Here is a 57,671-nt window from a genome sequence, read left to right on the forward strand (position 1 = left end):
ATTTTGTTAGCAAGCACTTTACCTAATTCTACTCCGAACTGATCGAAGCTGAAAATATTCCAGATAACTCCCTGAACAAATATTTTGTGTTCATACATTGCAATTAACTGACCTAATGAAAAAGGAGTTAATTCTTTGAATAATATAGAGTTAGTGGGAGTGTTTCCATGGAAGACCTTATAGTTTAATAATCTATCGATTTCCTCATCCGATTTTCCTGCATTTTTAAGCTCTTCTTCAACTTCTTCTTCTGTTTTTCCGAAAGCAAGAGCTTCAGTTTGTGCAAAGAAGTTGGCTAATAATTTATCCTGATGGTCAGAAACTTTATTAGGGCTTTTGGCATATGCGATAAAATCCGCAGGAATCAACTCTGTACCCTGGTGAATCAGCTGATAAAATGCGTGCTGGCCATTGGTACCTGGTTCCCCCCAAATGATTGGGCCTGTTTCATATTCTACAAATTCGCCACTTCTGTCTACACACTTTCCATTGCTTTCCATATCTCCCTGCTGAAGATAAGCTGCAAATCTGTCCAGATACTGTGAATAAGGAAGGATTGCATAGCTTGTTGCTGCATAGAAGTTACGATACCAGATTCCTAAAAGTCCCATTAATACAGGAACGTTTTCAGAAAAATCTTCGGTCTGGAAGTGTTGGTCTGTATCGAAAGCTCCTTTTAAAAGCTGCTCAAAATTGTCATACCCTACAGACAATACAATGCTTAATCCAATAGCACTCCAAAGGGAATATCTTCCACCTACCCAATCCCAGAATTCGAAAATATTATCTTCTGCAATTCCGAATTGTTTAACAGCTTCAGTATTAGTGGATAAAGCAACAAAGTGTTTGGCTACATCTTCCTGTTGACCTGCTTTAAGGAACCAGTCTTTTGCTGAGTTCGCGTTCGTCATCGTTTCCTGAGTTGTAAACGTTTTGGAGGCAATGATGAATAGAGTTGTTTCAGGATTAAGGTTTTTAACAACCTCTGCAATATGATTTCCGTCCACATTGGAAACAAAGTGAACATTGAGTCTTGTTTTAAAATGCTTTAAAGCCGAACAAACCATTACAGGTCCCAGATCGGAACCTCCAATTCCAATGTTGACTACATCCGTAATTTCCTGTCCACTGAATCCTTTATGTTCTCCTGAAATGATCTTCTCAGAAAAAGCTTTCATATGATTCAGAACTCTTTTGATCTGTGGTTTGATATTTTCGCCATCTACAAGAATCTCACGGTCGGAAAAATCTCTTAAAGCAGTATGTAAAACAGCTCTTCCTTCAGTTTCATTGATTTTATCACCAGAGAACATTTTAGAAATAGCATCTTTCAGCTGACATTCTTCTGCCAGTTGTAATAAAAGTGCTTTTGTTTTAGAATCGATCAGGTTTTTAGAATAGTCAAAAAGGTAATTATCCTTTTGCAAAGAGAATTCTTCAAAACGGTTTGGGTTGTATTGAAAAAGGCTTCTTAGTTCAAGATCATTCGCTGCGAAATGTTCATCAAGGGCTTTCCAGCTGTTGGTTTGTATAGGATTTATTTTTGATAGCATGTTGTTGAGAATTTATAATTTACAGAATAATTTTTTGGATTAAAATCTTTAGGAATCCATAACGATTTATTTCTGATCTGCAAATTTAAGGAAAAATAAAACCTCAAATAAATTTGGAGATGATAAATAACGATTTTTTAAAAAACAAAACCCCAGAAGTGATCTGAGGTTTACTTTTTAGGAGATTAATGACTTTTTCTGAATGTTATTCTTCCATCTCATTCAAAATGTTTTCCAATTGCTTAGCGTGGCGGCCATAAAAGTATTTTGTCCATAAAATGATACCTGCCACTACACAAAGAGTTCCCAGGATAACGATTAAAATGATCGAAGCTTGGGTTGAATTGGAGATTTCAGATAATGTTTTTCCCTTTTTTACCAGTACGTTGTAGATTCCTAATCCTATAGTGAGTAGAAAATGAGGCAGGAGTAAGAAGCCAAATGACTGATATCTTTCCATATTAAGTTTAAGCTCATGGTAAATTTTCCAAAGACTGTTTTTCGTGTTTCCTGTGTAGAGTTCAGCCTGCTTGTAAAATTTAAAAAATCCATACAGATAGTAGCATGATATAATAACCATCATGGCGTAGGAAATATAATAAATAAGATACTGTGAAGATGGAAATTTAAACTGAAGAGGAAAAAATCCCATAAGAATAATGGCTAAAATTTGTGTCCAAAATTCTTTTTTCATGCTTTTTTGTATTTTTTCGATAGGGTGTTTGCTTTCCTTTAATTGTTCTATAGTGTCAGGAATATGGACGTTACTGTCCTCATTATTCCACTGTTCTTTTAGTTGATCAAAATTCATAACCTGATTTTTTTATGATTTGCTGTATTTTTTCTTTAGTTCTGTTGAGCTTTACACGGGCATTACCTTCGCTAAGCCCAAGATTATTCCCGATTTCTTTGTGTGACATTCCTTCCATGAAATAAAATATAACGGCTTTTTCCAGAGCGTTCAATTCCTGAACAGCAAGGTAAAAGACCTCCAATTGTTTATCCTTTGTTGGGCTGTAATCCTCCTGCTGTACTTCAAAATGATGGGAAGAATCGCTATGGTTTTGAGATCTTTGCTTTTCCTTTTTTAGATAAGTGATTGCTGTATTGATCGCTACGCGATACATCCAGGTAGAAAACTCACTATTTCCTTTGAAGTTCTGATAGGATTTCCAGAGCTGGATAAGGATTTCCTGCTGGAGGTCTTCCCGGTCTTCTATGGAATCCGCATAGATCCGGGAGGCTTTGTATAAGATACCTTTATGCTGATTAACGAGTTTCAGAAAGGCTGTTTCAGTCGAATTGCTCACAATGGTTTCACGGTTGATTATAGTTATTGTAACTGCATTACAGGTTTTACGGTGTATCCTTTTGATTGTAAAAGAGGAATGATGCCGTTTTCTCCCATTAAATGTGATCCTCCTACTGCAAAAAATGAACTTCCTGTTTTCATTATTTCCGGCATTGTCTGTACCCAATTTTTATTTCTATCGGTAAGCATTGCTTTTTCTTGTTGGGCATTCATGAATCTTTCATCTTTAAAAAGAGTATATAATGCCTGAGCGTCTTCATTTTTGAAAGCTTCTATCATCTTTTTGAACAATGCTTCATACTCTTTACCCAGTTTCAGCTGAGCAATAGTAGCTCTCAAATCATAAGCATCATTGATAGATTTCATTTGATCGCTTACTTTCTCCAGTCCTTTGATATTCTTTTTTTCTTTAACAGCATTTTGAAGCAATTCGATTTCATACATCTTCATTTCAGTTTGAGGACATGGAATGGCTTTCATACTGAGAAGAGCGTAAAGAGCCTGAGGACTGGAGTTATTTATTTTTTCCAGACTCGTTCCATAATCTGAAAGGATTTTATCCAATTCTTTGGCTTCATTGAGGGATAGCTGATCGGATATTTTCTTGTCATTCTGATGTATCTTTTGTAAAGCTGCCATTTCGTTGGGGTCAGTAAAATTGATCTCCATTACAAAATTTTCTGATTTATCAAGTGCTTTCAGTACCTTAGGTTTTATATCGAAATCTTTACTGCATAAGATATGAAAAGTTCCTGTAACATAAGATGGTTTTGATAGTCCGTTTCCTGTCACCTCCCAAAGCAGCCCGTTTTCATTTGTTGTGCTTTTGCTTTGTGCAGAAGCAGTCATAAAATTCATTGATAATAATGCTGCTAATCCAAGTTGTATTAAATTTTTCATGGTATTTATATTTTTGATTTTCTGTTCTTTTAAACAGTAGGTAAGAGACACATTACAATCGTTACAGTTTTTTTTCAAAAAAAATAAAAACCTCCTGAAAACAGGAGGCTGTAAAATCTAAAATTATGATGATAACCTTTAGGTTAGGAGTTTTGTTCTAAGTTGGTAGGCTGTTCAGTTTTTTTATTTTTTCTTTTTCTTAAAAAGTAAATCACTACTCCTGCGATGATTAATATAGGCCAGATATTGATGAGACCTACAATAATTCTTTGGATCAAATAGAAGCCATAAACAAAGCCGTCCTTTGCATCATAGATAAAGTTGTATCTGTATTTATTATCAACACTGCTTGTATTGGTCACGGCAATTTCTGCGATGCGTAATTTTGGTTCTTTGATATAGATGTCAACCGTGCTGTATTTCAGGTCGTCTGCCATGCTTAAGGTATTCAGTTTTTGAAGGTTTCCTTCAGACATATTATTATCATCCAGAGATACTTTGTCTTTATTGGTCTTTATTTTCTCAATATTTTCTGATGTTTTCTGATTTCTTTTTGCCTCCAGTTCTGAATATTTGATATTGGCGGTGACATCTTCTGCATTGATAGATCTTGAATTCAGAAATAGCTTGTTGGTATTGATAGAGGTTAGAAGTTCCCCAAGTTTTTCAGTAGGTACCCGAACCTGCATAGTGTTTTCACTCTTATACTTTTTGATGAGCATGGCTTCGGTGTCAGAAGTATTGTAAGTATTCTCATCAACAACATTACTCTGAAGATTGCTTTTGGTAACAAAGCCTCCAAGTTCCTGCACAGATTTTTCAATCGCAATAGTAGCATTATAGACATCCTTTACTTCCATATTGACATTCGCGGTTTTGATGAACTTTTTGTCCTTCACTTCCATACTGGCAACAGATGAAATACTGTCTGCTATCACTGCTGCAGAATCAGCTTCCCCACCATAGCTTTTATATTCACTGCTGGTCGCTTCTACTTTTTTACATGAATAAATTCCTAATAAAAGAACTGCTGATAATGATAATGTAATGTACTTCGTTTTCATAGCGTAAGATTTTTGAGGTTTTGCTTGAGTCAAAGTTCAGTCAGGATCTTTTGTAATGCTTGAAAATGAGAAGTAAAAAGTTTGTAAAGATGAAATTCTGTTTTAGTATATTGATTATTAGCATTTTGTAAAATCAATTGGTTGATATGGTATTGTTTTCGGAGTAATTTTTGCTTATCTTTTTACAAACCAAATCACAATACATCATTATGTCGAATACCTTTTCTAAAATCAGAAATGCAATAGGACTTTTCACATCCATAGATTTTGATCAGCTAAGTGCTATTTCCCAAAAAGTAGATCTTCCTAAACTGATGCATAATTTTTCCAAATTGGATGATAAACAGCTTTCCGGGCTTATGAAAATGCTTGATCCCGAAAAGAAAAAGAAAGAGCTTCCCCCCATTGATGGAGATTTTTACGATATCTATCATACTTTAACTCCAGAACAACGGGAAATACAGCTTAAGGTGAGAGCATTCATGGAAAAAGAGGTAAAGCCTTTGGTAAATCATTACTGGCTTCGAGATGAATTCCCTTTTGAGTTAATTCCAAAATTTCAAAAACTTGATATCTGTGGAGTAACCTATGAAGGATATGGTTGCCCCGGTATGCCTTTCCTGATGGAAGGAGTTATTGCTATGGAAATGGCAAGAATTGATGCTTCTATCGCTACCTTTTTTGGAGTTCAGTCTGGCTTGGCAATGGGTTCTATCTATATATGTGGCTCAGAAGAACAAAAGCAGAAATGGCTTCCACAAATGCAAAAATTTGAGAAAATAGGCGCTTTTGGATTGACAGAACCGGAGGTAGGCTCCGGAGCGGCGGGTGGGCTTACCGTTACTTGTAAGAAGACAGAGGAAGGCTGGATTTTAAATGGCCAGAAAAAATGGATAGGAAATGCCACTTTTGCAGATTTAATCATTATTTGGGCAAGAGATCTAGATAGTGGGGAAGTAAAAGGATTTATCGTTGAAAAAGATAATCCAGGATATTCTGTAGAGAAAATCAAAGGGAAAATGGCTCTGAGAATTGTCCAAAATGGATTGATTACCCTTAAAGATTGTCTGGTTACAGAAGAAAATCGTTTACAGAATGCCAATTCATTTAAAGATACGGGAAAAGTATTGAGAATGACAAGAGCAGGAGTAGCCTGGATGGCAACAGGGTGTGCAAGAGGAGCTTATGAAAGTGCGTTGGCTTATACCAGAACAAGAGAACAGTTTGGAAAACCTATTGCTTCCTTTCAGATGATTCAGGGACATCTGGTGGAGATGCTGTCTAATCTTACAGCCATGCAGACGATGGTTTTCAGATTATCTGAAATGCAGGATGAAGGGATATTAAAAGATGAACATGCTTCATTAGCTAAAGTTTTCTGTACTTTAAGAACCCGAGATATTGTTTCCAGAGCGAGAGAAGTAATGGGTGGAAACGGAATTCTGCTAGAGTATGATGTTGCTCGATTTGTAGCTGATGCTGAGGCAATTTACTCATACGAAGGAACAAAAGAAATCAACTCGCTCATCGTAGGACGATCGATTACAGGATTCAGTGCTTTATATAGTAACAAATAACAGGTGATATTACCTTATCACCTGTTACCCAAGAATTTTCAGTTGTTATCCAACCAGATTTTTATATTTATCCCTATTGTCAATTAATATCCAGATATTAATCATAAATAGTATTCCGGAAATACAAATTCCCGTGGTTGAAGGATCTCTGTAAACATTATGAATTAAAATGCCTGTCAAAATTGGCAGGATAATAATAGCGCCTAGCGCTCTTGTTTTTGGGAAAATAAATAATAAACCACCTATTATTTCTACAGTTCCTACCAATGGCAATAGCCAACCGATTTCTCCGAATGCAGCATAGAGTTTCATTTGTGCTTCAGTAAGTGGAGGAGCTGGATTGTAATGGAAAAATTTGTCTAGTCCTGCGTTAATAAACATAACGCCAAATAAAATACAGATGATGAGTTTAATGATTTTCATAATAAATATTTTATATCAAATGTAAAATAAAAATACAATTTTATTGTGATTTTATGATTTTAAAATGACATTACTTGTGTTAACGGTAGGTTAATGTGATATTCTGTGTCATTTTATTATTTATATTTGAAGATAAACTAAACTCATAATTATTATGTTGAAAAATCTTAAAAAATTAAACCGTACGGATTTAAAAGAAGTTCAGGGTGGTATTGGCATTGGATTGTGTGATATTGGCCCTGTTGGCTGCCCATGTAAAATACCTCCCGGAGATCCATGTTTAGGAGGTGGTACTGGTGGCGGGCCTACAACTCCTAATCTTGGATATTGTCCGGATAACCAATCCTATATTCCTTGTGAGGAATCTTGCCCGAGTGGGATGAAGCCACTTTGTGCATTACCATAATAAATAATAAAGACTGCCGTGAAAGGCAGTCTTTGTTATTTAAATTCTAAAGATGAATATGAGTAGATATTTGTAAGTAATCGTGTAATTTATTACTCATACTATCAGTCCATCTCCTTCAAGGTAATATTCTTTGAAATCTTGTAACTTTTCTTCTTTTTGTTCGGTTTTTCTTCTTCTCCGAGCAATTTTCCCCAAGGTTTTAAATCTTCTACTTTTTCGCAGATGATCTTGATAATAGCAATGGCAGGAATGCAAAGAAACATTCCGGCAATTCCCCAAAGATGTTCCCCTAAAAGAATCCCTATAAATGAAAATAAAGCATTGATCTTCACCCGGGATCCTACAACAAATGGAAGGACAATATTTCCATCGATAGCATGAATACCGATATAGCCTATCGCTACATAGATGCATGTTGAAGGATTGGCGGTAGCAAATGCAATAAAACACGATATGAAAAGTGATATAAAAATGCCCAAATAGGGAATTACATTTAATAAGCCTGTTAAAACACCTAAGAGAATGGCATATTTTACACCTAAGACGGTAAGCACTATAGAGGTAAGGATAGAGACAATAATGACCTGCAGGCAAAGCCCGAAGATGTATTTCTTGGTCATTACCCGAATTTCATTTACTGCTGACTGCACACTTGCTTTATGCCTCTCATTAAAAACAGTAACGATAAAATTGTTCAAAAGTCTTCTGTAATTTAAGATAAAAATGAAAAACAGAGTGAAGAATATAATAAATCCAAAACCCGTTGAAAATATTCCAAAGGTAAAACCTAAAATAGCTCCTGAAGAAGACAAAAGCTTGTTCAGTCCCTGGTTAATATAATCTACCTGTTCATCCACTTTTACATTGAATGTTTTTGAAACCCAATGTTGAGCATTATTGAACACCGTAGTAAACTGTTCTCTGAGGTGAGGAAGATCCTTACTAAAATCAGATAATTGATTGGTGAAAAAATAAATAATCCCCGCTAAAATAATTAGCATAATGAATACGGAAGTCATTGTTGACATGGATCTTGGGAATCGTAATTTTCTTTCCATGAAAGTGGCAGCTGGTAAGAATAGCATAGCCATTAGAAATGCAAAGAAAAAAGGAGCTAAAATGGTTTGCCCCAATGCTAAAAGATATCCGATCCCAATAATCGAAATAACAACAAGGGTAAGCTTGACAAGGAAGGGAAGTCTAAGAAAGTTCATAATCTAAAAATCTGCAGTATGGAATAAAAATAAGAAAAACCCGTCGAATTGAATAACTTTTATTCAAACAATGTGGATTTTTCTTTCTGCATATCAAATTTCGTTCCTAAAGTCCTTTGTAAAAGCAGAAACACGCCCTGAAATTCAGAACGTGTTTCCTATTGAGAAGTTAATATGTAAATAAGTTGTTTTATTTTTCAATGGCGATGTCAATGACTTCCTCCATTCTGTTGACATAATGTACTTTTAGATTCTTTAAATAATCTTTCTTGATTTCCTCTACATCTTTTCTGTTGGCTTCACAAAGAATGACATCTTTTACTCCCGCTCTGGTTGCGGCAAGAAGTTTCTCTTTAATTCCACCTACAGGAAGTACTTTTCCTCTTAGAGTAATCTCCCCTGTCATAGCAAGGTGAGGTTTTATTTTTTTGTTTTTGAAAGAAGAAACCATTGAAGTCAGCATAGCGATCCCAGCAGAAGGCCCATCTTTAGGAGTTGCTCCTTCAGGAACGTGAACGTGAATATTTTTCTTATCCAGATCTTCCTGGGCAATTCCCAATTCATCATGTTTGGCCTTAATGTATTCCAATGCAATCGTTGCCGATTCTTTCATTACAGTTCCCAGATTTCCAGTCATTGTTAAAGCTCCTTTTCCGTTGCTTAGAATGCTTTCAATATATAAAATATCTCCCCCAACACTTGTCCAGGCAAGACCTGTTACAACACCGGGAACTCCTGTTATTTCAGAAAGGCTTTTCGGTCTTGGAACTCCAAGAATTTCGTCTACCTTTTCTAATGAAATCTTCGGATCGTATTCTTTTACCAAAGCAGTTTGTAAAGCTACCCATCTTGCAACGGAAGCAATTCTTTTCTCTAAGGTTCTTACACCGCTTTCAGAAGTGTGAGCTTCAATAATATGTTTAAGTTCAGCATTCCCAAGCTTAAATGATTTGATATCCAAACCGTTTTCTTCCTGCTGTTTCTTGATTAAATGTCTTTTTGCAATTTCTATCTTTTCTTCTAACGTATATCCTGCGATCTGAATAATTTCAGTTCTGTCTAATAACGGAGTCTGAATTGTAGAAAGCGAGTTGGCTGTTGCGATAAACATCACTTTAGACAAGTCATATCCCATTTCAAGGAAGTTGTCGTAAAAAGACTTATTTTGTTCAGGATCAAGAACTTCTAATAAAGCTGAGCTTGGATCTCCATGAAGACCTTGAGCAATTTTATCAATCTCATCCAGAACAATCACAGGATTGGAAGTTCCGGACTTTTTGATAGACTGAAGAATTCTTCCGGCCATAGCACCAATATAGGTCTTTCTGTGTCCACGGATCTCGCTTTCGTCATGAAGTCCACCTAAAGATAGTCTCACATATTTCTGCCTAGGGCATCTGCAATAGATTTACCTAACGAGGTTTTACCAACTCCCGGAGGGCCTACCAACAATAGGATAGGAGACTTCATGTTATTTTTTAACTTTAAAACAGCCATGTGTTCCAAAATTCTTTTCTTAATATCTTCAAGTCCGAAATGTGCTTTATCTAGAACTTTTTCAGCTTTTGCAATATCAAAAATATCTTTGGTATATGTTTCCCATGGAAGATCGGTAAAGAAATCCAGATAATTTCTCTGTACATTATAATCCGGAGAATTAGGATTCTGTCTTTGTAGTCTGCCGATTTCCTTTTGGAAGTGTTCTTCTACTTCCTGGCTCCACTTCTTGGTTCTTGCTTTTGCAATAAGATCTGCTACATCACTTTCAGTGCCACCGCCTAATTCTTCCTGGATCGTTCTGATCTGCTGATTCAGAAAATATTCTCTTTGTTGCTTATCGAGATCTTTTGAAGTTTTTTGATGAATTTGATTTCTCAATTCCAGCTTTCTGAAGTCCTCGTGCATCATTTCATAGCATTTATTAGCTCTTTCCATCATGCTTTTCTCTTCAAGCAGCTTTTGCTTTTCTAAAGATGGAAAACTTGCGTTGGTGCAGATGAAATTCAGTAGATCATCATTATTATTGATGTTTTTGATCGCAAAATTAGCTGCATTAGGAATGTTGGGATCCAGCTCTATGATTTTTAAAGCCAGGTCTTTTACATTGTCTAATAAGGCTTCATATTCCTCCTGATTTTTAGGTTTTGTATCTTTTAATTTTGTGATTTCTGCTTTAAAATAAGGTTGGTTTTCAATGATTTTTTTGATTTTGAATCTATGGAAACCTTTGGTGATTGCCGTAATATTACCTTCAGGAAGTTTGATGATCTTAATGATCTTTGCTAATGTACCGGTTGTATAAATATCCTTTTCGGTAGGTTGCTCTAGATCTGAATTCTTTTGGCTTACAATTCCGATGAAATCTCCGTTTTTCTGCGCTTCCTCAAGAAGCTGTATAGAGGTTTTTCTTCCTGCAGTAATAGGAATTACCACATTAGGGAACATCACCATATTTCTTACGGGAAGTATTGGGAATATTTTCTGTTCGGAATTCTTTTCAGTCTCTCCAAAGTCGGAAAGATTGATTTCTTCAGTGACAATATCAAAGCCGTCGCTGATCATTTCTTCTAAACTTATATCTTCAAATTCTGTCATAATGGATGGAATGACAAATTGTCATTTCGTATTTAATCGTTAACTGGATTTTTTTATAATATGCCCTGAAAACGTGTGGTATATTATAATATATTAAGATGCACAATACTTATGCCATTTGTTTTTTACGAAAAAATATGGTCAAAATTTCCTTTTTTAGATAAACTTTAGGATTTAAAATTAAAATAAAGAACTTCTGCTTCTCTAATTTCTTAAAAATGTGTATTTTCGCAAACTGATAAAAAACTATAATTTATAAAATGGCAATTTTAGGACAGATTAGGAGTAAGCCTTGGCTTTTAATGGGAGTAATAGCCTTAGCGCTTTTGGCGTTCTTGGTGAACCCAGACAGTATCGATAAGGTTTTTGGTAAGAATCCTGACATTTTAGGAAAAGTAAATGGTGAGAAAATCACCCGCGAAGAGTTCAATGATCAGCTTTTCGTGTTGCAGCAACAGGCTGAACAACAGGGTCGTCCAAAGAACGGTCTTGAAGAACAGGCTTGGCAGTTACTTGTTCAATCTAAACTTATCAAGCAGCAGTTTGAGAAATTGGGCTTTGAAATGACTGATGATTATTTCTGGAATCAAATCCAGTATGATCAGATGTTCGCCCAAAATCAACAATTCTTTGATGAGAAAGGGAACTTTAAAACTCAAGACCTTAAAAAAGAGATTGAAACATTACAAAACACGAACCCTCAGGGATATGCTCAATGGTTGAAAACAAGAAAATCAATCGAGTACAGACTAATGGCGAGACAGGTGTTTACCAACGTTTCAGCAGGTATTACCACTGGTAAGAAAGAAGCTGAAGAATTGATGAAAGAAAGAGATCAGCTTGCTGACATCGACTTTGTAAAAGTAGATTATGCAGCTTATCTTCAGAAAACAAAGATTAATGTTACTACAGAAGATCTTGCGAACTACATCAAGCAACACCCGGTAATGTTCAAAGCTGAACCGAGCAGAAACTTAGGAATTGTATTTTTTCCTTCTAAACCAAGTGCAGCAGATGATGCGGCAGCTTTAAAGGATATTACAAAATTATACTCTGGAGGTACAGATGCTAGTGGAGGAACTGAGAACTTCCAGAATACAAAGAATGATTCTATGTTTGTAATGGCAAACTCAGATTCACCTTTCAATCCTCAGTATGTAAACCTACACAATTGCCAGCTACTATACAAGGTCAGATCGCAACAGCTGCGGTAGGACAGACTTTTGGACCATATAAAGAACAAAATTTCTATGTAGTTTCTAAGCTTGTAGGTAAAAAGACTTCAGATTCTACATTGTCAAGACATATCCTGATCGCTTTCAAAGGAAGCCCGGCAGGAGAAGGAGTAACAAGATCTAAAGAGCAGGCTAAGAAATTGGCAGACTCTATCGGAGCGATCGTAAAAGCTACACCAGCTAAATTTACAGAGTTCCTTAAACTTTCAAATGATCCAAATTCAGCTGCACAAGGAGGTAGCCTTGGTTGGACAACTCCGGAGACGCCTTTCGTACCAGAGTTCCTTACTTATCTTGCTAACAATCCTAAAGGAGCAACAGGTGTTGTGGAAACTCAGTTTGGGTACCACATCATCAATATCGAAGATAAAAAGTCAGGATCAATGGGATATAAGGTGGCAAATCTTGTAAAAGAGATCAAACCTTCAGATGCTACAGAAGCTGAAACAGATAAAAACGCTAGAAAATTCATCCAGCAGGTTCAAGGGAAGTCTTTCAACGATTTCGTGAATATTGCTAAGAAAGGAAACTTCCAGTTCACAAATCCTAAAGCGGCGAAGAGATTCGAAGGACAACTTCAGGGATTGGGTACTGAAAAAGATGGCGAGATCCTTACTTGGGCTTTTGATAAGAAAAGATCTAAAGGAGATACCGAATTATTCAATGTAGATGGAACAGGAGATAAAATTGTTGTATTCCTGAACGGAAAACAAGAAGCAGGTCTTGCTGATCCAGAATCTGTAAGAGATCAAATTGAAATAATTGTTAAAAATAAACTAGCTGCAAAACAAATTTCTGATAAAATTGCAGGAGCGAAAGCTTCAGGTTTAGATCAGATTGCTACATTGTTTGCTACTACAAAACAATCTGCTCAGGTAAATCTATTAAACCCTTCAGTAGCTGGAGCTATGGAGCCTAAAGTTGCTGGTGCGGCATTTGGTGTTGCAAAAGGTAAACTTTCTAACCCGGTTGAAGGAGGAACAGGAGTTTATGTACTGATCAAAAAATCAGAAACAGTAAACAAACAACCTGGTGATCTTAAACAATTTACTGAATCTATTTCTCAGAGAAATGCAGGCATGTTTGGCCAAGCTTGGTTGAAGAGTCTTCAGGATAACGCAGATATCGAGGACTATAGAATCGAGATCTGGAACAAGGTGGGAAATCAGCAATAATAAGAGATTCAAATCTATCAATATAAAAGCGACAATTTTTTTGTCGCTTTTTTTTGTATTTAACGCAGAACAATAAAGGAAAAGATTTATTTAAAATGTACTATATTTGCTTATTAGAAAAAAATTAGCAAGTGAAGTTCAGTAAAGAATTAAAAGCTGGTGTGATTGCACTTCTAGCTGTCGTAGGCTTTGTGGTGTTGTTTCAATTTATGAAAGGGAAAAGCCTTTTTACTACCGACAATATCTTTTACGCAAAATATGACAATGTGGAAGGCCTTGCGCAGTCTTCAGCGGTCTCTATCAACGGTCTTAAAGTAGGACAGGTTGATAAGATTATACCTCAAACAGGAAAGGATGGTAAAATCAGTTTTGTTGTAAAAATTACGGTTGATAACAAATTTGAATTTTCAAAAAACTCAACACTGGAAATTTTTGAACCGGGATTAATGTCCGGGAAAGAAATGAGAGTAAATTTGGTATACGGAGGAATTACAGCAAAAGATGGAGATACTCTGAAAGGAGCTTTCAAACTGGGAACATTGGGAAGTCTTTCTTCTCAGGTAGGCCCGGTAAAAGATCAATTGCAGGTAGTTCTTCATAGAGTAGACTCTTTGATGGCAAATGCCAATCTGCTTGTTGATGCACAAAACAGAGCTGAAGTAAAAGCTTTATTATCCAACCTTAACAAAACAGTAGGAGCATTACAAACAACTGCAGGAAATGTAAACAATCTTGTAGGGCATAATGATCCGAAACTGCAGAAAGTATTGGATGACGCAAGTCTTACTATGCAAAGTGGAAAGGTTACTTTGGATAAATACGGAAATCTAGCACAGAGCATTGATACAAAGCAATTAAATGCAACGATTGCTAATCTTGATGCTACTGTAGGAAAACTGAATCAGGTGATTGGCGGAATAGATAAAGGAGAAGGAAGTTTAGGGAAACTCATGAAAGATGATCAGTTGTACAATAATCTGAATTCAGCTTCTTCTAACCTGAATACATTAATCGAGGATATGAAAGCAAATCCTAAGAGATATATCAATTTTTCGGTTTTCGGTAAAAACAATAAAGACTAATACGCCTTATGCAGTACATCGATAACATTATTTTCCTGATTTTATTAGTGGCAGGATTTGGACTTTTTGCGAAGAGCCTGCTGAAGATCTATAGAAATATCAGGCTTGGTCACGAGATCAATAGAAACGATAAGAAATCTGAACGCTGGAGTACTATGGCTAGAGTGGCTATGGGACAAAGCAAAATGGTAAAACGTCCTATTGCTGGGGTTTTACACCTTTTCGTGTATGTAGGTTTTGTGATTATCAATATAGAACTTATTGAAATTATTGTTGATGGACTGTTTGGAACACATCGTTTCCTGGCGTCAGTTTTTGGAAGCGGATTCTATAGTTTCTTTACGGCAACCTTAGAAATTCTTGCCCTTCTTGTGGTAATAGGAGTGGTTGTATTTTTCATCAGAAGAAACTTTTATGGAGTTAAGAGATTAACAATGAAAGAACTTTTCGGATGGCCAAAACAAGATGCCAACTGGATTCTTATCATCGAGTTTGCTTTAATGATGGCGTTCTTTAAAATGAATGCGGCTGATTGGGTATTGCAGCAAAGAGGTGTACTGCCTGTGCTTGGAAGTTTCCCGATAAGTTCTTCAATTCTAGGGCCTATTTTGAGTAATTTCGGGGATGGATTTTTGCACTTTACAGAAAAAGGAGCTTGGTGGTTCCACTTTGTAGGGATTCTTTTCTTTATGAATTATCTTTACTATTCAAAACATTTGCACATTATCTTAGCTTTCCCAAGTACTTGGTATGCTAATCTTGATAAAAAAGGAAAATTCAACAATCTTGATTCTGTAACCAAAGAAATCAAATTGATGATGGATCCTAATGCAGATCCTTATGCTGCGCCAGCAGAGGGAGCTGAAGCTGATGCTCCTTCTAAATTTGGAGCAGAAGATATATTTGATCTGAATCAGGTACAATTGCTTAATGCCTATTCCTGTACAGAATGTGGACGTTGTACTTCTGTTTGTCCTGCTAATATTACAGGCAAAAATTGTCTCCGAGATTGATCTTAATGAAGACAAGAGACCGTTTGGAAGAAGTAGGAAAGAACATTGATAAAAACGGAAAATTTGTTGACGACGGTAAAAAGTTGTTGAATGACTATATCACTAAGGAAGAACTTTGGGCTTGTACTACATGTAATGCTTGTACAGATGCTTGTCCTGTATTGTTGGATCCGCTTTCTATTATCTTTGAAATGAGAAGATTCCTGGTAATGGAACAGTCTGCTGCTCCACAGGAACTTAACCTGATGATGACGAATGTGGAGAACAATGCTGCTCCTTGGCAGTACAACCAGGCTGACCGTCTGAATTGGGCAAATGATTAATAAATTTATCAATGTATCAATTTGAAAATTGACAATAGATTGTTACATGGATACATTTAGATTGTTACATTATTTAATTTAAAAGAAATGGATTTCAATATAAAAACAATGGCAGAATATGCTGCCGAAGGAAAAGCACCGGAAGTTTTATTTTGGGTTGGTTGTGCCGGAAGTTTCGATGACCGTGCTAAAAAAATTACAAAAGCATTTTGCAAAATATTGAATAAAATAGGAGTAGAATTTGCTGTTTTAGGACAGGAAGAAAGCTGCACCGGAGATCCTGCAAAAAGAGCTGGAAATGAATTCGTTTTCCAGATGATGGCTCTTACCAATATTGAAGTCCTGAATGCTTACGAAGTAAAGAAAATTGTAACAGCATGCCCACACTGTTTCAATACCCTTAAAAATGAATATCCAAGTCTTGGCGGACACTTTGATGTAGTTCACCACACACAATTCCTGAAGACTTTAATGGAAGAAGGAAGACTGAAGATTGAAGGCGGAGCATTTAAAGGAAAGAAAATCACTTTCCATGATCCTTGTTACCTTGGACGTGCGAATGATGAGTATGAAGCTCCAAGAATGCTGCTTGAAAAACTTGATGCAGAGCTTGTGGAAATGAAGCGTTGCAAAACAAACGGTCTTTGTTGTGGTGCCGGTGGTGCACAGATGTTTAAAGAACCTGAAAAAGGGAATAAAGACATTAATATTGAAAGAACCGAGGAGGCTTTATCTTTTGAGCCTAAGGTAATTGCAACCGGATGTCCATTCTGTAATACAATGATGACAGATGGTGTAAAACATTTCAATAAAAACACTGAAGTAGCAGTAAAAGATATCGTAGAACTTCTTGCAGAAGCAGAAGATTTGTAGATGATAAATAAAATATACATGAAAACTCAGGCTCTTGCTTGGGTTTTTATGCATTATAAACTCAAGAATATTTCTTAATTTTATACTTTAAATTGAGCAGCAATGAAAATTGAAGAATCAAACGTTGTAGAAACGAACGACTACAGAGTCATTATATACCCGGCATCAAGGCCATTTGAAACAAAAGAGGCAAAAGCCATTACAGAAAAGCTATTTGATTTTCTGGCAACTTGGGCTGCACACGGAAAACCGCTTTCATCATCTTTTAAAATTGAAAAAAATCAATTTATTATTATATGTGTAGATGAAGAGAAAGAAATGGCTTCAGGGTGTAGTATTGATGCGCTAGGAAAGATTATGAGAGAGCTTGATGAAGAATATCAGCTGGGATTATTTGACAGAATGAAAGCTAGTTTTGTAGAAAATGGTGAAGTGAAAACATTGAAACTTCTTGATTTTAAGAACAAGCTGAAAAACGGTGAATTACCAAAAGATATTCAGGTATTTGACTTTTCTAAAAATACATATCTGGACTTTTTAAGCCACTTCCTTCTTCCGTTGGAGAAAAGCTGGGCGGGAAGTTATATCAGCTAAGTATTTTTATACTACGATCAGAATAAGGGATGGCTTTTGCCATCCTTTTTTGCTTTCTAAATGAGTATTCTTTATTAAGAAGAAAACTCTTCTGAATGAATTTTTACATTGAGAATTTTTGTAGGAGCTGCTTTGTCATCAAACGGTGTGGTAGGAAACTTTCCTTTAATAAAAATGGCGCACATCGTATTCTGTGGATGATAAAGATAACCATGATTTTCTTTTCCAACTCCGTCCAGAATAGCCTGAAAGACTTCGTATCTGATTTTCAATGGATTATAAGCGTAATCATGCCATACAACGATAGAGTTTTCATGCAAAAGATTGTCAAAAACTTTCTTTGTATCATTGAGAACCATCTCATAGCTATGGTCGCCATCAATAAAGACTAAATCGTATTTTTTGCCTAAAGATGTGAAATCGAAGAATTTGGTGTTCGCTTCAAGATGATTTATTTGAGGATTCTTTTGTGAAAGGATACCATGTTGTTCGGCATATTTTACATGTAATCCCATCTCTTTCATTTCTTTTTTAGATAAGTTGATGGTGGTACAGTCCTCAGTGTATTTGGCAACATTATAGACACTTTCTCCACGCCATGTGCCAATTTCAATGTAGGAATTGACATCATTTCTCATGGAAAGGGTTTTAAGAAGTTGTAAATCTGTGATTAATGATCCTCCATCCAATATGAAACTGTCAATATCTTCAGCCACTTTATCTCCCAGAAGTTTCATATCAATCTGTGGCAAAGAAGAAATTCCTGTATATTTCTTTTTGAATTTTTTTTCTGCTTCCAATGAGCTATCCAGAACAAGGTTGATTAAGCTTGGGGTTTCAAGAATAGTTCGAAAAAAAGACAGAAATTTATTAACTTTAGCCATTAGTTTGCTGAGATGTAATTTGCATTAATAATCAAACAAAGATACAACTAAATAAAATTTTGGAAAGAAAAAAGATACTCTTCATCTCATCGTGGTTTCCTAATAAAATAGAGCCTACCAATGGTAATTTTGTGCAGCGGCACGCGGAAGCCGTTTCATTATCATGTGATGTTGAAATACTGCATGCTATTGGTAATTTTGATCAGGAAGAGCTATATGTTTATGATGATAAAATCATTAATAACATCAGAACTTTAATCATTTATTATAAAAACTCAAAAAATCCGGTTCAGAACTTTGTAAGAAGAATGAAAGCGTATTCAGAAGGGTTTACTCAATTGCGTAAACCGGATCTGATTCATGCGAATGTTTTGCATAACAATATGCTTTTTGCCGTTTATCTGAAAAGAAAATATAAAATTCCATTTGTTGTGACAGAGCATTGGACAGCCTTACAAAAACAAAATCTATCAAAAACCTCCGGTAATATTAAGCGAATAGCAAAATATATAGCTAAACATGCCGGATATATCTTACCAGTAAGCAATAACTTAAAAGATAGTTTGACACAGTTGGGAATTACCACCCCGATGAAAGTGATTTCAAATGTAGTAGATACGGAAGTCTTTACCATTGAGGCTAAAACTGAAAAATCAGATCATGTGAAATTTCTGCATGTATCAAGCTTGATTCCCCGTAAAAGACCACAAGATATTATCAGAGCAGTTCATCTATTATACCAAAACGGATATTCTGTAAGCTTGGAAATAGGAGGCGATGGTGATGCTGAGACTTTGGAGACTTTGGTGAAAAGTTTATCTGCTGAAAATTATATCAAGGTTTTTGATGCCATTAGCTATCCTGAAGTTGCAGAGAAAATGCAACATTCGGATTATTTTATTCTATTCAGTGAAAATGAAACCCAGGGTTGTGTTATTCTGGAATCTTATGCCTGTGGTAAACCTGTGATCTCAACAATGGTGGGAGGAGCGGCTGAATTTATTATTGAAGGCCTCGGAATTGGTATTGAGAAGGATAATACAGTTCAGCTTTATGATGTTTGGAGAAAATATGCAAACAGGAATATGTTTTCAAAAGTGAATCTGAGATTAGAAATTATTGTGTAGACAGATATTCCAGAAAAGCTATTACCGAACAGTTTACCGAAATCTATGATGAAGTTCTTTCTAAAAATAATGTCTCGTGAAAAGCCTGAAAGATTTTTTAAGAAACTTTTTTAGTAATAGTGGACATCATGTTTTCTTATCTTTCCTCATTGCTAAAATCTGTAGCTTTCTGGGATCCTTGCTGATCATCAGATTGTTACCCGAAAATGAATTCGGTGTTTTAAGTATTGTTCTTTCCGTGTTGACTATTTTTACACCATTTACCGGGTTTGGAAGCAGTCAGAGCTTAATGCGGTTTGGGTCAATGTCAGTAGATAAAGACGAGAAATTAAAAATTTCATCTTATTTCTTTTTCAAAGGCATTCTGTTTGAGCTGATCCTCATTGTCTTGTTTTTAGGTGTTTCCGTTTTTTACTTTGATAAGTATGAGGATATCTTCATTATCTTTATTTTTTGTGCGATAAGACTTGGCGGATTTTATTTTCTTAATCATATCCAGGGTTTTTATCGAATTACAGGGAAGAATCAGACCTTTGCAAGGATCAATAATATTGTTAATATCGGAGGGCTGCTATTAGTTTTGCTCCTTACGTACTTTTTCAAGTTTTACGGATATCTTATAGCCATCAGTATAGCCCCTTATTTATCGTTATTTTGGTTAAAAAAGGATATATATTCTCATGGAGCACTCAAACCGGGAAATTATAAAGAGATGTGGAGATATGGTATTTTTACCGCACTTACTTCTCTTACTTCTGATGCCCTATATTCATTGGATATCTTGTTGCTTGGTTTTATGCTGAATGAAAATGCGGTCGCCAATTACAGAACGGCTATTCTTATTCCATCTAATATTACTTTTCTGGCAACCAGTTTTCTACAGAGTGATTTTCCGGTTCTCTCCAAGAACTTTAAGGATAAGAAATTCCTGAAATCTTATGTTGTGAATTTTAATAAATTCTTCTTTCCCATTTGTCTGGGAATTCTGCTTTTCTTTTATCTATTTAAAAAGTATATAATTATTTTATTTTTTGGTGAAAACTATGTGAATAATACGACTTTATTAATGATTTTATCAGTAGGATTCACATTAGGCATGGTGACCAGAAATCTTTATGGAAATTTATTACCTGCAGTCGGAAAAATAGAGATTAATACATGGCTCAGCATCGGATCACTTATATTTTTGGCTGTGCTTGCCTATTTACTGGTTCCAGCTTACGGTACCATCGGAATGGGAATTGCTATGACAGCAACATTGCTTGTTTCCGGCTTGGGTTATCTGTTTTTTTTCTTTTCCTACTTAAGGAAACTGCCTTAATGGTAAAATCTTTTTATCTTTGTTAGAATGAAAAATATCTTTCTTTATATTTTATTATTAAGCTGTGTAGTTATCAGTTGTGGAAGTGATGACGATTCTTTACAAAGAATTGATCAGATACTGAATATCTATATGAAGTCGGATACCAGTCCGGATTTGTTGAATGCCAAAAAAAGCGGATCTTTTACCAGCTTTTCAGTGAATGATATGTTAGGGGACAAAGATAATTCTCCTGTGACAACTATTCCTTTAAGAATGAGACAGGATTCAGTTTTTTATATAGAATATATTGCAGGAGCGAAAAGGAAAAAATTTGATTCTGCGGGTACTACTTATTATTCCAGGATGCAGGTTACTTTGAATCAAATTATTAATAATACCCCTCAGCCGGTGGCTACAGATATTCTTGAAATTCACTATCGAAATACGCCGGAAGCATTTCAGGTTTCAGAGGTTTTATACAATACAGAATCCGTATTTTCAAAGGATGCGGGGACACCCAATTCAATAAATAACGTAACTATCATAAAATAGTTTTAAATTTGTAAAATTGTTAGCTTATATTAGGCTAAATTTAATATCTAACATCTAAATAAAATGTTACAAGTCAATTTTTTACGCGACAATAAAGAACGCGTTTTAGAAGGTCTTAAGAAAAGACAATTCAAGAATCTTGAGTTGGTAGACGAAGCTGTTGCTACTGACGACGAAAGAAAAAGAATCCAATTTGAATTAGATTCCCAGCTTTCCGAGATCAATAAAATCTCCAAGGAAATTGGACTTTTAATGAAGGAAGGAAAAAAAGAAGAAGCGGAATCAGCAAAATCTAAAACTGCACAATACAAAGAGTCGAGTTCAGAATTGAAATCTCAGCTGGAAGTAAAAGAAACTGAATTATTGAATATTCTGTATCAACTTCCAAACATTCCAAATGAATTGGTAAAAAGCGGTGCTTCAGCTGATGATAACGAAATTATTTTCCAGTCTCATACCGTAGAAGGTCTTGGTGAAGGAGCTATTCCTCACTGGGAACTGGCAAAAAAATATAACCTTATCGATTTTGAACTAGGAGTAAAAATTGCTGGGGCAGGATTTCCTGTTTATTTAGGAAAAGGAGCTAGATTACAAAGAGCCTTAGTTCAGTATTTCCTTGATAAAAATGTTGATAAAGGATATACAGAAGTAAACCCGCCTCACGTAGTAAATGAAGCTTCGGGTTTTGGAACAGGACAATTACCTGATAAAGAAGGACAGATGTACTATATCAACGAAGATAAATTATATCTGATTCCTACTGCGGAAGTTCCTGTAACGAACCTTTACCGTGATGTATTATTGGATGAAAGAGATCTTCCGATTAAAAATACGGCATTCTCTCAGTGTTATAGAAGAGAAGCGGGAAGCTACGGGGCTCACGTAAGAGGTCTAAATCGTCTTCACCAATTCGAAAAAGTAGAGATCGTAAGAATTGAAAAACCTGAAAATTCTTATGCTGTATTGGAAGAAATGGTAGAGCACATTAAAGAAATCCTTACTGATCTTGAACTTCCATTCAGAGTATTAAGACTTTGTGGTGGAGATACAGGTTTTGCTGCTGCTATGACTTATGATTTTGAAGTATGGAGTGCAGCACAGGAAATGTGGTTAGAAGTAAGTTCTGTTTCCAACTTTGAAACATTCCAGGCTAACAGATTGAAATGCCGTTACAAAGCAGATGGTAAATCTCAGTTGGTACACACCCTGAACGGTTCTGCTATGGCATTGCCAAGAATTATGGCTGCATTGTTGGAGAATAATCAGACAGCAGAAGGAATTAAGCTTCCTAAAAAGATTGCAGAATATGCAAGATTTGATGTGATTAATTAAATACATCTTTACTAATAAAAATAAATCCCTCTTTCTGAAAATGGAAGAGGGATTTTATATTTTATGAGGATAAAGACATTCTCCTTTACTATTATTAATGAGGTTTTTAATTTTTTTTTTAGCTTATTAGGAATGTCTTTACTGAATACGTAGTGGAAAAATCGGTAATTTAAAAAATAATATTATTGATGTATATTTAATGAACTTAAAAATAAAATACCAATTCCATGAAAAAACAAATTAGTTTAGTTTTACTGTTTGTGACCCTTGGGTTTTTCTTATCCAAATCTCAAGCATTATCTTTATTTACACCATTTCCTTTTCCCCAGGCACAATGTAATAACCTGGCCGGAAATTATTCAAATCAATGGAAACCAAGTCATGGTAGCCCTAATGTCTTAAATGTAGGTTGCGGAAACAATGTTGTAAGACTTTATTCTAAAAATCAAAGCATAACAGAAAGAAAGTCAGAAGGAATATTCATTGATCTTAATAATATTGGAATAACACTTACACCCCAGAAAAAATATAAAATAATTATTACCTATCGTTATTCTTTTCCCAATAACCCATATAATGCTATCAATTTTGATGCTTATTTTGCTAATGATATGGTTGAGAAATCAAATAATAACTGTGAAGAGGAGAAAGAGCCAACGGTTTCAGATAAGATTAAAATTCTCAGCTTTGCTACCGGAGAATCATTAAGTGATACTTATCCATGTCAAGTAAAATCAGTAGAGAAAGGGCAGATTGTAATAGGCAAATCATACAAATATTTATGGATTACATCTAATCTTAATAACAGTACACCAGGGTTACGTGAATATGTTGATATAGATAAAGTAGAATTATACCTAGACGGAGATAACGGAAGCACGGGCGGAACTTCAGGTGGAACAGTTGAAATTGTAGCATCTGATTTAAAAGTGCCTTGTAGCTCAACTGCCCCTATTACCTTTAAGGCTGTAACAAGCAGTACTCCTTTAAACAATAATTATTCATGGGAGTTTGAAAAAGGATGGAGTAAAAATGGGGCACCTGTATCATTAAGCAGTGGAAATTCTGATTTTGTAACAGTAACACCAACTGATCCTACTGTTTTACCTGGCTATGTTAAATTAGTACTTCGCATGAATGGTCAATTATTTGTAAGAGGAGTATATGTAAAAAGAAAAGAAATAGATGAGGCCAATATATTGAAGATCATTGAAGGAATTCGTAGTACCAGTGTTTATCCTGCTACAATAGATTATAGTATTAATCTGGAAATCAACAGTCTGTTTATTGGAGTAGTTCAGATACTTCAGTAGCAGATGTAGCCGTTTCCATAATGAATCCGGCAAAAGTTATTCTTAAGAAGCCTGGTCAATTTGTCCTCTCTGTTAAGGTTTTCGATTTTTGCGGACAATCTAAAACCTTTTCAATAGATGTAGATACGGAAAACCTTCCTTTAGGTCCCAATGGAAATATCTTTGCACGAAAGAATGAAACAAAAATGTATAAAGTATTTCCAAATCCTGCAAGTGATGTAGTTAATATTAAATTGGTCGGCAGTGGTTTACAGGATGATATCGAGAAGAATTATCGAGCTGAATTATTTAATGCATTAGGAGTAAAAGTAAAAGAAATAGCGTTGAAAAAAGATATTGAATTGATGTCTGTAACAGGCCTTATTCAAGGAGTATATACATTAAAAATCTATACAAATAGTAAAGTAGAAGAACATCAGTTAATTGTGAAATAGCTGAAGTTTGGTGAAAGCTAGTCTATACATAAAGAACCTCAATCGAATTCGATTGAGGTTCCTTATTATTCAGTGACAATGATGATTTTTTTATCAGCGTTTTTCAACTTATAATCCTTGTCATTCATTGTTTTTAAGTCATATTCAATCCTTACAGAATAATCGTTAATCTGTTTCAGCCAATCATGCTTGCCGCTAATCGATTTTATTTTATTTTCAAATTTCAGAGTCGTTCCGATATTTTTAAAAAACATCATCATCATTCCTTCCATTTTTTCTGTTTCCTCTTTTGAGCCTTGGGAGCGAAGTATCTCTTCAATATTTTTAAGATTAAAAAAATCAGTGTTAATGGTTAGAGTCTTGCCATCCCAGGTGTTATTTAAATTCTGTTCAAAAGGTAATTTTTCGTTTTTATTGAAATTTTTAATGATTTGATAATCATTAGGAGTGAAATGATCTATTTTAAATAATAATCCGATAGGAGTGGGATTGTTGTCATCTTTTTTGGATTTCAAAAAAACTTTTTTCAACATTCTTAGAGTATCCTGATTTTCTGTTTTCAGTTTCCCCTCATTCTTTAGAAGATCGTGCATACTTGTCCAGACTGTCGGAAATCGTTCCATCTCTTTAAATTTTTCCTGTTTTAAGGAATCAGGAGTCATGGCTTCCATTTCGGCCATAAATTCTCTGGTATCTATATCGGTAATCAGAGAGGTGGCTGTGTCTTTATGATAAAGTACTTCAGTATTAATATTGCAGGATTGTAGCGTAAACAGACTTATTAAGAATAAGACGATTGTTTTCTTCATGTGATGTATGTAAATTCTAATTAATGACAGTTAACAGCTCCACTAGGATCTTTAGAAATTGTCATAGATTCAGCCTTTGGCGAAACGTATGGAATACCCAGTTCCAGGCCTCTCAAAATAAAAAGTCCACCTAAAATTATCATAATAATAGGGACTGCTTTTAAAACCTTTGTTCTGAAAGCCTGATTCATGAGGTTTCCGGCCAACACGATGGCAAACATGAATGGAAGGGTGCCCAAGCCAAATAAAGCCATATATAAAGCTCCCTGCCATATTCCTCCTCCTGCAAGACTTGCCGTAAGAGCCATGTAAACCATGCCGCATGGTAAAAAGCCATTAAGTATTCCTGTTGTAAATCTTGAACGGTAATCTGATTTTTGAAGCAGTCGTCCTAAATTCAACTTTACAGAATATAAAAACTTAGACAGAAATGGGATTTTTGAGGCAAAATCTTTTCCCCCAAATGAAAATACAGCCATAATAATAAGCAGGATACCAGCCGTGATTGTCAGGTATTTCTGAAATCCAGCCATTTCAAAACCTTGTCCTATAATCCCAAGAAGTGCACCCAACAGTGAATAGGTGAAAATTCTTCCGAACTGATACGTAAGATTTTGAAGATAAAAATTAGCAGCCTGTTTTTTAGTTAATCCCATCGATAAAGCAATAGGCCCGCACATTCCGATACAATGAAAACCGGAAGCAAAGCCTAAGGCAATAGCCGATACAATAAGTCCTATTTCCATATCACATCATAATCCATTCTATAGTCTGTTTTGTCTTTCGTCCAACTCAGTCTTAAAGTATAATTCCCCATTTTTAATACTTGTGCAGGGATTAAAAAAGACTGGCTGCCGTCAAGCTGTACAGGTTTTTTGATGTCTAAATTCTGGTCGTCGGTTCTGTTTAAAACAAATTTTGCCGTAGTATTTGAATTGTTATAATCCTTTGGAAAAGTGATTTTAATTCCATGAGTATCCTGGCTGTATACAGGTTTTTCCTGTAGTTCATCAGCTCTCTTTTTGGAATCAATTACATCTTGGTATTGTAATTCCTCTTCGTAATAATTATCTGTTACCATTTCAGAGTTTTTTTGCCCGTTCGGGAAAAGAAACATCATGGATAATATAAAAATAATAAATGCTGCTAATGCAATTACAACACCGTGTCCCCAACTAAAGTTCTTCATTTTTTCTAATTAAAATTGCAGTTTGAATGGTCCTTCAAAATAAGTCTGATAAGAATCGATAAGTTTACCTTTCATGTCATAAACTCCGATTGTAATGTTTTGTTTAGATAGCTTCATTTCATTTTCCGGGAAACTGATATTAATTGTTCCTTTAGAAATTTTATCCCTTTCTACAGGAATTTTACTTGAAGCACTATAAGTAATCTCTCCATGAGCAGGTTCCATTACCTTGATGGTAACGATTTTCTTCTCATTGGTCTTATTCAGGAATGTATAATTATAAGTATTGATAATTTTTCCTTCTTTCACAAAGAATGTACTTCCTGCTGGCTTAATGAATTTAGCCTCCATTTCACCACGGCTGTAAAGCAGATATCCAAGGAATCCTACCAAAAGCAATAAGAATATACTGAAGCCTTTCATTCTTCCCGTAAATTTAAATTGAGTTTCTTTCTCAATTTCATTTTCAGAAGCATATCTGACTAGTCCTTTCGGAAGGCCTACTTTTTCCATGACTTCGTCACAAGCATCAATACATGCTGTACAGTTGATACATTCCAGTTGTTGTCCGTCTCTGATATCAATTCCTGTTGGGCATACTACCACACACTGATGACAATCGATACAATCTCCTTTACCTGCTGCTTTTCTGTCTTCTCCCTTTCTCCATTTTGAGCGGTTCTCTCCTCTTTTGAAGTCATAGAATACGTTGATGGTATCTTTATCGATCAATACACCTTGAAGTCTACCATATGGGCAAACTAATGTACACACTTGTTCTCTGAACCATGCAAAAACAAAATAGAATGCGGCCGTAAGAAGAATCATTACGATAAAATTGGTTGGATGCGCAAATGGCCCTTCAGAAACAATTTTAAAAACTTGTTCATAGCCCACGATATACATAAACATAAAGTGAGTAATGATTAATGAGATCATGACGTAAACAGACCATTTCAAGCTTCTTTTCCAGATTTTCTCGCTATTCCATTCCTGTCTGTCCAGCTTCATTTGCTTGTTTCGGTCACCTTCAATCAAATATTCGATTTTACGGAAGATCGATTCCATAAAAATTGTCTGAGGGCAAATCCACCCGCAGAAAATTCTTCCGAATGCAATCGTAAAAACGATAATAAAGATTAAGGATGCGATAGCACCTAAAGTTAGGATAAAGAAGTCTTGTGGATAGAAAGGCTGTCCAAAGATGAAAAATTCCCTGTCAATAACATTAAACAATAACAACGGGTTGCCATTGATTTTGATAAACGGTAATGAAAAATAAATAATTAATAATAGATAGCTTACAATGTTTCTATAGTTGGTGTACTTTCCTTTTGGTTTTCTTGGAAATACCCATCTTCTTTTACCGGATTGCTCCATTGTCCCTATAGAATCTCTGTAAGTTTCAGGGTCCAGAACCTGTCCCTGTCCGCCTCGTACTTCTATTTCTTCTATGTCTGACATATTGTAATGTGTTTAAAAAAGAAAAAACATAATTCGTTACTATTTTTAAGGTAATAACAAATTATGTTTTTTTCATATGTTTCTAATTTTTCTAAATTATTCTTTTTCCCAGTGTGCTTCAGTTCCTTGAGGAGCAGCTCCTCCTTGAGCCTGAGTTACTGGTGGTAATTCCTGGTTGATGTGATATACATAAGCTGCAATCTTTTCAATTTCAGCTCCAGAAACTTCTCCGTTTTTACCAAATGCTCTCATCGCAGGGTTAGTAGGAGAACCATTCCAGTCCATGTGGAATACGTTTTTGAATAACGTTTTCTCTGGCTGGTTGATCCAGAAGTTATCAGTTAAGTTTGGACCAATACCTCCACTACCGTCTTCTTTGTGACAAGATGCACAGTTTGTTTTGAATAATTCTTTACCTTCTGCGATATTATCAGCTGAATATTTAGCTGTTTCAATTGTTACAGGAGGCTGGGTTGCTTCATAAGCTGCAATACTTGCCAATTGCTCTTTATATTCTTTTTCATATTCGCTTAACGGGTGAGCGAAATCTGTAAACGAATAAGCTGCAATATATACAATACAAAAAGCAGTCCCAAAATAGAATAAACCTACCCACCATTTTGGTAATTGATTATCCAACTCCATGATTCCATCGAAACCGTGGTCAATAAGGATATCTTTTTCTTCTGTGTCAGATTGCTTTTTGAAAGCTGCAGCGTACATTCTTTTGAAGAAAGGAATTTTCTTTTCAGCCAAATAAGCTGCTTTCTCTTCTGGAGATAATTTTTTGAATTTGTTGTTTTCAATCAAATCTCCAATAGAACTGTGGATGTATGCCAGGATACCAGCAATTACAACAGTTCCCCAGAAGTAAGGCGAAGCTAGGAACGCGTAGCTCTGCACAACAAATAATAAAAAACTATTAAAAGTCCGATTATTATCAAGATGTTTACAACAACAGGTGTTCTTTGTTTCATAAAAAATAGTTTAATTTTTTAAATTAAAATCGTCGTCTTCATCCTCTCCAAGGGGAGCTTCTTCTTCCTCTTTATAATATTTCTTAGGCTTGCTAAAAACATAAATTATCAGAGCAACGAAGAACAGCATAAAGAAAATTAGAGCCAGTGTCTGGTAGAAGCCAGCATTTTCTGTATTGGATAATATATCTTTAAAATTCTGAGGAATCATACTGATCTTTTAATGTTTTAGTTATTACTTGCTGTTTTAATTTCAGTTGTTTTGATATCAGTTCCTAATCTTTGAAGATAAGAAATAAGAGCGATAATCTCTTTTTTCTCTAATTCTCCCTGAGGTCTCTTAGCATAAGCCTCTTTCAAGTCATTTGCTTCAGAGAAGATATCTTTTACAATTTTTGCCGATTGGTTGTTTGCCCACTTATCTGCAGAATCGATTTGAGCTTTTGTATAAGGTACATCAAATGTATTCTTCATTAGCTTCATCTTATCTACCATTTTAGATCTGTCTAAGTTCGTAGCAATTAACCAAGGGTAACGAGGCATGATAGAACCTGCTGATGTAGATCTTGGGTTATACATGTGCTTATAGTGCCAAGAACTTGGGTTTTTACCACCTTCTCTATGTAAATCCGGTCCAGTTCTCTTAGATCCCCAAAGGAATGGTCTGTCATAGATGAACTCTCCTGCTTTAGAGTATTGTCCGTTTTTACCGTTAAATCTTGTAATTTCATCTCTAAATGGTCTGATCATCTGAGAGTGACAAGCGTTACATCCTTCACGGATATAAATATCTCTACCTTCAAGTTCAAGCGGTGAATAAGGTTTTACCGCAGAAATTGTAGGTACACTTTTCTTAAGAGTAAGGGTAGGAATAATTTCTACCATACTTCCGATTGAAATAGTAAATAATGATAATACTGTTAAAAGTAATGGCATTCTTTCCAACCAAAGGTGGAAGCCTTCTCCTTCTTTACGTTTGTTACCAATATTTGCTAATGCCGGAGCTTCAGCAGGAACTTCTTTCTGGAATGATCCTTTCTTACTGTAGCAATTACGTTTACAATCATTAAGATTGCTCCTGAAATGTAGAATAAACCTCCTACGAATCTCATTTTAAAGTAAGGAATAATCGCAGTTACTGTATCCAACCAGTTTTTCCATAATAATGTTCCGTCCGGGTTGAATTGTTTCCACATTAATCCTTGTGTAAATCCAGAAATATACATTGGTACTGCATAGAAAATGATTCCTAATGTACCTAACCAGAAATGCCAGTTAGCTAATTTTACAGACCAGATTTTTGTTCTCCACATAATAGGTACCAGGTAATAAATAACCCCGAATGCCATGAAACCATTCCATCCAAGAGCTCCTAAGTGTACGTGACCGATAACCCAGTCAGTGAAGTGACCAATTTTGTTGATGTTTTTAGTTGCTAAAAGCGGTCCTTCAAACGTTGCCATACCATAACAAGTAACGGCTACTACGAAGAACTTAAGGATAGGATTTTCTCTTACTTTATCCCAAGCTCCTCTTAAGGTAAGAAGACCATTTAACATTCCTCCCCAAGATGGTGCGATAAGCATAATAGAGAAACCTGTTCCTACTGCTTGTGCCCATGCTGGAAGAGCTGTATACTGAAGGTGGTGAGGACCAGCCCAGATATATACGAAGATTAGTGACCAAAAGTGGATAATAGACAGTTTATATGAGAATACAGGTCTGTCTGCTGCTTTTGGTAAGAAGTAATACATTAAACCTAGAACCGGAGTTGTCAATACAAATGCTACTGCATTGTGACCATACCACCATTGTACAATGGCATCTTTGCTCCTGCATATGCAGAATAAGACTTCCAGCCAGAGAAAGATAATGGAACTTCAAGGTTGTTGAAGATGTGAAGCATTGCTACTGCTACCCATGTTCCAAGATAGAACCAAATAGCAACATAAAGGTGTCTTACTCTTCTCTTTGAAATAGTGAGAATCATATTGGCCCCGAAAATGATCCATGAGAATGCAATCAGAATATCGATCGGCCACTCATGTTCAGCATATTCTTTAGAAGTATTAATCCCCATAAAGAATGTAATGAACGTAGCAACAATCATAAATTGCCATGTCCAGAAGTGAATCCAAGATAATGTATCACTGTACATTCTTGTCTTCAATAATCTTTGCGTAGAGTAGTATACCCCTACATAAACAATATTACACACGAACGCGAAGATCACGGTATTGGTGTGCAACATTCTTATTCTACCAAAACCAAACGCTCCATGAGTGTTTATTAACCCTTGGATATTACCCGATGCTAAACTTTTAATGGTTGTATCATCTGTACCGAATAAGAATTCAGGTAATTCAGGGTAGAAAAGCATTAATGCCGCCGTAAGCCCGAACGTAAATCCTATGAAACCAAAGATAATGGTCGCATAGAGGAACGCACGGACAATACTATTGTCATAACTAAACTTTTGTGTTTCCATATCAACTATTCACTATTTTTCTCAATTTTTATTATTTTCTCCTATTTCTTTTTCGTCTTTATCCTTGTTGCCAGTTTCATCTTTTTCTTTGACTTCATCATCGAAAAGAATTCTAACAGCCGGAGATTCATCATCTTCAAACTGCCCTTTTCTGGCATACACTATAAATACGACCAAGAAGATCGCAGCTAAAGAAACACTGCAGACGATCATTAAATATAGAATATCCATTGGACAACAAAATTAACCTATTTTCGGGGTTCAAATTTAGTGAAAAATAATGACATTCATCACGAAATGCCGATTTCAGCTAATTTAAAATCAGTCTAAATAAGCGGGTTTAAGCCTGTTTTTTGAAGTGTTTGCGACCCAATATCCAGGTTGAAACTGTGGTGAAGGTGACAACTGTGATGGAACTTACAGGCATGATAATTGCAGCGAAAAGCGGATGCATGTGTCCTGTAACTGCGTAACTTAAACCAACAATGTTATAAAGAAAACTGATTATAAATGTCATTTTCACAATTGTGATAGAGCCTTTGCAGACATTCAGATAGTTGTCTAAAGTAACTACTTTTTCACCATTCATGATCACATCGGAAGAAGGGGTGAAGCTATTGGTGTCATCAGCAATCGCAATACCTACATTGCTCTGTTTTAATGCACCGGCATCGTTCAGCCCATCTCCAAGCATCGCTACTTTCATATGCTGATCCTGAAGGTTTTTGATGTAATTAAGTTTGTCTTCCGGGCTTTGATTGAAGGCCATTCCTTTGTAGTTCGGAATAAGCTCTTTAAGCTGGTTCTCCTCAGAGGAATTGTCTCCACTCAGAATAAATATTTTGTAGTTGGTGAGTTTCTGGAATAGATACTTAAGTTTAGGTCTGTACTCGTTTTTAAAAATAAATTTACCTAAAAATTCATCATTTTTACTAATATAAACAGCTGTTTCCAGATTTTTAGGCTCTTGGTTATTATAACGGGCTGATCCTATTTTATAACGGGTTCCTCTTATATTGGCTACATATCCTTTTCCTGAAATTTCCTGGAAGTTTTCAACAGGGAAATACTCGTCATTTACTTCAATAAATTCATAAAGTGATTTGGAAAGCGGATGGTTTGAATTCTTTAATAAGGTTTTAATATTCAATTGATCGAACTCATTAATCTCTGAGCCTTTATACTTGATGTTGGATTTCTTTCTGTGGGTAATGGTTCCGGTTTTGTCAAAAACAATGGTGTCTAGTTTTGCTATTTTTTCAATTGTTAGAGTATCTTTTACGTAGAACTTATTTCGACCTAAAATTCTCATAATGTGACCAAAAGTGAAGGGTGCTGATAATGCAAGTGCACAAGGGCAAGCAATAATCAGAATTGCTGAAATAACCTGGAACATTTTCTCTAAATCAATAAATGCCCAATAGATTCCAGAGATCAATGCAATACCTAAAATAATGAATGTGAAATATTTACTGATGTTGTTGGTTAGCGTGTCAAGACCTGTCTCGTGTTTTTTGAACGCTTCTTTATTCCAGAGCTGAGTAAGATAACTTTGATCTACATCTTTAATAACTTCTAATTCAAGAGATGATCCTATTTGCTTACCACCTGCGAAAATTTTATCTCCGGGTTGTTTACTGATACTTTCACTTTCTCCGGTAATAAAGCTATTGTCGATATTTCCTTCTCCGTTGATCAAAATAGCATCTACTGGGATGATTTCCTGGTTTCTAACTAGAATTCTGTCTCCTACTTTTACCTCAGAAAGAAGAATATTGTCTTGTTTTCCATCGAAGTCTACTTTCGTTACCGCAATAGGGTAGAAGGACTTGTAATCTCTGTCATAAGAAAGGGCACTGTAGGTTCTTTTTTGAAAGAGTTTACCCATTAGCATAAAGAAAAGAAGTCCACATAGGGTATCGAAATATCCAGGGCCATATTCTGTTGCTACTTCATAAATACTTCTTCCAAAAAGGACTAATATACCTAATACAATAGGAACATCGATATTAACGATTTTATTTTTTAATCCATACCAGGCGGATTTATAATAATCCGAAGCGGAATAGAAAACAACAGGACAAGCTAATAAGAACATCAATACTCTGAAAAGCCCTTTATAATGTTCCATCCAGTAATCTTCACCACCTACATATTCGGGGAATGCTAAAAACATCCCATTTCCAAAAGCAAAACCTGCAATGGCAAATTTTATAAGAAGAGATTTATCAAGATGATCAACATTTTTTTCAGCAGTTTCAAGGCTGATTACAGGTTTGTATCCTAAATTCGTTAAGAAATTAGCTAGTTCGCTTAATTTTAGATCGTTATGATTGAATGAGAGCTGTAGGGTTTTTCTTGTAAAGTTAACCTGAGAATACTTAATATAAGGATTTAAAGTATGGAGGCTTTCCAATAACCAGATGCATGAAGAGCAGTGGATCACCGGAATTTTGAATGTGACAAGACTGGTGTTTCCTTCAGAGAAATCTGTAACTTTTTCGAAAATTTCAGGAGTGTCTAGATAGGCAAACTGGGTAGAGCTCTCATCACTTGGACGAATTCCTGCCCCTTTATTAAGTTCATAGAAATTACTTAAATTATTTGTATTTAGAATTTCATAAACAGACTTACAGCCATTGCAACAGAAAGTCTTTTCGTCAAACAAAATTCTCTCTTTTTCTATACCTTGACCACAATGAAAACAGTTCTCGCTCACCTCCCTAAATTATTGAACTACAAAATTATAACAATTTTTTTTGTTTATCGAGTTAAAAAGTTCTATTTTTGTGATAAATATCATATAAAATGCCGCAGGAACAACAGATAGCAATTGAAGAGAGGTTCGCCAGAGTTTTTAGTGATAAATCATTTAAGGAAAGACTTTCTAGCGCAGATTTTGAAAAATATATTAACGGTAAAAAAAGATTGAGTTTTCAGAAACACGATACTATTTTCGAGGATGGAGAAACACCAAAAGGAGTGTTCGTTCTTGAAAAAGGAGCCGCTAAACTTTCGAAGTCGGGAGCATTTGGGAAAGACCAGATTTTAAGATTTATCAAAGAAGGGGATATTATCGGCTATCGTTCTTTGCTTTGCGGGGAAAATTTCCAAGCCAAAGCAGAAGCCATGACAGACATTGAGTGTGTTTTCTTACCAGCTGATATCTTTATGTATCTTCTGGAGGTAGATCCGCAATTGTCTTTCGTAATGCTTCAAAAAATTTCTTACGAATTAGGAGAATCTTCCAATACCATTACGTTCCTTGCCCAGAAAACGGTGCGAGAAAGGTTGGCAGAAATATTGCTGCTTTTGGAACAGAAATTAGGGGTAGATCCTGAAGGGTTTATTAAAATTTCTTTAACAAGAGAAGAAATTGCCAACATTATTGGTACAGCCACTGAAAGTGCTATCCGTTTAATCTCAGAATTTAAACAAGATAGTCTGATAGAGGTTGATGGACGAAACATTAAGATTCTAAATCACGACAAACTCATGAAACTCGGTCACGTAGTTTTATAAAAATCATAAAAACTTAAGTCGGCTAAATGGCCGACTTTTTAACTTTTAAAAAATAGATAAATTATGTCTGTTCACTCTGAAATTAAAAAAGTTACGACTGAAACCTTGCGTAAAATGAAATTCGACAAGGAAAAAATAACAATGCTTACTGCTTATGATTTTACCACCGCAAAGATGGTAGATGCAGGTGGAGTGGATGCTATTTTGATTGGAGACTCTGCAGCAAATGTAATGGCAGGTTTTGAAACTACATTACCTATTACACTAGACCAAATGATCTATCACGCTCAAAGTGTGGTAAGAGGTACTGACAGGGCTTTGGTGGTAGCAGATTTACCATTCGGAACGTATCAGAGTAATCCTGAGAAAGCATTGGAATCGGCTGTAAGAATGATGAAAGAAGGCGGTGCTCATGCTGTGAAAATTGAAGGTGGAAAAGAGATTTCAAAATCTATTAAAAAAATTATTAATGCTGGAATTCCTGTCATGGGACATTTAGGATTAACTCCACAGTCAATTTATAAATTTGGAACGTATAAAGTAAGAGCAAAAGAAGAAGCAGAAGCAGAAAAATTAATTGCTGATGCCCAGCTTTTAGAAGAATTAGGCTGCTTTTCTGTAGTATTGGAAAAAATTCCTGCAGAGCTAGCTAAAAAAGTGACTGAAAGTATTTCTATTCCAACCATTGGAATTGGAGCTGGAGCAGACTGTGATGGTCAGGTCTTGGTATATCACGATATGGTAGGGATGAACAAAGGGTTCAGTCCGAAGTTTTTAAGAAGATATCTTGATCTTTATACAGAAATTACTGGAGCAGTATCTCAATATGTAAAAGATGTGAAGAGCGTAGAGTTCCCTAACCAAAACGAAAGTTATTAAAATTAATTCATGCAAAATCAACAACAATCTATTCAGGGAATATTATCTATTGCAGCATTGATTTGCTTAGCCATTGGCTGGTTCAATTTATTTTCACCTGATATCAATCATTTGCTTTCCAGAAAGGTTTTCTATATTTTGATAGGAGCAAGTTTCTTTATTCAGGCGCCTATGCTGACTAATAAAAACTTTATGTATGCGATGTATGCAGCGGCGGGAGTTTGTGTAATTGGTGCATTTTTACCGGATAGTTCAGGTTTGGCAATGCTTAAAACGATTGGTCTTTTGGCGGGGATTATTCTTTCAATGTCAAATAGAAACAGAAACAGGTAGACTGAATAATGAAGGAACAGATTGTATATGAAGACAACCATCTTCTGGTAGTGAACAAAAAGGTCGGCCAGCTTGTACAGGGCGATAAGACTGGTGATGAATCACTATTGGAATCTATAAAGAACTTTATTAAAATAAGAGATGCTAAGCCGGGAAATGTTTTTCTCGGCTTGGTTCATCGTATAGACCGCCCTACTTCCGGTTTGGTAATTTATGCTAAAACCTCAAAAGCTCTTTCTCGTCTTACTCAAATGGTAAAGAATAGAGAAGTGAAGAAAACATATTGGGCGGTTGTAGGAAAAGAAATGATTCCTCAAAGTCAGAGATTGGTTCATTATTTAAAGAAGAACGAAAAGAACAATAAGGCCGTTGTTTTTCCAAAGGCAACGGAAGGTGCCAAGGAAGCTATTTTGACTTATCATGTGATCAAAACTTTGGATAATTATCTACTTCTTGAAATAGATCTTGAAACAGGAAGACATCATCAGATCAGAGCACAACTGTCTAAAACAGGAGTACCAATTAAAGGAGACTTGAAATATGGCTCTCCTCGTTCCAATCCCGATGGAGGAATTAATCTTCATGCAAGGAAATTGGAGTTTATTCATCCTGTTACCAAGGAAAAAATTGAAATTATAGCCCCTGTTCCGCAGAATGATGCGGTTTGGAGAGCTTGTGAAGAATAAAAAAAACTAAATGACCTTGAAACTAAAATTATTTTTTTTAGCCACATTGTTGGTTTTTATATCTTGCTCCAGTAGTAATGATGAAATTGAGATGGAGAAAGAGGTTGTGATAGGAAATGTAAGTAAATTATCATACTACTTTCCTGGGATGTCTCCAACTACAGAGTACATGGATCCTAACTACTATTTTGAATATGATGCACAAAATAGAGTAGTTAGAAAAAATGGGGGAAAAATAAAATTGCCTAAAGAAACAGAGTATACTGAGGCTTTTTCAAATAAAGCTTATACAATCGTTACTTATAATGGGAATTTGATCACTACATCTGCCTATATTTCAAATTCAAACGGTGAAATATTCTCAGGGAAAAAAGTTTTTGAACTTGATAATCAACAAAGAATAGCAAAATGTTTGGTATTTATTGTTGAGAGTATAGTTGAGAAAGAGTTAATTTATCAATATCAGGCTAATAAACTAGTGGCTATAGTGACACAATATCCTAATGGTGATTTAAATTATAAAAATGTTGATAGGTTTACTTACTATAGTGATGGAAATTTAAAGGGTATAAAAACTGTAACTATGCAGAATAATGTTGATCTTGTCACAAGACAGGAAATAGAATTTAGTAATTATGACAAAGCTCCCAATCCGTTTAAAAAGCTAAATATTTTTGACGAACATTTTCACCTATCATTGTCTAAAAACAATCCTCAAAAGAAAATTACTTTAGAATATGTTGGTGGTGAACTGGCGTCTAAGCAGGAAGTATGGTGGACTAATCAATACAATGCTGATGGTACACTAAAGCTTTTTTATTAAAATATTTATTTTAAAAACATATGAAAACCGACTCGATAGAGTCGGTTTTTTTTATGGTAAAATTTGATTTTGCCCATTCTCAAAAAAATAACTAACTTCGTCCCACACTTTAGGGGTGTCTGTTTTTACAGACTGAGACTTTACCCTTTGAACCTGATCTGGATCATACCAGCGTAGGGAAAAGTAGATGACTTTTGCTGTACATTCTATTGTACAATAATAGCCATTCCTAAAGTATATTTAAATCATTAGGAATGGAACTTATAATCAACCACACCCGAAAAACATTTGATGTACTTCCTGAAAACCTGGAAGCATTATTGGCTATGGAATTACCAGAAAAAAAGAAAGGAATTGCCGTAGCCCTCAACAATCGAATTATTCCGCTGTCTGTCTGGGCGGAAACTCCTCTTAACGATCAGGATTCAATTTTAATCATTACTGCCACTCAGGGCGGATAATTCTCATATTTAATACCAATATTTATGGCTCACCCTATTACATGTTCGCCATTTCCGAACTCAAAGAAAATTTATGTTGAAGGAAAAATTCATCCAATCAGCATAGCGATGCGCGAAATACAGCTTAGTCCCACCAAGCTTAGCAATGGAAATTTTGAAGAAAATGCTCCGGTAACCATTTATGATACTTCTGGCCCTTATACGGATGAAAATGCTTCAATCGATATTCAAAAGGGGCTTCCAAGAATAAGAGAGCAATGGATTCTGGATAGAGAAGATGTTACTATTTTGGAAGGAATTACATCAGAATACGGAAAAGCCCGTTTGGCAGATCCTAAAATTGATGAATTGCGTTTTTCTTACGATCATCAACCAAAAGTTGCTCAGGAAGGAAAAGAACTCACTCAGCTTTATTACGCAAAAGAGGGAATTATTACTCCTGAAATGGAATATGTTGCTATCAGAGAGAACCAAAAAATAGAACAACTTGCAACGGTACCCAAAGAAATGGCATGCCAGCATATTGGAAACAGCTTTGGTGCGAATACTCCCAAAAGTAAAATCACTCCGGAGTTTGTAAGAGATGAAATTGCAGCCGGAAGAGCTATTATTCCAAATAATATCAATCACCCGGAAAGTGAACCAATGATTATCGGGCGAAATTTTTTAGTGAAAATCAATGCTAATATCGGAAATAGTGCTGTGTCTTCAAGTATTGAAGAAGAAGTGGAAAAAGCGGTTTGGGCTTGTCGTTGGGGTGCCGATACGATCATGGATTTATCTACAGGAAAGAATATCCATGAAACAAGAGAATGGATTATCAGAAACAGCCCGGTTCCTATTGGTACCGTTCCTATCTATCAGGCATTGGAGAAAGTAAAAGGAGTACCGGAAGATCTGACATGGGAAGTTTTTAAAGATACATTGATCGAACAGGCAGAGCAGGGAGTTTCCTATTTTACCATCCATGCGGGAGTTTTATTAAGATATATTCACCTGACAGCAAAGAGAGTTACAGGAATTGTGTCGAGAGGAGGATCTATTATGGCAAAATGGTGCCTTTATCATCATAAAGAAAACTTCTTATATACTCATTTTGAGGAGATTTGTGAGATCATGAAGAAGTATGATGTCGCTTTCTCTCTGGGAGACGGTCTACGTCCTGGGTCTATAGCCGATGCTAATGATGCTGCTCAATTTGCAGAACTGGAAACTTTAGGTGAACTAACAAAAATTGCCTGGAAGCATAACGTGCAAGTGATGATTGAAGGGCCAGGACACGTTCCGATGCACATGATCAAAGAAAACATGGAGAAACAATTAGAAGTATGTCATGAGGCACCTTTTTATACTTTGGGGCCTTTGACTACAGATATTGCACCAGGTTATGACCACATTACTTCGGGTATTGGTGCTGCTATGATCGGATGGTTCGGATGTGCAATGCTTTGTTATGTGACGCCGAAGGAACATTTAGGTCTTCCTAACAAAGAGGATGTAAAAGTAGGAGTTATTACCTACAAATTGGCCGCTCATGCTGCTGATCTGGCAAAAGGGCATCCGGGGGCACAATATAGAGATAATGCATTGAGTAAAGCGAGATTCGAATTCAGATGGGAAGATCAGTTCAATCTTCATTAGATCCGGACACGGCGAGATCTTATCACGATGAAACACTTCCTGCTGACGGAGCTAAAATTGCACATTTCTGTTCTATGTGCGGCCCCAAATTTTGCTCTATGAAGATTACACAGGAAATCCGTGAGTCTGCAGAGAAAGGGATGTTGGACAAGTCGCAGGAATTTATTGAAAAAGGAAAGGAAATTTATATATGATTCTCGTCATCACTCCTGAAGCCATAATTTCAAATGAATCAGAAATAATCAATCAAATGTTTTGTGAGGGGTTGGATCTGCTTCATATTAGGAAACCGTGGATCAGCAGAGAAGAAATGACTCACTTTATTAGCCTTATCGATACATCGTTTTATGCTCAACTGGTTCTGCATAGTCATTATGATCTCGGAAAGGAGTATGACATCTCCAGATTTCACTTTAGAGAAGAAGATCGAAAGGCGGAAAAATATAAATCTTTTATGAATGGGAATATAATTTCAACCTCTGTTCATGATATTATGACTTATAATGCTTTAGAAAAAGAGTGGGAATATGCTTTCATAAGCCCATTTTTTCCAAGTATTTCGAAAAAAGGATATGGAATTGGATCAACAGTTAAAGAAAGTTTGAAGCAAAGAGATAATCCTGATGTAAAACTAATAGCCTTAGGAGGAATTGATTCCAGCCGGATTCAGGAATCTGTTGCTCTTGGAGTAGATGGTGTGGCTTTACTAGGCGCAATTTGGGAGAGTGATGAGCCTTTAGATGTTTTAAAAAGATGCAGGAAGAGTACCCTTATATAATCACTACTCCTGGAAAACTGGCAAAAGATAAAAAATTTTAAAAAAGCGTCTAAAAATGGAAGCTATATAACGAACAATTTTTAAAAGGTAATCCCCTTTATTGGGAACATATTCATAGTCCATATGGAAAAATTACAATACATCTCACAAGGCATGACAAGACAAGAGCAGGAGCATAACGTCCGAAAAGCTCTTGATAATGGGATACAATGGGTACAGATTCGTTGGAAAAATGCCCCTGAAAACGAATTGACCAGCCTTTGTGAAACTGTAAAGCAGCTTTGTTCAGAGTATCAATCAATCTGTATCATCAATGATCATGTTCAGCTGGTGAAAACAATAGATGCTGATGGAGTTCACTTAGGACTAAGCGACGGCTCTACTGAAGAAGCAAGACTTATTTTAGATAAAAATAAAATTATTGGTGGAACCGCCAATACCATTTCAGATGTTCTCCAGAGGATGAAGGAGTCATGTGATTATATTGGATTAGGACCATTAAGATTTACTGCTACAAAAGAGAAACTTAGTCCCATTCTTGGATTTGAAGGATATCAGAAAATTATTGATCAGCTTCGTGCAAAAGCAATCGTGGTGCCCAAAATATTTGCCATTGGTGGAGTTGGATCTGAAGATATTCAGCCTTTGCAACAGATCGGAATTTATGGAGTAGCAGTTTCTGGGCAGATTACCAACCAGCCGTCCATTATTAAGGAGTTAAAAGCCTTGACAAGGCTGAGACAATGACCTCAAAAAAATAAATAATTACACATGCATAATCAGAAATTAATAATAGCAGACAGAACCTTTGAATCGAGATTGTTTTTAGGTACAGGAAAATTCGGAAGTCTTGAAGATATGGCAGCTTCTGTGGTGGCCTCAGAATCCAATATGGTAACAATGGCTTTGAAAAGAATTGATGCACAGTCGTCTGAGGATGGCTTACTAGACTCATTAAAAAATACAAATGTTCATCTTTTGCCCAATACCTCAGGCGCAAGAACAGCAAAAGAAGCGGTTTTAGCAGCACAGTTGGCCAGAGAAGCATTAGAGACCAATTGGGTAAAGCTTGAAATTCATCCGGATCCTAAATATCTATTACCAGATCCTATTGAAACATTATATGCTACGGAAGAATTAGCCAAACTAGGTTTCGTAGTGATGCCTTACATTCATGCTGATCCGGTTTTATGCAAACGTCTTGAAGATGCAGGAACGGCCGTAGTAATGCCTTTAGGAGCCCCTATAGGAACCAATAAAGGTTTGAGAACACTCGATTTCTTAGAAATTATCATCAGTCAAAGTAATGTTCCTGTTGTCGTAGATGCAGGAATAGGAGCGCCATCTGATGCAGCAAAAGCAATGGAAATGGGAGCAGATGCCGTTCTTGTTAATACAGCCATTGCGGTGGCAAGAAATCCTGTTACCATGGCAGTCGCTTTTAAAGAGGGTGTTATTGCCGGAAGAAGAGCTTTTGAATCAGGATTGGGAGCTATAGCTCATCATGCTGAAGCCTCAAGTCCATTAACTTCATTTTTGTTTGAATAAAAGTCAGAATGATGAATAGTTTTAAGGATGTTTTTGAACAATATCAATGGGATGAAATAAAAGCCAGATTGGAGAAGGTAACGATATCTGAAGTTAAGACCAGCCTCCTGAAAAGGAACAGATCGATGGATGACTTTCTGAATCTGCTTTCACCGGCAGCCTCCCATGAGTTAGAATTAATGGCTAATATGACAAGAGCTCTTACTCAGAAACGTTTCGGAAAAACCATTCAGTTGTACGCCCCTTTATATTTGAGCAATGAATGTCAGAACATTTGTACTTATTGTGGTTTCAGTCTTGATAATAATCTTAGAAGAAAAACACTTTCAGATTCAGAACTGATGATAGAAACAGCTGTCCTTAAATCGATGGGTGTAAACCATGTCCTTTTGGTAAGCGGAGAAGCCAATAAAATAGTGGGAGTTCCTTATTTTCAAAAAGCCGTTCGTTTATTGAGACCTCACTTTTCTAATATTTCTATTGAGGTACAACCTTTAGAAGAAAATGAATATAAGCTTCTTCATGAAGAGGGTGTACATTCTGTATTGGTATACCAGGAGACCTATCATCAGGAAGTGTATAAAGAATATCATCCGAAAGGTAAAAAATCCAATTTTCATTTTCGATTAGATACTCCTGATCGAATTGGACGGGCTGGAATTCATAAAATGGGGCTTGGTGTACTGCTTGGGCTGGAAGACTGGCGTGTAGACAGTTTTTTTAATGCACTTCATATTGATTATCTACAGAAACAGTACTGGAAAAGTAAATTCTCAGTATCATTTCCCAGACTTAGACCTGCAGAAGGGATTATTGAGCCCAATTTTATCATGGAAGATAGAGACTTGCTACAACTAATCTGTGCCTACAGAATCTGGAATGAAGATCTTGAAATCTCGATCTCTACAAGAGAAAATGAAACTTTCCGCAATCATATTGTGGCATTAGGCGCGACAACGATGAGTGCTGGTTCAAAAACAAATCCGGGCGGATATGCTGTGGATAAAGAATCGTTGGAACAATTTGAAACCAGTGACGAAAGAAGCATGGAAGAAATTAAAAATATGATTAAAAAATCAGGATATGATCCGGTAATGAAAGATTGGGATTCTGTGTATAGTGGCGTTTAAATATGGAACGAGAAGATATTTTTAAACGATATAGCCGCCAGATCTTTATTGATGAAATAGGAATAGAAGGGCAAAAAAAAATAATGGCTTCAAAAGTTCTTGTTATCGGAGCTGGAGGCTTGGGAAGTCCCATAATTCAGTATCTGGCTGCTGCAGGAGTCGGAACGATAGGCATTGCTGATTTCGACCATGTAGAACTTCACAATCTGAACCGACAGATCATTCATAACGAAAATGAGGTAGGAACTCTGAAAGTAAAGAGTGCAGAAAAATTTGTAAACAACCTTAACCATCAGGTAGAAGTAATAAGTATTGAGCAAAAGATTGATGCAGCCAATGTTTCAGAAATACTTTCTCAATACGATATCATTGTAGATGGTTCAGACAATTTCTCAACAAGGTATCTGGTGAATGATACCTGTGTGACATTGGGAAAAACATTGGTGTACGGTAGTATTTTAGGATTCTCAGGACAAGTAGCCATATTCAACCATCAAGGAAGCAAAAGCCTACGGGATATATTTCCTGAACCTCCTTTTGATGAAGAGATTCCGGACTGTGACAGCTTGGGTGTTCTGGGTGCTTTGCCAGGAATTGTGGGAAGTATGATGGCGCTTCAAACATTGAAAATCATCACGAATCTTCCTATAAATCTCAATCAGCTAACATTAATTGATACACTGAGCTGGAGATTTCAAACTTTAGATTTTTAAATGGGTTAGATTTTTCTCGCAGATCACACAGATTTCGCAGATCTTAATGTGAATGTGCTGTAACTCTATGAAGAAAAAATCTGCGTGAGATATAATTTTCATTATTTATAAATCAATAAAAATAAAAATGAGGCAGTAATTGTATCACTGCCTCATTTTTGGTTATTAATCATTTAAATCTATTGCTGTCCTTGCTGCATCACTCCGCCGTTATCCTCTTTTTTAGTTTGGTTCAGGATATTCGGATCCTCTTTAGCCAACTTATTTCTGGTAGGAATTTTATAATTGATAGAAATTCCGAAGTTTCTTGAATCGTATTTCGTTCTAAGCATTACACTTTCCCCTGATGGCGGATTGGAACGTACCTGCATTACCTGGCCATTAAAAATATCATTCGCAAAAACCGATACCGTAAGACGATTGTTCATAAACTTTTTAGTCAGGGTAATATCTAAGTTATTGTTAAATGGTTTCTCTGCAGTGAAGTAGAAATAACCAGCTTTTGGCGTCAGATAACTGTAATTCGCTGTTAGCTTAATATCTTTCGGAAGAATCAACTGGGTCATCAAATTGAGAATCCAGAACCCTTTATTGTTGAGATTGTCAATATCATGTTTCTGATATCCTGCATAAATGTACATGAAATTCATTTTGTCAGGATTGAAGTTTGATTTCATAATCTCACCCAGTGACTTCGTAAAAATCTGGAACGGAACAGGAAGCCCAATATTGAAATTATGAATTTTCATATTGGAGATATTAATCTGTTCATTGTAAAGATTTTTACCATCTTTTTTTATGATCTGTGCCACCTGATTGCTTGCTGAGCTTACACTATATCCAATGAATGCATAATCAAAAGCTGAAATTTTCAACTCATAGTTATCAAAAATGGTAGGCTGAAGATTAGGGTTACCATTGATCTGAGTATTCGGCCCGGAGAATGTGGTGTTATTCGGGTTAAGGGCTGAAATACTTGGCAGATTAATTTTTCTGTTATAATTGGCGGCAATATACACCTGGTTCATCAGATTGTACTGTACGCTCGCATTAGGAAACAATTTGAATTTCTTAAATGGTGTCAGATCTTTCTGAACAATAGTTTCCAAGCTATCTTTTCTTGTGACCCCGTAAATGTCATAATTTTCAGCTCTGGCTCCTAACGTGAAATCAAATTTTTTCAATTTAGCCTGAAATTCAAGATAAGTGGAAGCTGTTTGTCTATGATATTCCAGGTTTTTCAATCCTCTACTTTCGGTATTATAATCCTGTCTTTCATACAAACCTCCGGCGCTTACTTTTCCTCCGTCCAGCAATTTGATAGGTTGAGCATAATCTACTTTGAAATTAGCCACCCTCATATCCGATTTATTGTTAAGAACATCATTCATACCGGAATTAAAAAACTCTTGACCATTTTTTGTAAAGTTTCCTTGTTGATAAAAATTATCCTGAAAAAACTTGCTGTCTGCTTTGGTAAAACCAAACTGGAAATCCAATTTTTGTGATTTCTCAGCAAAACGCTTTTGATAAGTTACTACTGCCTCCTGTCTCAATGTATTGGTACGCGCAGCATCGGAAGCTTCAAATTTTGCTTCCCTGAAAGTGTTGGTAGGTTTATCAAAAATATCTGCAAGCCCATTACTTAAAGTATAGTTATCATTATTGTTGTGATAAATATCGTAGTTCAATAATAATTTATCTTGTCCCAGATCAAACGTTAATCCTGACTTGGCAAAATACCCACGAGCATATCGGTCTGTTTTACCGTCTAATAAAACATCCTGTTGGCTGTTCATCATGCTTTCACGATAGTTTTGTCCCACATTAAGCTGCCATCCGAAATATTTATTTCTGGCATTTAAATTCACAGAGTTGGTGGTTCGGCTTCTGTATTTATCGTAATTGGTGAAGGTATAATTTCCGGAATAGGTTGCACTTAAATATTTATTAGCGTTTTTATTCGTAATGATATTCATAATGGCTCCTCCTGATGTTGCAGGAAATTCTGCTCCGGGCTGGGTAACGACCTCAATTCTCTCTACAGAATTGGCGGGCATGCTTTCAAGAAAAGAATTCAGTTCATTGGAGGTAATATTTAAAGGTCTTCCGTTAAGGTAAACGTCCAGCATTTTTCCCTGATACATCATCCCTGCAATGTCTGTGGCAACAAGTCCCGGAAGCTTTTTAATACCTTCCAGAACATTCCCGTTATTAAGCTGAGGTTGTTCAGAAAAATCAAAAATGGTACGGTCAGCTTTTTGTTCAACGGCTTTTTTAGTTTTAGTGATGACAATGCCGTCAATTTGTTTCTCGTTGGTACCGTTATTGTTTTTTTCCTGAGAAAAAGCGAATATCGAGCTTGCCAGCGATATAACGAATAGAGTTTTTTTCATAATGTTTTTACTACTATTCGGTTAGACGTTAAAAAAGGAACTTTGTTACAGGTACTTACATAATTTTATTTTTTTCATAATTAGAATGTTTCATGGTTCCTTATATGAAAGGGTGTTTCTAAATGTTTTAAAATAAGCAGGTAATCATTTGAATATAAGTGTAATGGTGACTCATGGAAGTTTAGGAGCTGAAACTGGGAGCCGGAAGTGATAAGACCTTAAAATATTTGTGTTTTTATCCTTTTTCAAGGACGTTTTATGGCCATAGTTTATCATTGTTTGACTAAAATTAACTTCCAGCTTCTTTCTTCCAGCTCCATCCTTTTATCTTCTCTAGTTAATTAAAATTTTCACGGTTATTAGTTTTTGTATAGAGAAGGTTAAAAGTTTTTAAATTATTGAGCTCTTTGTTTCTCTTCAAAATTAACAGCTCTATTATTTGACTTTACTTTTTGATTTCCAAAATTATAAGTGAAACTTATATTCAGTCTTCTGGCGTCCCAATAATTATTAAATGACTGGGTATTATCAGCATAATAAGCATCCCCTATAAATCTGCCCTGTTTAAAGATGTCAGTTATTGAAAGATTAACCTGTAAAGCTTTTTCCATAAAGCTCATTTTCACTCCGGCATCTAGGCTGCCCATATTTTTTTGATAGGTATTTCCATCTCTGGACGGCAATGTTTCCCAATAATTAACAAACAGGAAAAATGTTTTAGCCTTATTGAGCTGAAAAGTATTCTTTAAAGAATAATAAAAGGACTGTCCGCTCTTTGGAATAAGATTGAATTTTGTAATCTGTGTTTCATTATAGCTGAAAGAAGTAGAGATATTGGTTTCCCAGAATTGAAAAAAGGTATCTGTGTAATTGAAATTTATACCATAAGTATCCTGATTGTAGTAATTATAATAGCTGCTGGTAACAGATTCTTCATTAAGAAATAAGATCTGACCAAAATTATTGGTTGTTCTCTGATAATAAAGATTGGTAGAAAGCTTATTTTTAAAAATATAATTAAATTCAATGTTATCGTTGAAAGAAGGCTGTAGCTCAGGGTTTCCCGTAGAATAACTGCGCGGATTGGAATACCATCTGAAAGGATTCAAAGCGTGAAAATTCGGACGGTTAATTCTTCTGGAATAATTAATACTGAACTGGTTGCTGCTATTGGCTTTATAAGATACATAAGCAGTAGGAAAGAACTTTCCATAATTGTTTTCAGCTTGTAATTGTGTAGTAGGAGAGAAGCTGCTGGTCTGAACATATTCATAACGGAGACCAGCCTTGGCCGACCACTTTTCACCAAAATCTTTACTGGCACTTATGTAGGCCGCGTAATTTTTTTCATTGTATTCAAACTGGTTGGTTTTAGTCAAATCAATTTCATAGTTATTATTTTTCAGATCAAAATATTCAATAGTTGAATTGTTGGAGAACTGACTGTGTTTGGCTCCGGTTTCTACCTGTAGTTTTTTGAAATTTAAAGTAAGATCTGCCTGTGCGGATGAAATTTTATAATCTACTGCAGATAAATTTCGAACCGTTTCTTTTGAATAATCAGATAGATCTGTTGTGATAAAGTTGACCTGAGTATCCGGTACATTTCCATAATAATTATATCCAAGGCTTAGTTTGTGGTCTCCAAATTTATGATCGAAATAAGTGTTTACCATTTGTGTGGTAAAAGCCGAACGATGCTTAGAATCTGTTTCTGTTAATAATGTAGGGGTATTTCCGGTGAAATAATTTTGTGTCGAATAGATATCCATATCAAGATCTCCTTTGGTGATATCATAAATGAATCCTATAGACGATTTATCCGAAAGAGAATAATCAACATTAGCATTCAATCCGAGACCTTTATACATATCCCTTCTTTCGTCTCTGCTGAATGATGATTCTTTCCCTATGATCTGATAATTTTCTACAGAACGTTTTGCCGTATCAAATCCTTGAAGCTTTAGAGTGGCTTTTACCTTTTTATCCTGATAATTAATTCCTGTTGCGCCTCCAAAGCTACCATACGTTCTTTGAGTGTAATAGGTGTTTAAATAACCACTCCAGCCAAGATCTATATTCTTTTTTAATACAATGTTGATGATTCCACTATTTCCCTGAGCCTCATATTTTGCCGGCGGCGTGGTGATTACCTCAATTTTCAGGATGTTTTCTGAACGAAGATTTCTCAGGTAGTTAATCAATTCAGCTCCGGAAAGGTTAAGCATTCTATCATTTACCATTACAGAAACTCCATTTTTCCCAGCAATAGAAAGAAGTCCTTTTTCTTCATCCATCTTAAGTAGTGGAGTGCTGGCTAATACTTCAGAACCGTTGCTTCCTTGTGAAAACATAGAGTTTTGAACATTATAAACAAGACGGTCTACCTTACGCTCTACCAAAGCTTTTTTACCATTTACAGTCACAGTTTCGATTGATTTTACATAGTTGGTAGAATCTTTTGTTTGCCCAGCTGTAAAAGAGCTTATGAATGCGGTGATAAGGAGAATATGTTGCTTCATGTGAGTATCAGGTTCTGTTTTGTTATTTTCTGAAGCAAAGGTATTGGCAATGCTCTCTCCTTGAAATAGCCTTTAGATGAAGGAGTAGGTTTAACCTGTGAAGTTATTTTCGTCGATAAAATAAGCCGGTTTATCGAAAATTGGGTTTTTGATGAGGCGGATCAGCTATTTTTGTGTTCTGAAATCGCCATGATTTGTAAATATAAGTATTGATGAAGGTGACGCGATTGTATATGACCTTTAAAAGACAATGAATAGCTAACATATGAAACAAAAACAATTGCTTTTCCTACATATCTTCTATTGGACGATGTATTTAGTAGGTACCATTATTGTTCCTTATTTTATTTTTAATAAAGAGCATATTATCTTTGGGCTGACTTATTTTATGACCAGTTTTATATGCTTTTATTTCAATTACTTTTTTATTGTTCATCGTTTTTTTGACATCAAGAAGCTGTATAAGACCATTCTTGGATTTTTTATCAGTGTAACCTTCTTTGTTTTGGTACGTTATTTTACTGAAGAAGTAGTCTTAAAGCATTTTTTCGGAATCATTAATTATCCGGAAGGAACAGAGTTTTGGTATTATTTTTTTGACAATATTTACAATAGCGTGACTCCCATTTTTATAAGCACTGTTTTTTCTTTATTTAAAATATATTCCTCGCTTGATGCAGAAAGGCTTCAGCTAGTAGAAGAAAAGAAAAGTGCAGAACTGAAGGCTTTAAAAACGCAAATCAATCCTCATTTTATTTTCAATACCTTAAATAATATTTATTCATTGGTGTATCAAAAATCAGAAAAAGCTTTACCTGCCATTGAAGAACTTGGGCAACTGTTGAGGTACAGTACAAAAGACTTGGAAAAAGACTTCATTGCCTTGGATAAAGAGATTGGTTATATAGACAGTTTAGTGGAACTTGAAAAGCTGAGGCTCAGAACCCCTGAGCTTATTCTTGTGGAGAAAGATATTCAGCATCCTCATTTGAATATTTCGCCAATGCTACTCGTACCATTTGTAGAGAATGCTTTTAAACACGGGGATCTTCGTGGGAAAGGATTTGAATTGAAAATTTCTGACCAAGATGAAATATTACATTTTTACCTTTTGAATTTTAAAAAAGATAGAATGAAGGATGCTGTTTCAGGAATTGGTATTCAGAATGTGAAGAAAAGGCTGGAAATATTATATCCTAAACACGAGCTTAATATCAAAAACTCGGAAACCGAATTTATTGTAGATTTAAAAATTGATTTACGGGATGAATAAAATAAAATGTATCATTGTTGATGACGAACCTCTGGCGATTTCACTTCTTGAACAATATGTACAGAAAATTCCTTTTCTTGAGCTGGTTTTTTCTACAGAAAACCCTATTGAAGCATTAGAATATATTCAGAATAATGATTCAGACCTCATCTTTTTGGATATTCAGATGCCTGAGCTTACAGGAATCAATTTTATGAAAATTGTCGGAGTTAAACAAAAATATATTTTAACAACAGCTTATTCGGAATATGCCTTAGAGGGTTATGAACATAATATCATTGATTATCTTCTGAAACCTATATCATTTGAAAGGTTTCTCAAAAGTGCTATGAAGGCTCAGGAGCGCTTTTCTTTCCACGATGAAGAAGCTCATTTCTTCGTTAAATCTTCGGGGCAGCAGCATCGAATCAACTTTAATGAAATTCTTTATATTGAAGTATCAAGGACTATGTGAATATCAGAACAGCTGAGGAAGAATACATTGTTCTTGAGACGCTTAAATCTATGGAAAATCAGCTGCCTGATAAGTTTGTAAGAATTCATAAATCTTTTATTATTAACCTTGATAAAATCAAAAGTATCGGGGCTAAAAAAGTAAGTCTGCCTGAATTGGAGATCCCAATAGGAGATAGCTATAGAGCTAATTTATTGTATAGGCTGAAATAAATTTTGAGAATTCAAACCTTATAGGTTTCAAAAACCTATAAGGCTAATATCTTGAAACCATTCTATAGTTTCTAATTATCTTTTGATATCTCTTTTCTGGTTGAAATTTTGTCAACGATGTACCATCTGCCTTCTGTATACATGAGGTTAAAGTAATCTATGAAAATATATTTCGCCGTTTTTATCTCGCATTTTGCGGCGGCAATATTTCCGGTGATATCAAGGCTTAATATTTTAGACCCTATGTTTTCGACAGTGGCTTTAGGCCTAAACCCGCTTAAGTAGGTTTTCCTGTCAAAGACAACTACTTTATCTTCTTTCAGGTTTTTAAGTTTACAAGTACTGTGCATTGCTTTTCCTACCTTCAGGGTGTCTCCTCTCTTCCAGCCGTCAAAGTACATTTCTATTGTTTCTTTTATTAGGGCTTTAGAATTGTTTTGTGAATACACATTCATGCAACAAAAAAGAGTTAATACGAAAATCAGGTTTTGTTTTTTCATTTTTATTTAATTTTTAGAGTTTGTTTAGATTCTATTCAAATATTTTCATCGATATCATTTTCAGTTTCTTTCAATGATCTTGAAATTCTGAATTGTGCATGAAATTATACTTTCAAATATCCAGATATGAGCTTTAGAGAAGAATTTAAATGATTGATAAAAATTTAAATTTTGGACAGGTTTACTACCTCATAACTTAAATTTTATGAAGCCAAAAGTATAAGAGAATTATAGAAAAAAAGTTCTGAAATTGAAATTCAGAAGTGCAGAATTATAAAATACGACTTATTGGAAACCGGAACATAGCATTATGATAGTTTACAACGAACCTCCTCATTTTCCTGAAAAGCCTCACGGTAAAGGAGAGGAGTTGTTTTTTTTATTTTTTTGAAAGTAGTGAAAAAAGTAGATTTGGAATTGAACCCGACTTCATAACCTATCTCTTCTATTTTAAGATGAGTGGCATTTAGTATTCTTTCACAAGCTTCATGGATTCTATACTCGTTAATATATATAGAAAAATTTTTGCCGAGGTTATCGTTCAGCAGTTGTGAAAGTCGGTGGGAAGAGATATTCAATTTAACCGCCAGATCACTCAGCTTTAGATCAGGATTCTTATAAAGCTCTTCGGTTTTCATCAAATTCTCCAGTTTTGAAACAAAATTATCTGCCTGAGCTTCTGGAATTTTTTTATTAGCATATTTATTTACTTTCCCATTTTTCGATATAACTTCATTTTTCCTGTTGAAAAAGAATAAAAAATTGAGATATAATAAAAATGAAAAAGTAATACTTCCTGCGATATATGCTCCTTTTATCCAGCCTATTAAAAAAAACAGATAGGCCAGAAAAATAATTACGTTACTGAAATATATAGAAGAGACATGTGTTTGAGATGCCCATTGTTTATTTTTAATATATTTTACATATTCATATCCTGCCCATATAATGAATAATGCCCATTCAATATAGATGAGTTGTACTATATAGTGGTTCCATAAATATGGATATTCAGCATAAGAAATAAAATACCCACCTATAATGATTATTCCTGTAAGGATTCCGAATACATATTTCCAACTCTGTATATCAGATTGGTTACGAATCTCTAATGAGCGGATAAAATAATATAAGGCCGGACCTATCAGAAGACATGCCGACAAGCCTATTTGCAGGTAGATTTTTGGAAGATCACGATCAAAATATATAAAAACCGATTTTCCGATTCTAATACTCAACATAAGCAAAAGCACACCTAAAAACAAATGAGACAGATCTTTCTGTTTTTTCACAAACAATAAATAAATCCCCAACAATAGCCCATTGAAAGCTCCTATTGCACTAAAGAAGAAGAATAACTGTTGTCCGAAAGTCATTTGTTTGTAAATTGATTGCCTCGTGTAAAAATACTAATTTCTGGTTTTCATTTTTAGATGTTGATTTTTTTATTAGATCTTTTTTCAATACTTCATTACATCATCAAAGCTATCAGTAATTAAGACTTTATGAATAGAGCCATATCAGAGAATATATTGTTCTTAAAATAGTATAGTGAAGGGTATTCAAACCTATAAGGTTTAGATATGTTTTCTATCATCAATCTGCGTAATCCGCAAGATCTGCGAGAGATTAAAAAATGTTCTCATGTAGATTTCGGAGATGAAGCAGATTTTTAAGTTTTGGCTAAAGCCATTGGAATTATTGAAGTAATAAAAAAGGTGGCTTCTCCTGAAGCCACCTTTTATAATTAATCGATCTAACAATTAATTCTTATTATTTCTCTTGTTTTTTAATCAAGTTCAGTGCAGAACCAGCCTTAAACCACTCGATTTGTTGATCGTTGTAAGTATGGTTGGCCATGATGATGTCTTTAGTTCCATCTTTGTGAACGAATTCTAAAGTCAATTGTTTTCCTGGCGCAAACTGATCAAGATCTAAGAAGTTAACAGTGTCATCTTCCTGGATTTTATCATAATCAGCCTCATTAGCAAAAGTGATTCCTAACATTCCTTGTTTTTTAAGGTTTGTTTCGTGAATTCTTGCAAATGATTTTACCAATACCGCTTTTACACCAAGGTGTCTAGGTTCCATAGCAGCATGCTCTCTTGAAGATCCTTCACCATAGTTTTGGTCTCCCACAACGATTGTTGGAACGCCTGCAGCTTTATAAGCTCTTTGTACAGCCGGAACTTCACCATATTCACCCGTTAATTCGTTTTTAACGTGGTTGGTTTCCATATTGTAAGCATTTACAGCTCCAATCAACATGTTGTTGGAAATATTGTCAAGGTGACCTCTGTATTTTAACCAAGGGCCAGCCATAGAAATATGGTCAGTAGTACATTTTCCGAAAGCCTTGATCAACACTTTAGCCCCTTCGATGTTTTTACCATCCCAAGCCGGGAATTCTTCTAATAACTGAAGTCTGTCTGAAGTAGGACTTACATTAACAACAACACTAGATCCATCCTCAGAAGGAGCCTGATATCCGTTGTCATCCACTGCAAAACCTTTTGAAGGAAGTTCATATCCTTTAGGTTCGTTAAGTTTTACCTGCTCGCCAGCTTCATTAGTTAAAGTATCTGTAATAGGATTAAAGTCTAATCTACCGGAGATCGCAACAGCAGCAACCATTTCAGGGGAAGCTACAAATGCATGGGTATTGGGGTTACCATCAGCTCTTTTTGCAAAGTTTCTGTTGAAAGAGTGGATAATAGAGTTTTTTTCTCCTTTTTCAGCGCCTTCTCTGTCCCATTGTCCTATACATGGGCCACAAGCATTGGTAAAGATTCTTGCATTTTCAAACTTTCTAAAAGAATCTAAGAAACCGTCTCTTTCGGCAGTGAATTTCACTTGCTCAGAACCAGGGTTAATACCTAAAATAGCTTTAGGCTTTACTCCTTTTGATACGGCATCCTCTACAATAGAAGCAGCCCTTGATAAATCTTCATAAGAAGAGTTGGTACAAGAACCGATCAATGCCCATTCTACTTCTAATGGCCATCCGTTCGCTTCAGCTTTTGCTTTGAATTCAGCAACTGGAGTCGCTAAGTCCGGAGTGAATGGTCCGTTTAAGTGTGGAGTCAGTTCAGAAAGGTTGATTTCAATTAATTGATCGAAATATTGTTCAGGGTTAGCATATACCTCAGCATCACCTGTTAAGTGTTCAGCAATTTTATCAGCGGCATCTACTACATCCTGTCTTCCTGTAGCAGTCAGGTATCTTCTCATAGAATCATCATACCCAAAAGTAGAAGTCGTAGCCCCGATTTCAGCACCCATGTTACAGATGGTACCTTTACCAGTAGCGGAAAGAGATTCTGCTCCTTCACCGAAATATTCTACAATACATCCTGTACCTCCTTTTACGGTAAGTATTCCTGCTACTTTTAAGATAACATCTTTAGCAGAAGTCCATCCGTTCATTTTACCGGTTAATTTAACCCCGATAAGTTTAGGCATTTTAAGCTCCCAGGCCATTCCTGCCATTACGTCTACTGCATCAGCACCCCCTACACCAATAGCAACCATTCCTAGTCCACCAGCATTTACAGTGTGAGAGTCAGTACCAATCATCATCCCTCCAGGGAAAGCGTAATTCTCTAATACAACCTGGTGAATAATACCTGCTCCCGGCTTCCAGAATCCGATTCCATATTTATCACATACGGAACTTAGGAAGTTGAAAACCTCAGAGTTTTTGTTGATACCTTCCTGTAAATCTTTATCAGCACCTACTTTCGCCTGAATTAGGTGATCTGCGTGAGCCGTTGAAGGAACAGCCACTTTAGTTTTTCCAGCCTGCATGAACTGTAAAAGCGCCATTTGCGCTGTGGCATCCTGCATGGCTACTCTGTCTGGTGCAAAATCTACATAAGAGTTTCCTCTTTCATGTGCTTGTGTAGCATTTCCTTCCCAAAGGTGGGTGTAAAGAATTTTTCTGAAAGGGTAAGAGGTTTTCCCACGATTTGTCTTGCCGCAGCAATTCTTTCCGGGTAACGCTCGTACACTTTTTTGATCATATCAATATCAAAAGTCATATCGTATTTAGTTTTGTTCTTTTTTCATTAATATTTCCTTTTCTTCTGTCTGAAAAAGAAAAATCATTTTTTTATACATCAAAAAACGTTCCTATAATCTATGGATAGGCTGATTCTGAATATAAAACCAAGAGATTTTATCACTTTCAATTTAAGAAAAAATAGATTCTATTTTCCTGATTTTCTCGGAAAAAAATTGTATTTCACTTAAAATAGAACGATTCTAAACAAAAAAATGAAAGATTTTAAATCCTAAACGGACTAAAATCTTTCATTCATATAATTTTCAATAGTCTTGCGACCTATTTTATCAATGCTGTTAGTGAGCGCTTGTACTGGTTAATTCTTTAATAGAAGGTACAAAAGTCGTTAGGTCAATACCTTCAACGGCTGCTTTATATTCCTCAATACTTGGAATTCTTCCGATGATCGCAGAAAGAACAACAACCGGAGTTGAAGCCAATAAAGATTCACCTTTTTTACGTTCAGAATCTTCTACCACCCTTCCTTGGAAAAGACGAGTTGAAGTCGCTAAAACAGTATCTCCTTTCGCTGCTTTTTCCTGGTTACCCATACAAAGGTTACATCCAGGACGCTCAAGGTACATTACATTTTCGTATTCTGTACGAGCTTCACCTTTAGGTGCGTTATCATTAAATTCAAATCCTGAATATTTCTCTAATAATTCCCAGTCACCTTCAGCTTTTAACTCATCAATGATATTGTAAGTAGGAGCAGCCACTACTAGAGGAGCGCTAAATTCTACTTTACCATTTTTCTTTTCAAGGTTTTTCAACATCTGAGAAACTATTTTCAAGTCTCCTTTGTGAACCATACAAGATCCTACGAAACCAAGATCTACTTTTTTCTCACCACCATAGTAAGAAAGATCTCTGATGGTATCGTGAGTATATCTCTTGGAAACATCATCGTTGTTTACATCCGGGTCAGCAATCATAGGTTCTACAATTACATCAAGATCTACAACAACTTCAGCATAATATTTAGCATTAGAATCCGGAGTAAGAGCTGGTTTTTCACCTGATCTGATCTCTTCAATTCTCTTATTTGCTTTGTCAATTAATCCCTGAAGAACTTGGTTGTGGTTATCCATTCCTTTGTCGATCATGATCTGGATTCTGCCTTTAGCAATTTCCAATGATTCGATTAGGGTATTATCTTCAGAAATGTTGATAGACGCTTTTGCTTTCATTTCAGCAGTCCAGTCTGTAAATGTGAAGGCCTGGTCAGCAGGAAGTGTTCCGATGTGAACCTCAATGATTCTTCCCTGGAATACATTCTCTCCTCCAAATTGCTTCAACATCTGAGCCTGAGTAGCATGAACTACATCACGGAAGTCCATGTGAGGCTTCATTTCACCTTTGAAAGTTACTTTTACAGATTCAGGGATTGGCATAGAAGCTTCCCCTGTAGCTAGTGCAAGAGCAACCGTTCCAGAGTCAGCTCCGAAAGCAACTCCTTTAGACATTCTTGTGTGAGAGTCACCACCAATGATGATTGCCCACTCGTCTACAGTGATATCATTAAGAACTTTGTGAATAACGTCAGTCATTGAGTGGTATTCACCTTTCGGGTCACGAGCTGTGATCAAACCGAAATCGTTCATGAACTTCATTAGCTTAGGAATATTAGCCTGAGCTTTTTTATCCCAAACAGAAGCCGTATGACATCCTGATTGGTAGGCACCGTCAACAACCGGAGAGATTACAGTAGCTGCCATTGATTCAAGCTCCTGAGAAGTCATAAGACCTGTCGTATCCTGAGAACCAACGATGTTTACCTGTACTCGTACATCCGAACCTGCATGTAATACTTTCCTGGTGTAGTTCCTACAGCATTTCTGTTGAAGATTTTTTCAACCGCTGTAAGCCCTTGCCCTTCGTGAGAAATTTCTTTAGATGGAGCAAAAACAGCAGGAGCTTCAACCCCTAAAGTTTGAGCAGCAAATGTTTGTAGTTTCTTACCGAATACAATTGCGTAAGATCCTCCAGCCTTTATGAATTCCATCTTTTGTGGCGTGAAAGACTTGGTAAGGTCAATCAGTTCCTGATCTCCGTTATATAATTTCTTTTCTTTTGTATTAATAGTTAAAACAGTTCCTGTAGCTACTGAATAAGCTTCTTCAAGAACGATATCACCATTTTCGTTACGAACAACGTTTCCGTTTTCATCTACTTTCTTCACCCAGTTCTTAAGGTCAACACCGATACCTCCGGTAACGTCAACAGTAGTAAGGAAAATTGGAGAAATACCGTTTGTTCCTCCAACGATTGGAGCAATATTCACGAATGGCACGTAAGGGCTAGCTTGTTTACCAGTCCATAAAGCCACATTATTTACCCCTGACATTCTGGATGAACCTACACCCATTGTTCCTTTTTCAGCGATAAGCATAACGCTTGCATCAGGATGTTGTGCCTGTAAAGCTTTGATTTCTTCCTGAGCTGCAGGAGTAATCATACATTTACCGTGAAGTTCACGATCTGATCTTGAGTGAGCCTGGTTACCCGGAGAAAGTAAATCGG

Annotated in this window: 44 protein-coding genes, 8 pseudogenes and 1 riboswitch (2 of these 53 cut by a window edge); of the genes and pseudogenes, 28 read left to right on the top strand and 24 right to left on the bottom strand. The window is 35.8% G+C overall.

Annotation, left to right across the window (positions count from 1 at the left end; translation table 11 throughout):
- From pgi to QWZ06_RS00575, 5 genes are all read right to left on the bottom strand, one after another.
- A protein-coding gene (gene pgi / locus QWZ06_RS00555; protein WP_290295209.1) for a glucose-6-phosphate isomerase crosses the window boundary here: on the bottom strand, positions 1-1,553 show its 5' portion. 88 nt of this gene lie to the left of the window's left edge; 1,553 of the gene's 1,641 nt are visible here — the first part of the coding sequence; it begins with the start codon at positions 1,551-1,553; the stop codon falls past the left edge of the window.
- Between the two features lie 205 nt (positions 1,554-1,758).
- On the bottom strand, positions 1,759-2,364 hold the full coding sequence (locus tag QWZ06_RS00560) for a hypothetical protein (RefSeq protein WP_290295210.1): 606 nt from the start codon (positions 2,362-2,364) through the stop codon (positions 1,759-1,761).
- Positions 2,354-2,863 (bottom strand): RNA polymerase sigma factor, encoded by a 510-nt coding sequence (locus QWZ06_RS00565; RefSeq protein WP_290295211.1) that lies wholly within the window; start codon positions 2,861-2,863, stop codon positions 2,354-2,356. The genes QWZ06_RS00560 and QWZ06_RS00565 overlap by 11 nt, the downstream gene beginning before the upstream one ends.
- Positions 2,864-2,886: 23 nt before the next feature.
- Positions 2,887-3,765 (bottom strand): TraB/GumN family protein, encoded by an 879-nt coding sequence (locus QWZ06_RS00570; RefSeq protein ID WP_290295212.1) that lies wholly within the window; start codon positions 3,763-3,765, stop codon positions 2,887-2,889.
- A gap of 143 nt (positions 3,766-3,908) precedes the next feature.
- Positions 3,909-4,829: a DUF4349 domain-containing protein gene (locus QWZ06_RS00575; protein ID WP_290295213.1), complete on the bottom strand. Its 921-nt coding sequence runs from the start codon at positions 4,827-4,829 to the stop codon at positions 3,909-3,911.
- A gap of 209 nt (positions 4,830-5,038) precedes the next feature.
- Between QWZ06_RS00575 and QWZ06_RS00580 the strand changes: the two genes are divergently transcribed.
- Positions 5,039-6,406 carry an acyl-CoA dehydrogenase family protein gene (locus QWZ06_RS00580; protein ID WP_290295214.1) on the top strand — a complete coding sequence of 456 codons (1,368 nt, stop codon included), beginning with the start codon at positions 5,039-5,041 and terminating at the stop codon, positions 6,404-6,406.
- Between the two features lie 45 nt (positions 6,407-6,451).
- On the opposite strand, the gene QWZ06_RS00585 is transcribed toward QWZ06_RS00580, so the two are convergent.
- Complete coding sequence (locus QWZ06_RS00585) at positions 6,452-6,829, bottom strand: MauE/DoxX family redox-associated membrane protein (protein ID WP_290295215.1); 378 nt, start codon at positions 6,827-6,829, stop codon at positions 6,452-6,454.
- Positions 6,830-6,983: 154 nt separating this feature from the next.
- Here QWZ06_RS00585 and QWZ06_RS00590 point away from each other — a divergent pair, with 154 nt between their 5' ends.
- Complete coding sequence (locus QWZ06_RS00590) at positions 6,984-7,235, top strand: bacteriocin-like protein (protein WP_290295216.1); 252 nt, start codon at positions 6,984-6,986, stop codon at positions 7,233-7,235.
- Positions 7,236-7,339: 104 nt separating this feature from the next.
- On the opposite strand, the gene QWZ06_RS00595 is transcribed toward QWZ06_RS00590, so the two are convergent.
- Both QWZ06_RS00595 and lon read right to left on the bottom strand, forming a co-directional pair.
- The gene (locus QWZ06_RS00595) at positions 7,340-8,452 is read right to left on the bottom strand and encodes an AI-2E family transporter (RefSeq protein ID WP_290295217.1); all 1,113 of its coding nucleotides are present in this window, start codon (positions 8,450-8,452) and stop codon (positions 7,340-7,342) included.
- A gap of 190 nt (positions 8,453-8,642) precedes the next feature.
- Positions 8,643-11,047 (bottom strand): annotated as a pseudogene (lon, locus tag QWZ06_RS00600) (endopeptidase La).
- Positions 11,048-11,307: 260 nt separating this feature from the next.
- On the opposite strand from lon, the pseudogene QWZ06_RS00605 reads away from it, so the two are divergent.
- The 5 genes and pseudogenes from QWZ06_RS00605 (at position 11,308) to QWZ06_RS00625 (ending at position 17,342) form a co-directional block, all read left to right on the top strand.
- A pseudogene (locus tag QWZ06_RS00605) lies at positions 11,308-13,457 on the top strand (peptidylprolyl isomerase).
- Between the two features lie 131 nt (positions 13,458-13,588).
- The gene (locus QWZ06_RS00610; RefSeq protein ID WP_290295218.1) at positions 13,589-14,539 is read left to right on the top strand and encodes an MlaD family protein; all 951 of its coding nucleotides are present in this window, start codon (positions 13,589-13,591) and stop codon (positions 14,537-14,539) included.
- Between the two features lie 8 nt (positions 14,540-14,547).
- Positions 14,548-15,875, top strand: a pseudogene (locus QWZ06_RS00615) (4Fe-4S dicluster domain-containing protein).
- Positions 15,876-15,962: 87 nt separating this feature from the next.
- Positions 15,963-16,748, top strand: coding sequence for a (Fe-S)-binding protein (locus QWZ06_RS00620; RefSeq protein ID WP_047377320.1), 786 nt, complete (start codon positions 15,963-15,965; stop codon positions 16,746-16,748).
- 102 nt (positions 16,749-16,850) lie between these two features.
- Positions 16,851-17,342: a hypothetical protein gene (locus tag QWZ06_RS00625; RefSeq protein WP_290295219.1), complete on the top strand. Its 492-nt coding sequence runs from the start codon at positions 16,851-16,853 to the stop codon at positions 17,340-17,342.
- A gap of 74 nt (positions 17,343-17,416) precedes the next feature.
- Here the strand turns inward: QWZ06_RS00625 and QWZ06_RS00630 are convergent, their stop codons facing one another.
- Positions 17,417-18,226, bottom strand: a complete 810-nt coding sequence (locus tag QWZ06_RS00630; RefSeq protein ID WP_290295220.1) for a class I SAM-dependent methyltransferase — start codon at positions 18,224-18,226, stop codon at positions 17,417-17,419.
- Between the two features lie 59 nt (positions 18,227-18,285).
- Between QWZ06_RS00630 and QWZ06_RS00635 the strand changes: the two genes are divergently transcribed.
- From QWZ06_RS00635 to QWZ06_RS00660, 6 genes are all read left to right on the top strand, one after another.
- On the top strand, positions 18,286-19,353 hold the full coding sequence (locus QWZ06_RS00635) for a glycosyltransferase (protein ID WP_290295221.1): 1,068 nt from the start codon (positions 18,286-18,288) through the stop codon (positions 19,351-19,353).
- A gap of 76 nt (positions 19,354-19,429) precedes the next feature.
- Complete coding sequence (locus QWZ06_RS00640; RefSeq protein WP_290295222.1) at positions 19,430-20,674, top strand: oligosaccharide flippase family protein; 1,245 nt, start codon at positions 19,430-19,432, stop codon at positions 20,672-20,674.
- Between the two features lie 27 nt (positions 20,675-20,701).
- On the top strand, positions 20,702-21,208 hold the full coding sequence (locus QWZ06_RS00645) for a hypothetical protein (protein WP_290295223.1): 507 nt from the start codon (positions 20,702-20,704) through the stop codon (positions 21,206-21,208).
- A 63-nt stretch (positions 21,209-21,271) separates the two neighbouring features.
- Positions 21,272-22,540: a serine--tRNA ligase gene (serS, locus tag QWZ06_RS00650; RefSeq protein ID WP_160137982.1), complete on the top strand. Its 1,269-nt coding sequence runs from the start codon at positions 21,272-21,274 to the stop codon at positions 22,538-22,540.
- Positions 22,541-22,767: 227 nt separating this feature from the next.
- Positions 22,768-23,853, top strand: a complete 1,086-nt coding sequence (locus QWZ06_RS00655; protein WP_290295224.1) for a hypothetical protein — start codon at positions 22,768-22,770, stop codon at positions 23,851-23,853.
- A gap of 20 nt (positions 23,854-23,873) precedes the next feature.
- Positions 23,874-24,287, top strand: coding sequence for a T9SS type A sorting domain-containing protein (locus tag QWZ06_RS00660; protein WP_290295225.1), 414 nt, complete (start codon positions 23,874-23,876; stop codon positions 24,285-24,287).
- Positions 24,288-24,352: 65 nt separating this feature from the next.
- Here QWZ06_RS00660 and QWZ06_RS00665 read toward each other — a convergent pair whose 3' ends face one another.
- The 9 genes and pseudogenes from QWZ06_RS00665 to QWZ06_RS00705 form a co-directional block, all read right to left on the bottom strand.
- Complete coding sequence (locus QWZ06_RS00665) at positions 24,353-25,096, bottom strand: hypothetical protein (protein ID WP_290295226.1); 744 nt, start codon at positions 25,094-25,096, stop codon at positions 24,353-24,355.
- 20 nt (positions 25,097-25,116) lie between these two features.
- Positions 25,117-25,842: a sulfite exporter TauE/SafE family protein gene (locus QWZ06_RS00670; RefSeq protein WP_290295227.1), complete on the bottom strand. Its 726-nt coding sequence runs from the start codon at positions 25,840-25,842 to the stop codon at positions 25,117-25,119.
- Positions 25,833-26,285, bottom strand: a complete 453-nt coding sequence (locus tag QWZ06_RS00675; RefSeq protein ID WP_290295228.1) for a FixH family protein — start codon at positions 26,283-26,285, stop codon at positions 25,833-25,835. Before QWZ06_RS00675 ends, QWZ06_RS00670 begins: the two co-directional genes overlap by 10 nt.
- 9 nt (positions 26,286-26,294) lie before the next feature.
- Positions 26,295-27,749: a cytochrome c oxidase accessory protein CcoG gene (gene ccoG, locus QWZ06_RS00680; RefSeq protein WP_290295229.1), complete on the bottom strand. Its 1,455-nt coding sequence runs from the start codon at positions 27,747-27,749 to the stop codon at positions 26,295-26,297.
- Between the two features lie 96 nt (positions 27,750-27,845).
- Positions 27,846-28,726, bottom strand: a pseudogene (locus QWZ06_RS00685) (cbb3-type cytochrome c oxidase N-terminal domain-containing protein).
- A gap of 10 nt (positions 28,727-28,736) precedes the next feature.
- Complete coding sequence (locus tag QWZ06_RS00690) at positions 28,737-28,937, bottom strand: cbb3-type cytochrome c oxidase subunit 3 (protein WP_076553235.1); 201 nt, start codon at positions 28,935-28,937, stop codon at positions 28,737-28,739.
- Between the two features lie 17 nt (positions 28,938-28,954).
- A pseudogene (ccoN, locus tag QWZ06_RS00695) lies at positions 28,955-31,214 on the bottom strand (cytochrome-c oxidase, cbb3-type subunit I).
- 21 nt (positions 31,215-31,235) lie between these two features.
- Complete coding sequence (gene ccoS / locus QWZ06_RS00700; RefSeq protein ID WP_290295230.1) at positions 31,236-31,445, bottom strand: cbb3-type cytochrome oxidase assembly protein CcoS; 210 nt, start codon at positions 31,443-31,445, stop codon at positions 31,236-31,238.
- 109 nt (positions 31,446-31,554) lie between these two features.
- Positions 31,555-33,933, bottom strand: a complete 2,379-nt coding sequence (locus QWZ06_RS00705; RefSeq protein ID WP_290295231.1) for a heavy metal translocating P-type ATPase — start codon at positions 33,931-33,933, stop codon at positions 31,555-31,557.
- An 89-nt stretch (positions 33,934-34,022) separates the two neighbouring features.
- Here QWZ06_RS00705 and QWZ06_RS00710 point away from each other — a divergent pair, with 89 nt between their 5' ends.
- From QWZ06_RS00710 to QWZ06_RS00765, 12 genes and pseudogenes are all read left to right on the top strand, one after another.
- Positions 34,023-34,736, top strand: coding sequence for a Crp/Fnr family transcriptional regulator (locus tag QWZ06_RS00710; protein ID WP_290295232.1), 714 nt, complete (start codon positions 34,023-34,025; stop codon positions 34,734-34,736).
- Between the two features lie 63 nt (positions 34,737-34,799).
- A complete protein-coding gene (gene panB / locus QWZ06_RS00715; RefSeq protein WP_123909736.1) occupies positions 34,800-35,615 on the top strand; it encodes a 3-methyl-2-oxobutanoate hydroxymethyltransferase in 816 nt (271 codons plus the stop codon).
- Positions 35,616-35,624: 9 nt separating this feature from the next.
- Positions 35,625-35,948 (top strand): hypothetical protein, encoded by a 324-nt coding sequence (locus QWZ06_RS00720; protein WP_290295233.1) that lies wholly within the window; start codon positions 35,625-35,627, stop codon positions 35,946-35,948.
- 5 nt (positions 35,949-35,953) lie between these two features.
- Positions 35,954-36,634: an RluA family pseudouridine synthase gene (locus QWZ06_RS00725; RefSeq protein ID WP_290301279.1), complete on the top strand. Its 681-nt coding sequence runs from the start codon at positions 35,954-35,956 to the stop codon at positions 36,632-36,634.
- A gap of 10 nt (positions 36,635-36,644) precedes the next feature.
- Positions 36,645-37,457, top strand: coding sequence for a hypothetical protein (locus QWZ06_RS00730; protein ID WP_290295234.1), 813 nt, complete (start codon positions 36,645-36,647; stop codon positions 37,455-37,457).
- 101 nt (positions 37,458-37,558) lie between these two features.
- Positions 37,559-37,654, top strand: a riboswitch (TPP riboswitch).
- A 57-nt stretch (positions 37,655-37,711) separates the two neighbouring features.
- Positions 37,712-37,918: a sulfur carrier protein ThiS gene (gene thiS / locus QWZ06_RS00735; RefSeq protein WP_290295235.1), complete on the top strand. Its 207-nt coding sequence runs from the start codon at positions 37,712-37,714 to the stop codon at positions 37,916-37,918.
- Positions 37,919-38,026: 108 nt separating this feature from the next.
- A pseudogene (gene thiC / locus QWZ06_RS00740) lies at positions 38,027-39,753 on the top strand (phosphomethylpyrimidine synthase ThiC).
- Positions 39,750-40,337 carry a thiamine phosphate synthase gene (locus QWZ06_RS00745; protein WP_290295236.1) on the top strand — a complete coding sequence of 196 codons (588 nt, stop codon included), beginning with the start codon at positions 39,750-39,752 and terminating at the stop codon, positions 40,335-40,337. Before thiC ends, QWZ06_RS00745 begins: the two are co-directional and overlap by 4 nt.
- Before the next feature lie 123 nt (positions 40,338-40,460).
- A complete protein-coding gene (locus QWZ06_RS00750; RefSeq protein ID WP_290295238.1) occupies positions 40,461-41,084 on the top strand; it encodes a thiamine phosphate synthase in 624 nt (207 codons plus the stop codon).
- A 24-nt stretch (positions 41,085-41,108) separates the two neighbouring features.
- Entirely contained in the window at positions 41,109-41,885 is a 777-nt protein-coding gene (locus QWZ06_RS00755; protein ID WP_290295240.1) for a thiazole synthase, read from the top strand.
- A gap of 11 nt (positions 41,886-41,896) precedes the next feature.
- A complete protein-coding gene (gene thiH, locus QWZ06_RS00760) occupies positions 41,897-43,015 on the top strand; it encodes a 2-iminoacetate synthase ThiH (RefSeq protein ID WP_290301280.1) in 1,119 nt (372 codons plus the stop codon).
- A 2-nt stretch (positions 43,016-43,017) separates the two neighbouring features.
- Positions 43,018-43,728, top strand: a complete 711-nt coding sequence (locus QWZ06_RS00765) for a HesA/MoeB/ThiF family protein (RefSeq protein ID WP_290295241.1) — start codon at positions 43,018-43,020, stop codon at positions 43,726-43,728.
- A 179-nt stretch (positions 43,729-43,907) separates the two neighbouring features.
- On the opposite strand, the gene QWZ06_RS00770 is transcribed toward QWZ06_RS00765, so the two are convergent.
- Together QWZ06_RS00770 and QWZ06_RS00775 are read right to left on the bottom strand one after the other, a co-directional pair.
- Entirely contained in the window at positions 43,908-46,124 is a 2,217-nt protein-coding gene (locus QWZ06_RS00770; RefSeq protein WP_290295242.1) for an outer membrane beta-barrel family protein, read from the bottom strand.
- Positions 46,125-46,519: 395 nt separating this feature from the next.
- The gene (locus QWZ06_RS00775; RefSeq protein ID WP_290295243.1) at positions 46,520-48,646 is read right to left on the bottom strand and encodes an outer membrane beta-barrel family protein; all 2,127 of its coding nucleotides are present in this window, start codon (positions 48,644-48,646) and stop codon (positions 46,520-46,522) included.
- A 265-nt stretch (positions 48,647-48,911) separates the two neighbouring features.
- Here QWZ06_RS00775 and QWZ06_RS00780 point away from each other — a divergent pair, with 265 nt between their 5' ends.
- From QWZ06_RS00780 to QWZ06_RS00790, 3 genes are read left to right on the top strand one after another with little or no spacing between them, the layout of a single operon-like run.
- Positions 48,912-49,919: a sensor histidine kinase gene (locus QWZ06_RS00780; RefSeq protein WP_290295245.1), complete on the top strand. Its 1,008-nt coding sequence runs from the start codon at positions 48,912-48,914 to the stop codon at positions 49,917-49,919.
- Positions 49,912-50,373, top strand: a complete 462-nt coding sequence (locus tag QWZ06_RS00785) for a LytR/AlgR family response regulator transcription factor (RefSeq protein ID WP_290295246.1) — start codon at positions 49,912-49,914, stop codon at positions 50,371-50,373. The genes QWZ06_RS00780 and QWZ06_RS00785 overlap by 8 nt, the downstream gene beginning before the upstream one ends.
- Positions 50,370-50,585, top strand: coding sequence for a LytTR family DNA-binding domain-containing protein (locus tag QWZ06_RS00790; RefSeq protein ID WP_290295247.1), 216 nt, complete (start codon positions 50,370-50,372; stop codon positions 50,583-50,585). The genes QWZ06_RS00785 and QWZ06_RS00790 overlap by 4 nt, the downstream gene beginning before the upstream one ends.
- Before the next feature lie 71 nt (positions 50,586-50,656).
- Here the strand turns inward: QWZ06_RS00790 and QWZ06_RS00795 are convergent, their stop codons facing one another.
- The 4 genes and pseudogenes from QWZ06_RS00795 to QWZ06_RS00810 form a co-directional block, all read right to left on the bottom strand.
- The gene (locus QWZ06_RS00795) at positions 50,657-51,085 is read right to left on the bottom strand and encodes a nuclear transport factor 2 family protein (RefSeq protein WP_290295248.1); all 429 of its coding nucleotides are present in this window, start codon (positions 51,083-51,085) and stop codon (positions 50,657-50,659) included.
- Positions 51,086-51,393: 308 nt separating this feature from the next.
- On the bottom strand, positions 51,394-52,461 hold the full coding sequence (locus tag QWZ06_RS00800; protein WP_290295249.1) for a helix-turn-helix domain-containing protein: 1,068 nt from the start codon (positions 52,459-52,461) through the stop codon (positions 51,394-51,396).
- Positions 52,462-52,858: 397 nt separating this feature from the next.
- Positions 52,859-55,125 (bottom strand): annotated as a pseudogene (locus QWZ06_RS00805) (aconitate hydratase).
- A 319-nt stretch (positions 55,126-55,444) separates the two neighbouring features.
- Positions 55,445-57,671, bottom strand: a pseudogene (locus tag QWZ06_RS00810) (bifunctional aconitate hydratase 2/2-methylisocitrate dehydratase) (it continues 556 nt past the right edge of the window).

The organism is Chryseobacterium tructae (assembly GCF_030409875.1).
GTDB lineage: Bacteria > Bacteroidota > Bacteroidia > Flavobacteriales > Weeksellaceae > Chryseobacterium > Chryseobacterium tructae.

Bases quoted from the DNA above. Each gene is read 5' to 3' on its own strand.
- thiH (WP_290301280.1), top strand. From the start codon at position 41,897: ATGAATAGTTTTAAGGATGTTTTTGAACAATATCAATGGGATGAAATA.
- QWZ06_RS00655 (WP_290295224.1), top strand. From the start codon at position 22,768: ATGAAAAAACAAATTAGTTTAGTTTTACTGTTTGTGACCCTTGGGTTT.
- panB (WP_123909736.1), top strand. From the start codon at position 34,800: ATGTCTGTTCACTCTGAAATTAAAAAAGTTACGACTGAAACCTTGCGT.
- QWZ06_RS00675 (WP_290295228.1), bottom strand. From the start codon at position 26,285: ATGAAGAACTTTAGTTGGGGACACGGTGTTGTAATTGCATTAGCAGCA.
- QWZ06_RS00770 (WP_290295242.1), bottom strand. From the start codon at position 46,124: ATGAAAAAAACTCTATTCGTTATATCGCTGGCAAGCTCGATATTCGCT.
- QWZ06_RS00710 (WP_290295232.1), top strand. From the start codon at position 34,023: ATGCCGCAGGAACAACAGATAGCAATTGAAGAGAGGTTCGCCAGAGTT.
- QWZ06_RS00670 (WP_290295227.1), bottom strand. From the start codon at position 25,842: ATGGAAATAGGACTTATTGTATCGGCTATTGCCTTAGGCTTTGCTTCC.
- QWZ06_RS00595 (WP_290295217.1), bottom strand. From the start codon at position 8,452: ATGAACTTTCTTAGACTTCCCTTCCTTGTCAAGCTTACCCTTGTTGTT.
- QWZ06_RS00765 (WP_290295241.1), top strand. From the start codon at position 43,018: ATGGAACGAGAAGATATTTTTAAACGATATAGCCGCCAGATCTTTATT.
- QWZ06_RS00590 (WP_290295216.1), top strand. From the start codon at position 6,984: ATGTTGAAAAATCTTAAAAAATTAAACCGTACGGATTTAAAAGAAGTT.
- QWZ06_RS00560 (WP_290295210.1), bottom strand. From the start codon at position 2,364: ATGAATTTTGATCAACTAAAAGAACAGTGGAATAATGAGGACAGTAAC.
- QWZ06_RS00750 (WP_290295238.1), top strand. From the start codon at position 40,461: ATGGAAAAATTACAATACATCTCACAAGGCATGACAAGACAAGAGCAG.
- QWZ06_RS00780 (WP_290295245.1), top strand. From the start codon at position 48,912: ATGAAACAAAAACAATTGCTTTTCCTACATATCTTCTATTGGACGATG.
- QWZ06_RS00625 (WP_290295219.1), top strand. From the start codon at position 16,851: ATGAAAATTGAAGAATCAAACGTTGTAGAAACGAACGACTACAGAGTC.
- QWZ06_RS00645 (WP_290295223.1), top strand. From the start codon at position 20,702: ATGAAAAATATCTTTCTTTATATTTTATTATTAAGCTGTGTAGTTATC.
- QWZ06_RS00755 (WP_290295240.1), top strand. From the start codon at position 41,109: ATGCATAATCAGAAATTAATAATAGCAGACAGAACCTTTGAATCGAGA.
- QWZ06_RS00720 (WP_290295233.1), top strand. From the start codon at position 35,625: ATGCAAAATCAACAACAATCTATTCAGGGAATATTATCTATTGCAGCA.
- QWZ06_RS00575 (WP_290295213.1), bottom strand. From the start codon at position 4,829: ATGAAAACGAAGTACATTACATTATCATTATCAGCAGTTCTTTTATTA.
- QWZ06_RS00690 (WP_076553235.1), bottom strand. From the start codon at position 28,937: ATGATTCCTCAGAATTTTAAAGATATATTATCCAATACAGAAAATGCT.
- QWZ06_RS00795 (WP_290295248.1), bottom strand. From the start codon at position 51,085: ATGAAAAAACAAAACCTGATTTTCGTATTAACTCTTTTTTGTTGCATG.
- QWZ06_RS00665 (WP_290295226.1), bottom strand. From the start codon at position 25,096: ATGAAGAAAACAATCGTCTTATTCTTAATAAGTCTGTTTACGCTACAA.
- QWZ06_RS00660 (WP_290295225.1), top strand. From the start codon at position 23,874: ATGAATCCGGCAAAAGTTATTCTTAAGAAGCCTGGTCAATTTGTCCTC.
- QWZ06_RS00630 (WP_290295220.1), bottom strand. From the start codon at position 18,226: ATGGCTAAAGTTAATAAATTTCTGTCTTTTTTTCGAACTATTCTTGAA.
- QWZ06_RS00730 (WP_290295234.1), top strand. From the start codon at position 36,645: ATGACCTTGAAACTAAAATTATTTTTTTTAGCCACATTGTTGGTTTTT.
- ccoG (WP_290295229.1), bottom strand. From the start codon at position 27,749: ATGTCAGACATAGAAGAAATAGAAGTACGAGGCGGACAGGGACAGGTT.
- QWZ06_RS00745 (WP_290295236.1), top strand. From the start codon at position 39,750: ATGATTCTCGTCATCACTCCTGAAGCCATAATTTCAAATGAATCAGAA.
- QWZ06_RS00570 (WP_290295212.1), bottom strand. From the start codon at position 3,765: ATGAAAAATTTAATACAACTTGGATTAGCAGCATTATTATCAATGAAT.
- QWZ06_RS00775 (WP_290295243.1), bottom strand. From the start codon at position 48,646: ATGAAGCAACATATTCTCCTTATCACCGCATTCATAAGCTCTTTTACA.
- QWZ06_RS00620 (WP_047377320.1), top strand. From the start codon at position 15,963: ATGGATTTCAATATAAAAACAATGGCAGAATATGCTGCCGAAGGAAAA.
- ccoS (WP_290295230.1), bottom strand. From the start codon at position 31,445: ATGGATATTCTATATTTAATGATCGTCTGCAGTGTTTCTTTAGCTGCG.
- QWZ06_RS00785 (WP_290295246.1), top strand. From the start codon at position 49,912: ATGAATAAAATAAAATGTATCATTGTTGATGACGAACCTCTGGCGATT.
- QWZ06_RS00585 (WP_290295215.1), bottom strand. From the start codon at position 6,829: ATGAAAATCATTAAACTCATCATCTGTATTTTATTTGGCGTTATGTTT.
- QWZ06_RS00800 (WP_290295249.1), bottom strand. From the start codon at position 52,461: ATGACTTTCGGACAACAGTTATTCTTCTTCTTTAGTGCAATAGGAGCT.
- thiS (WP_290295235.1), top strand. From the start codon at position 37,712: ATGGAACTTATAATCAACCACACCCGAAAAACATTTGATGTACTTCCT.
- serS (WP_160137982.1), top strand. From the start codon at position 21,272: ATGTTACAAGTCAATTTTTTACGCGACAATAAAGAACGCGTTTTAGAA.
- QWZ06_RS00580 (WP_290295214.1), top strand. From the start codon at position 5,039: ATGTCGAATACCTTTTCTAAAATCAGAAATGCAATAGGACTTTTCACA.